The sequence below is a fragment of the Nocardia pseudobrasiliensis NBRC 108224 genome, assembly GCF_001613105.1.
Lineage (GTDB): Bacteria > Actinomycetota > Actinomycetes > Mycobacteriales > Mycobacteriaceae > Nocardia > Nocardia pseudobrasiliensis.
Genome location: NZ_BDBS01000071.1, coordinates 1 through 46,496, shown reverse-complemented (window position 1 = coordinate 46,496; position 46,496 = coordinate 1). Strand labels below are relative to the sequence as shown.

Genomic DNA, 46,496 nt, shown 5'->3' with positions numbered 1-46,496 from the left:
CCGCGGCGGCGGCGCGCGAGGCGGTCGAGAAGGCGTCGCGCGACGCCACCGCCGCCGCCGTCCGTGCCTTCGGAACCTCGGTGGTCAGTCTCGGCGCCGATGTCAGCCAGGTGGTCAGCGCCGCCCTGCGGCGGCACCACAGTGACGAGATCTACGAAACGCTGGTCCGAATAGACCACAGCGTGCAGCAGATGATCCGTCAGGCCCAGTCGTACGTGATCGTCTGCGGCGGACTGCCTGGACGGCGATGGCCGCAGCAGAACTTGACCGACGTCGTGGCCGGAGCCGTCGGCCGCGTCCGCGACTTCACCCGGGTCCGATTGCATCAGCTCGACCGCGTCGTCATCAGCCGCGGTGTCGAACCACTGGTCCATACCCTGGCCACACTGCTGGACAACGCATTGCGCTACTCGCCGCCGACTTCCTTTGTCGACCTCACCTTCCAGGAGGGGCACCACGGCGTCACCGTGATCGTCGACGATGCGGGGGTGCGCATGAATGCCGAACAGACGGAGGAAGCCCGCGAGATTCTCGCGGGCGAGCGGATTGTCGACATCCATCAACTCGGACCCGCTCCCCGCGTCGGATTCCCAGGTGTGGCGGCTCTCGCCCGACGCTACGGCTTCACCGTCTACATCGATGGCCCCAACGCCTACGGGGGCATGCGCGCCATGGTCTACGTACCACAGGCATTGTTCGTCGAACCCAGCACCGCGCCGCCCACCGAGGCGCAAACGATTGCCGGACAAGCGGTTCGCGAGCCGTCCCCGACGTCCGGGCGACACGCGGAACCGACGCCACAACCCACCGCCCCACTCGCCGTCGAGTCCTCCGGCAACTCCGCTGCGGAGGCCGGAACCACGCCCGGCGGGCTACGGCGCCGACAGCGACGCGCCATGACAACCTTCACCCCGGTGAACGGGCCGCGCGCCGAGGACGAACCTGCCCGAAACGATATCGCCACCGCCTGGCAGAAAGGGACGCAGAGCGGTCGCGCAGCAGCTTCGAATACCGAGGGGATGACATCCTGATGAGCACACCGATGGCCATGACCGACGACCCCACCAACAAATTGGCGTGGATGCTCGTGGACCTCATCGTTCCGGGCGTCCGGTTCGCTGTCCTGTTGTCCGACGACGGTTTGCGTATCGCGCATACGGGCGACATCTCGATCGCCGACGCCGAGCGCTTCGCCGCCGGCGCTTCCGGACTACGGTCATTGGGCAAGGCTCTCGCGGAATTCTGCGGCGCCGCAAAGTCGCTGCGGCAGAATATGACCGAGTACGACAACGGCATGGTGTTCATCACCGCTGCCGGCCAGGGCGCACTGCTCGGCATCTCGACCACGGCCGATGTCGATATCAGTCTGATCGCGCACCGGATGAACGAGCTCGCCGCACGGGTCGGCCGAGAGCTCGCCAGCCTCCCCCGCCAGGGGTAACGCAGACCATGCGGCACGGACGCGATCCCGACCTGGTTCGGGCATATGTGCGCACGGGCGGCCGCTCCCGAGCCGTCCGCAATCTGGATCTGGTGACACTGGTGCGCGCGGCCAAGGATCCGGAGCCGGGGGCGAGCGCCGATGTCCGCCGCGTCCTGGGTGTATGCAGTCGGCGCGGGGCTCTATCGATCGCCGAGATCGCCGCCTATCTCGACCTGCCGCCCTCGGTGGTCAAGATCATCGCATCCGACCTTCTCGACAGCGGTCAGCTCGTCAATCCCGTCCCGGTGGCCGTACAGCCGGACATCGCTCTACTCGAGGAGGTACTGCATGGGCTCCGCGCTCTCACCGTCTGAGCGCCCGCCCCGCCGATCCGACCGCACTGTCGACGATATGGCCGACGCCGCCATACGGTCGGTAAAACTCTTGGTGGCCGGCAATTTCGGTGTCGGCAAGACCACCTTCGTGAACAGCGTGTCCGAGATCCAGCCGCTGTCCACCGAGGAGATCATCACCGAGGCCAGTGTGGGAGTCGACGACATGGCGAGCGTGCCCGACAAGGTGACCACCACCGTCGCCATGGACTTCGGCCGCATCACGCTCAACTCCGCACTGACGCTGTACCTTTTCGGAACTCCCGGACAGCGACGATTCGTCTCGATGTGGGAGGAATTGGCACACGGGGCCCTGGGCGCCCTGGTTCTGATCGACACCCGCCATATCGAAGAGGCCGACGAGGTCCTCACCGCCCTCGAAGAACGCGGCGTGCCCTATTCGGTGGCGATCAACGAATTCGCCGGGGGCCCACACTATCCTCTGCACGAGGTCCGGCACGCCCTCGACCTCACCGCGGATACCCCCCTCACAGCGCTCGACGCCCGCGAGCGACGTAGTTGCGTCCGATCGCTGATCACCCTCGCGGAGTATCTGTTCACCCGCCTGGAACCACACCAGTAGCCGGACGAGTCGCTGTGCCATCGATCGAAAGGCCTTGAACGCCAAGATCTTTCATTAGCGGTAGACCGGTGCGACAATCGCGCCGGCCTGCCGCTTTTCTGTTTACGCCCAGCGGAAAATCGGCGAAAGATCGAGGTCGGCGGATTCGGGGCAATACCAGAATCTGCCGTTGTTCGCGCGACAGAATCATGGGACCAATCAATTTCGCGACTATTTATTCATGTGTCCAGTTGATCAACTGACCGATTATCGTTTTCCCAGGAATCGGTTTCCGCGTTTGCTTGTTCACCTCACTCACATCCGATGTCCTCGAGATCTTGGGACGAATGTTACTGATGATTTCTTAATATTGCCCTCCCCTGGCAGAGGTCAGGGTCAGGTTATCCACCTTCAGGAGGATTCGTGTTCAGGAAGCGCATTGCGCCCGTGTTCATGGCGGCCGCAGCTTTCGTCGGCATGGCAATGTCCACCGTCGTCACCTCGTCCACCGCGCAGGCGGCGGCGAGCGTTCCGGTCTTCGATCACATCGTGCTGGTGATGTTCGAGAACCACTCCTATTCGCAAATAAACGGTAGTCCGAACGCCCCCTATTTCAACAGCTTGGCCGGGCAAGGCGCGAAGTTCACCCAATCCTTCGCGGTCACCCACCCGAGCGAGCCCAACTACCTGGCGATGTTCTCCGGGTCGACCCAGGGCATCACCGACGACAGTTGCCCGCATACGTTCAGCGGCAACAACATTGCCAACCAGCTGATAACCGCGGGCAAGACCTACAAGAGCTACTCGGAGAGCATGCCCTCCGACGGCTACACCGGCTGCAGCAGCGGCGAGTACGCGCGCAAGCACAACGCCGCGCCGTTCTTCAGCAATGTGCCGTCGACCAGCAACCTGATGTACACGGATTTCCCGAACTCGTCGAACTACGCGAGCCTGCCGACGGTCGCGTACGTGGCGCCCAACCTGTGCAACGACATGCACGACTGCTCGATCAAGACCGGTGACACCTGGCTGAAGAACAACATGGATGCGTACGCGCAGTGGGCCAAGACGCACAACAGCCTGCTCATCGTCACCTTCGACGAGGACAACGGCAGTTCGTCCAATCAGATCTTCACCACGTTCGTCGGCGCGCACACCCAGGTCGGCACCTTTTCCAACCACATCAATCACTACAACGTACTGAGCACCATCGAGAGCTCCAACGGGCTGTCCCACCTGAATCCCGCCGCCGAGATCACCAACGTCTGGAACTGACTGTCCGCAGCTGTCCGCGACTGATCGGTAGTTGGTAATCACCACGCTCGCGGGCATGCCGTCGGCATGCCCGCGAGTGGCTCGCGCGAGGCTCTCCCAAAGGAAATAATTTTGATGCAATCATCGAAAAGCAGTAATCATCTCAGCGGAAAACCCGATGACGCCATTGCCGGTCCGCGCGCCGGGTTTCTCACCCTCCGCCCGCGCTTGCCGCAGTTGTCGGCCCGCGATGTGCGCCGGCACCTGCCCTATGCCGCAGCTGCCGCCGCGCTGATCGCACTCGTCATCGCGACCGGGATGGCAGTGGGTTCGAAGCGAAATGAGAAGTGGGGCAATGTTGTGGCGGCCTCGGGAATCTCCGAGGTGTCGAGCACTGCGGACGCCCAGATCGGTGCGATCGACAATGTCGCCGGTATATCGGACACCCCGAATGATGGGCCGGTTTCGGATAACGCTACAACTGCGGACACCCTCGGCGGCGGACAGGACATAACGACCGGCACACCCGGTGAGTCGCCCGAGGCCACCACGAGCGGTTCGGCCACGACAACCACGGACCCGACCGCGACGCCCGATCTGTCCGTCAGTTTGAGTGCGAGCGCGAGTTTCTCGGTGCAGGCCGCCCCTCCATCGGACCCGGGTCAGCCCGCACAGCTCGGCGTGAGCCCCCGCCCGGATCCTCTCGCCACAACCAGCGCCCCGGTGATCGTCACCTCCTCCGGCACCGACGCCACCGCCTCGACGAGCCCCCCGCCCACCGAGACGACGCCGAGCGGTACGCCGACAGCCCCGACAAGCACGACGTCCATCGATGGAACGTCGACATCGACCAGCGCCTTGACGGCAACACCCTCCGTCAAGACAACAACCACCCCGCCCCGGCGCACCCCGACGACGACCCCAATCACCAAGCCGCCCGAACGGAAGCCGATGCCGCCCCCGTCCCGGCCGACAATTGCGCACCCACCGACCGCGACGCCGTATCGCTCGACAACGCCAACCACTCCCATGCCACCGCATCGTTGAACCGGTCCCGGCGATTCGACTCGACGCATGTACCTGTGCGCGCCCAGAGGTGACCCGACCACCACCCTCTCGCCAAACAGATCGACACCCGCCTACTCACCGACCCGCAACGCGCTTATCCCGGCGGCAACACGGTTCGCCTCTCGAATCCCTATGTGTGTCAACGCATTTCGTCGGTCTCCTGCATAGAGAACAGGACCTTACGCGAAGCATCGAGTACATGCCGGCAGACGCTCGAGACAAGTCCCGAAAGGTTGCTGAGCAAGCCAACCTCTCCGCCGACAACCCACATGGACGTCACCACCAGCCAGCCAGGGTTCTGCGGGCTACCGCGGATGGGCGACCTGGAACTGCGCAGGGCGATTGAGAAGTCCGATACCACGCTGCTGCGATCCGGATCCGATCGGGGCGAATTTGGCACAAAAATGGCCAGGGCTCTAAAGCCCTGGCCAGCGGGTGGGCCTGGCTGGGCGGTAGGGGAAACGGGGTGAACTGCGAAGACTCGAAGCTGCCCACGCCAAAATCAACCCTGAGCCGGCTCGCGCGCACCGCGACGGACGCGAGCAGCGGTTACGTGCGGCCACACCTCGCACGCCACGCAGACTCGGACGGCGGCTCGCCACCACCGCAGTTGAACAGCTGATCCACGACTACCGCAACGGCACCTCCATGGCACAGCTCGCTACCAACTATGCGGTGTCCAAAACCGCGGTCCTCACACTGTTGGCCAAACACGGTATACAGCGCCGGCACCAGTCGATGACGTCGGCTGATGTGGACCACGTCGAACGCCTCTACCTAGCCGGGCACTCGCTGGCCACCTGCAGCAGATTGACAGGCTTCCCCGCCAGCAGCATCAGGGACGCCCTACATAAGCGCGGCACACCGATGCGTCCTGCAGGTGGCCACCGCTACACCCCTCGACAGACTTATGGCACCGGCGTGTCGACACGCCCTGACAAGGATGGGGTTCATTGACATGGCTACCAAGCAGCAATTGGCTGATAGGTCAGTGCAAGCAAGATCAATCCGGCCTTCTGCCGGAACTGATTCGACGTTGCCAACCACCGACCAAGGCTGCAGATCCCCCGCCGAGCCGAAGATCGATCCGTACGGTTCCAGCTGGAATTCGTCGACGGTAGCTGGTTACGAACCCGACGGGCGACCGCCGTATAGTGCGATTCCGTCCAAACGCACTCAATCTCAGCGCAATCATCACTGCCTTGACCATGAACAGATAAGATCGAAAGTAGCTAGAGAACACTTGGCACACCTTCGCGACCATCTCGACACTCGCGAATTTCCGTTCGGGCGAGGAACATTCATCTAGTGACCGCTGTTGCGGCACCGGTGGATCTCAACGTCGCTGTCGGCTACTTCGTCGAAATCTGCGACGCGTACTGGCTGGTGACGTCATGCAAGGCATCTCCGATATTGCGGCGCTCGGCGACTTGATCAAAGGTCGGTTCGAGCCTCATCGCACAGTGCGCTGGAATCGACGGCCCCAGGCGGCATACAGATCAAGTCGCCGAAACCGACTGCCCTGTCGGGAGCTATCGTGACCATCGCAGTCGAGGAGCCAGAACTCGGTCAGTTGGTCCGCGTACGCGGGCAGCAATGGGTTGTGTCGGATGTCAATCTCAGCAAGCAGCCGATCGACGAGCTTTCGCCAGCCGAACTGCCCGGCCGCATGCTGGTTTCGCTGAACAGTGTCAGCGATGAGGATCTCGGCCGTGAACTGACGGTGGTGTGGGAGGTCGAGCCTGGGCGCGAAATCCTCCCTGCCACTAAACTTCCCGCTGTCATGGTCGGCGGATTCGACGATCCACAGTATTTGGGCGCGTTCCTCGACGCGGTCCGCTGGGGAACCGTCGCCAGCGCGGACACTCGGACATTGCAAGCACCTTTCAGATCGGGTATCAGCATCGAGACCTACCAACTGGCGCCGGTAGCGCGAGCATTGACGATGCCGAGAGTTAACCTCCTGATAGCTGATGACGTAGGACTCGGAAAAACCATAGAAGCCGGGCTGGTGGCTCAAGAGTTGCTGTTGCGCCATCGGGCCAGGCGGATGATGGTGGTATGCCCGGCCTCCCTGACCGGCAAATGGAAAGTGGAGATGGCCGAGAAGTTCGGGCTCGGCTTCACTGTCGTCGACGCGAATGCCCTGCGTGAACTGCGACGGTCTCATGGTCTGCTCGCAAATCCCTTTGCAGTATTTCCACGAACGATCATCAGCCTGCAATGGCTGCGCACACCGCGGGTTCAACGACTGCTCGACGAAGTCCTCACCGACCAGACCCACCACCCGGAGTTCGTCGACCTGTTGATCGTCGACGAAGCGCATCATTGCGCTCCCCCCGCGCCCAGACACACAACAGGATATGCCGTCGACAGCCTCCAGACTCGCGCTGTCCGCAGGCTCGGTGAATACAGCCAGCACCGACTGTTCCTCTCTGCGACACCGCACAACGGCTACCGCGAGTCCTGGGAAGCATTGTTGGAGATGCTCGACCCCCAGCGGTTCACACGGGGGGTCGAGCCCGATCCAAAAGTGTTGAGCCAGGTGATGATCCGCAGACTGAAGGACGATCTGCTCGACAATGAAGGCCACCCGCTGTTCCACGGCCGCAAGACCCAGGCGATCGAGATCGACTACTCGCCCTCCGAACGCAGGGGCCACGAACTGTTGGAGCGATATCTGAGTGCACGGCGAGCAAAGGTCGCCCCAAACCGGGTACGGGCCAGCGACCTGGTAGCGCTGCTGCTGAAGAAGCGACTGTTCTCCTCGCCGCCAGCATTCGCCCGGACGCTGCAAGCGCACCGGCAGACGCTCGAACACGGAGCAACGGTAACCGACGAGTTGCCCGACTACCTCGAAGACACCATGGGCTGGGACGACGGTCTCGTCGATGACGAGTCGAGCGCCCAGGCCGAGATGGAATTTCTCCTTGCCGTCGGCGACGGCGCACCGGTCGATGAGCAGTTGGATGCGCTACTCGGAGCCCTGACGAAGTGGACAGAACTCAACACCGCGCCAGCAGACAGCAAGGCGCTGGGACTCCTGAAGGAATTGCGGGCAGTCCTCGATACGGATCAACGAGTGATTGTGTTCAGCGAATACGTGGATACCCAGCGGTGGCTCGCCGAAATCCTCGAAGCGAGTGGCCTCGGCGGAACTCGGCTCGGCTTGCTTTTCGGTGGTATGGACGAACACAAGCGCGAACATTTGAAAGCCGCATTCCAAGCACCCCCGGATCGGCATCCGATCCGAATCCTGCTGGCCACTGACGCGGCAAGCGAGGGCATCGACCTCCAACTCCACTGTCATCGTGTCATCCACTACGACATCCCGTTCAACCCGAATCGACTCGAGCAGCGGATCGGCCGCGTGGACCGACACGGCCAATCACACCAAGTGCTGGTCAGCCACTTCGTCAGCGCCGGCTGGCGACACGCGGCCCCCCACTCCTACGACGATGATCTCGAATTTCTCAGCCGTGTCGCTACCAAGGTCGCGGTCGAGCGCGAGGATCTCGGCAACGTCAACCAAGTGCTCGCCGAAGCCGTCGAATCCCGGATGCTCGGTCGCCCGGTCTTCGTCGATCCGACGACCGTGAAGGCACATGCCAGCACCCGACTGCTGCGCGCCGAGCGCGATCTTCGAGATCAAATCGCCGGTCTGCGTACGCAACTCGATCGGAGCGTTGCCGACCTTCACGTGCGGCCCGCCAATGTCCGACGCGTCGTCGACACAGCTCTCGCGCTTGCACAGCAGCCCGCTCTGCATGACCGAGCACGCGGCATCATCGAGCCGCCGATGCTTCGCAGCGGCTGGGAACGCACACTCGAGGGCCTCGACGACCCGCTCACCGGGGAGCCCAGACCCCTCACATTCGACGCAGGTCTCGCCGGCCCGGACATCGTTTACGCTCACCTCGAACACCCACTGGTCGCTCACTCGACAAGCCTGCTCCGGAGCGCGATCTGGGGAGACGCGTCGAACCTGCACCGGGTTGCCGCGGTGCGTGCGATCTTGCCGACCGAAGCGAAGATCGAGGACTTGGCCGTCGTGGTGTTCGCACGCCTCGTGCTCGTGGGCAGCGACGGAGTGCGGTTACACGAGGAGATCATGCTGACCGGCAGGGCCCTGCCACGAACCGGGCGCGGTAGACGGCTGGAACTCGAGCAGCCACGCTACGCCCGGCTGCGTGCCGCGATCGAGAACGCCCTGGAACCCGACCAATGTCGACTGGTTTCACACCACACTTGCGATCGAGTGGTCACCGAGTGGCCGGGGCTGGAACCGCGACTCGCCGACGATGTTCAGGCTCGCGCGAGAGAACGCCTGTCGAGCCTCAAACGGGCGCTCGACAATCGACAAGCCGACGAACTCGACCGAACCCGCACCTTGTTCAGCCAACTCCGGCAAACGTTGCAGAGAGCTGTGAACAGCGATGGCAGCGTGCAACTGAGCTTCGACGACCTCGAAGTATCGGAGCGAGGCCAGATGATTCGCGATAGACAGGCATGGCAAACCCGCCTGGAGGGACTCGACGAGGAACTGGCCCACGAACTTTCGGCCGTGTCCGCGCGGTACGCAAACGTGCGAAGACTCGTGTTCCCGTTCGCCGTGGCCGTGGTCGTGCCGGACGGATGAAAGCTGGTGAACGCGCGGGGTGGCAAGAATCGTGCAAGCAGGTCCCACTCATGGTTGGAACTGCTACAAACGTCTGGGCCGTTCCTGACGTTGCCGGTACTCGAGCGCGTGTTCGGCGACTCCGTGCCCGCACTGCCGACGCCTATTCGGGCGCGTATTCGAGTCGCCGCGGAAACGATGATGCGTACCGACGGCGACACTCGACGCGAATTCATCGATGACGTACTCGATGACGTCTTCGACTGGGGCGATCGACACGCCGATAGGTTGCCCGAGTCGATGACGGCACAGGTGGCTGAGCACAACCAGTTGGTGCGGGCCGACTTTGCGTTCCACGTAGCGAGGGACGCCACGGATTCGGAATACCGACTGCTCGGCATGATCGCACCGTGGGGTGCGCATCCATTGTCTCGCAAGACAATCGGCTCGTGGACCGCCTCCCCGGCGGAGCGGCTCGCTGTTGTCCTCAGGACCCGCGACATCCCGGTCGGACTGGTCACCGACGGTCGATGGTGGGCCATTGTCTGGGCACCTCGTGGCGGCACTATGGGTGCCGCCGTCTGGGACGCAAGCGTTTTCAGCGAGGAGCCCGACAGTCTCGCCGCACTTGCCGCACTGCTGGAGCGCCGACGCTTCCTGGGTGTGGCCGATCACGACCGTCTGCCCGAACTGCTGGTGGAGAGTTCGCTACGGCAGGAGGACCTCACCGATCAACTCGGCGTCCAGGTGCGCGACGCGGTCGAGCTGCTGCTCGGGACTCTGGATCGACTCGACTCCGACTCCGGCGGTCGGCTGCTCGCCGACGTCGACGACGACGAGCTGTACTCCGGCGTTGTCACCATGATGATGCGCATCGTCTTCATCCTCTTCGCCGAAGAACGCCGTCTACTCCCCAGCGACAACGATCTGTACAACGCCGGATACAGCATCGGCACGCTGGAGGCCGAGCTGAGCGAGCATGCGGCGCTGCACGGGGAACAGACCCTGGAACATCGGACCGGTGCCTGGCACCGCCTGCTGGCCACGTCACGAGCCGTACACAACGGGATCGCGCACGAGGACGTTCGGCTACCCGCCTACGGCGGCAGCCTATTCGATCCGGATGCGCATCCCTGGCTCGAAGGACGCCGGGCGGGCCAATCGCTCGCCACTTCACGACCGCCCGCGATCGATGACCGGACTGTCCGGCGCATGCTCCGCGCCGTGCAATACGTGGAACTGGGTACCGGAAAGCACAGGGAGTCCCGGCGCCTCACATTCCGATCGCTCGGCGTCGAGCAGATCGGCTACGTCTACGAAGGTTTGCTGGAGCTCGAGGTGCGCACGGCGACCGAAGTCATCGCGCATTTGGAGCGTCCGGCAGATTGGCCGCGCCCCAAAAACGCCTGTGAGGTCGGCATTACCGAAGTAGGCGGATGGATCGACATGGGGCAATCCACCGTGGTGCAGCAGGTGAAGAAGCGTACCGGGTGGGCCGAGAGCAAGATCGAGACTCGGCTGCGACAGACGGTCGATGATGACGTGCTGACGAAACGCCTTGGCGCACACCATCCAGCTCTGCCGATCGTTCGATCGATTGCGCCGGTTCTGCGACGCGACCAACGTGGATCCCCCGTACTCACCATGCCCGATCGGCGCTATGTCGCGCCCAGCGCACGCCGAGTGTCGACCGGCACTCATTACACACCACCGCAGTTGGCCGAGCGGATTGTGGTGGGCGCGTTGGAACCGCTTGTCTATCGGCCCGGCCCGCTGGAAACCGCCGACCGAGCACGTTGGGTGCTCCGGCCGAGTAGCGACATCCGTGATCTCCGTGTCGCCGATATCGCGATGGGCTCGGGGGCATTCCTTGTCGCGGCATGCCGCTACCTGGCAGACCGTCTACTCGAGGCGCGCTGCACCGAAGGTGAAGGAGACGCCCTACGGGAGAAGCGACGGTTGACAACAGGTCTCGCGGACGCCGAGGTCTCCCTGGCATTGCTGGCCGCGCGGCGCGAGATCGCTGAACGCTGTCTCTTCGGCGTGGATATCAATCCGCTCGCGGTCGAGATGGCGAAGCTGTCGCTGTGGCTGGTCACCATGGATCCGCAGCGCCCCTTCGGCTTTCTCGACGACAGACTGGTCGTCGGCGACAGCCTCCTCGGCGTGGTCAGCACCGAGCAACTGGAGACCCTGCACATCGACCCTGTGGCCGGTCACCGGCTGCACGAAACCGGATTCGACTATGCCGATGCCTGGCGCGCGCCGATGACCGCCGCGGCGGATCTTCGGCGGAAGATCACCGCGCATGATGTGTCCAGCCTCCGCGATGTCGAGTTCAAGCACCACTTACTCATACAAGCTCAGCAGGCCACCTCGGATCTCGAGGCGGTCGCCGACTACCTGACCGGCATCGGGTTGGCGAATGCGGCTGCCGCAGTGAAGAAGTCCGATGAGGCGTTCATCGCTGCGGGGATCGAGATCGGCAATCGGCTGGACTCCGGTATCGACGATCTTCGTAGGGAAGCCGATGCGAAGATCCAGGCCGGACGGCCCCGCGGCCTCTCCCACCGCGTACTCCTGCACTGGCCGTTGACATTTCCGGAAGTGCTGGCAGACAACCGGGATCCCGGCTTCGATGCGATCGTGGGCAATCCGCCATTCCTGGGCGGACAGAAGCTCACCGGCACGTTCGGGAAGGACTATGCCGCGTGGATGCAATGCTACGACGGTGGGGGCCTGAAAGGTAGCGCGGATCTGGCGGCGCGATTCGTGCTTCGTGCGCAACGGCTTCTGAACTCGCACGGCCAGCTCGGGTTCATCGGCACGAACACACTCGTTCAAGGAGACACGCTGGAAGTGGGTCTCGCACAAGCCGTTCGGCGTGGCTTCACTATCCGGATGGGTCTGAACAGCCACAAATGGCCGTCGAAAAGCGCGAACCTGGAGATCGTTGAGGTGTGGGCCAGCGCATGGCCGGTCGGCAAAGACGGAGAACGAATACTTGACCATAACTTGGTAGCTCAGATTGGTGCGGATTTGCAGCCGGGCAGTCGAGTGAGCGGACCAAAGTACCGACTCAGTGAGAATGCCGATCTGGCATTCCAGGGTTCCAATGTGTTAGGCCTCGGATTCACCCTGAGTCCGGATGAGGCGGCCGCCCTCATCGAACATGACCCACGCAACGCAGACGCATTGGCGCCGTATGTAACTGGGCATGATCTCAACCAGCGACCCGACCACTCCGCCAGCAGGTGGGTCATCAACTTCCGCAACTGGTCGTTGGATCGCGCCGAGACGTATCCGGATCTGATCGATATCGTGCGGACGAAGGTGAAGCCTGAGCGGGACAACAATAATCGTGAGAACTATCGTGCGAATTGGTGGCGATACGGCGAAAATCGACCCGGCTTGTACACAGCAATCGCTGACCTCGATCATGTACTGGCCATTGCAAGGGTTTCCAGCTCCGTGAGCCCGGTCCGGGTCCCAGTCGGTCCCGTGTACTCAGAAAAGTGTGTCGTATTCGCAACTAGCTCCTTCAGCCTGCTGGCGTTTCTGGCGTCGTCAGCTCACTCCAGCTGGGTCGTCCGTTACACATCGACCATACGAACGGATATCAACTACTCCCCATCGGATGTCTTCCTCACCCTTCCCCGCCCTGATCCATCGCCGCTGCTACACGAACTCGGTCAACGCCTTGATGACTCGCGGCGCGAGTTGATGCTAAGACGCAGCTGGGGCCTGACCACGACCTACAACCACGTACATGACCCATCAGACCGTGACCCGGCGATCGTGAACCTCCGCAACATCCACTCCGCCATCGACTACGCCGTCCTCAACGCCTACGGCTGGTCCGATCTGAAGCCTGAAATCGGCCACCACCAAACATCACTCGGTATCCGCTGGACATTCGGTCCCACAGCGCGATCCGAATTGCTGGACCGGCTATTGGAGGAGAATCAGCGTCGTCACGCATTGGAGTGCGACGCGAGTCCGAAGTTGTGTCAAGGCGTAAACACCTGGGGGACAGATGGTCAACGAGCCGGATAACCACGACGGCAAGACATCGGTCGATGTCCGCGACGAACTCGAAGATCGCCTGGAGCGCGACCTGCACGGGCCATGGGATGGCCCCGAAGAGGAACTCCTTCCAGGAGTACTGCCCGCAGAGCGATACCTCCTGGGACGCCTGGTGCCCTTCGAACCCGCACCCACTCTGCCACGGGATGACGTCGACGAACCCGCCGTGGAACCCTCAGGGCACGGCGACCCATCGGCGACCGACATGAGCGAACCGTGCACAGGCGATCTCGACGACAATGAGACCCCACCCGAAGCAGTGGTCCGGTCGGGCAGCCGCGCAGCCTCGTCGATGGGTATGTCCTTTTCGGTACCGCGCAATGTGGACACGGTCACTGTGACGGCCAGCTGGGGTCGATACAATCGCGTGGCTTCAGAGATCCATCAGACCGAACAAGGCAGACCACGCCGCGTATGGAAGCGCGAACCATGCGGTGGTTCCATCGATATCGACGTCAGCACGGTCGGCGACGAATCCGGCAGCCCCGACCCCCGATTCGATCAGGTCGTGCTCAAATGGACGATCCGGCATCGGGGACAGCGCCGCATCATTGATATCGCACTGGTCAACACTCAGCACATACCGGACAGCGCAATAGATTCCGCCAGGCTGTACCAGGTATCTCTCACAGCCACCGCGCCCGACGGCCACACTCCGATATTCCTCGGCCACAACGACCCGGATCTCCCCGAGAACACCGCCGATCAGTTCGACGACGAGCGCCGCGCGCTCGAGCTGCAGTACCGAGAACGCCGCGAATACGCACTCGGTCGACAATGCGCCGTCACTGCCGACGTCGATGACGGGGAGCCCCGCGCCCGGCGACTGACCACGACCTGTTTCCCGAAAGCGGAAGTCCCGCTGGTGGTTCCGGGCGCCGCCGATGCGATGCCGGGGCTCATCCTCGACATGGCCCGGCTCGGCAGCCCGGACCTGGCACGAGACGACCTCATCCGGGCGCTCAGACCGCTGGTCCGCGGCTATCGAACATGGCTCGATGACCAAGAACGACGGCTCGGCGATCCCGAGATCTCCCGCTACGCACCCGCTGGCGAGAACGCCATCGCCGCAGCTCGATTGGTAAGCGACCGTCTCGAGCGGGCCATCGAGCTACTCGCCCACGACGGCCTTGCCCGTGAAGCATTTCGATTCGCCAACCAGGCCATGGCGCTGCAACGAGTCCGCGGCGAGGTCTCCCGACGCAGGGCGGTGGAACCGGACTTGGAACTCGATGCGCTGCTTCGCGAATACGAGATTCCGCAACAACGCAGCTGGCGGCCGTTCCAGCTGGCCTTCGTATTGCTTTGTCTGCCGGGTCTGACCGATCCCACTCATCAGGATGCATACCGTGGGCAGGACGACGGACAGGTGCAGCTGCTGTTCTTCCCCACCGGCGGTGGAAAGACCGAGGCATATCTCGGGCTGACGGCCTACACACTGGCTATCCGGCGTTTGCAGGGTGTCGTCGGTTCGGGTGCCGAGGCGCGAGACGGGACCGATGGTGTCGCCGTCCTGATGCGGTATACCCTGCGCCTGCTGACGGCGCAACAGTTTCAGCGGGCCGCCGCCCTTATCTGCGCTTGCGAGTGGCTGCGTCGAGAGCGCATCGCCGGCGGCGACAGCCGCTGGAGCACGACGCCTTTCCGACTCGGGCTCTGGGTCGGACTTTCCGTGACACCCAACACCTTCGAAAGCGCGAAGGCCGAAATCGAAGACAAGAAAGGGTATGACGCCGAAGTCGGCGGTGTACTGCAACTGGTGGCATGTCCGTGGTGCGGATTGCAGCTGTCCCCCGGCCGTGACATGAGCGCCGACGATCGGCGGCGGCGCATCCTCGTCTACTGCCCGGATCCCGAAGGCGGATGTCCGTTCAGCCGTCGCGAGTCCCCGGACGAAGGGCTGCCCGTACTCACGGTCGATGAAGAGGTGTATCGGCTGACGCCGGCGCTGGTGATCGGGACAGTGGACAAGTTCGCACAACTGCCGTGGCGCGCGGCGACCGCGACGCTGTTCGGCCTGGTGGACGCCCGATGCGCTCGGCACGGTTGGCAGAACCCCGACTTCGCCGGCTTCTGCAAATCCAAACACCCTGCTGTGGGCGATTATCCCGCTGTCGGCCCCGTGCCCGCCATGCGGTTACGCCCGCCGGACCTCGTGATCCAAGACGAGTTGCATCTGATCAGCGACGCGTTGGGTTCGATGGTCGGGTTGTACGAGACGGTCATCGACGACCTGTGCAGCCGACCATACGCGGGAATGCGAATTCGGCCTGTTCTGGTCGCCTCGACGGCAACGGTCCGTCGCGCCGCCGACCAGGCCGAGCAGGTTTTCGCCCGCGGATTGACGATCTTTCCTCCTCAGGTCCTCGACGCGGGAGAGACATATTTCTCGACGACTACCACGCCGTCGCCCGAGAATCCGGCGCGCCGATACCGTGGGATCTGCGCTCCGGGCGAGAGTCTCAAGGCCGTGGAGATCCGGGTCATGTCCGCGGTGCTGGAGCATGGCCAGTATCTGTACGACAAGTACCGCGAGCCGGCCGACCCGTATATGACTGTGGCGGACTACTTTACGTCCACTCGGGAATTGGCGGGTATGCATCGACTCGTCGACGACGACGTTGCGGAACGGCTCGTCAGCCTCAAGGTCATCACCCGTCGACGTCGCCCGGCACAACAGGAGCTAACCAGTCGAATGCCCAGTGCGCGAATCACAAGCACATTGTCGGCGTTGGACCGGTCGTTCGACTATCGTTTCGATTCCACCGACGCCCTCGACAGGCTCCGAGCCGACAAATCCCTCGCGGCCAAGTTCAAGGACTGGATTCGGCCGATCGATGTGCTGCTGGCAACCAGCATGCTGCAAGTGGGCGTTGACGTTCCACGGCTGGGCCTGATGCTGGTAACCGGACAGCCGAAGAACACCGCCGAATACATCCAGGCGACTTCGCGTGTCGGGCGTGACAGAGTCAGGCCCGGACTCGTGCTCACCATCCTGCAATGGTCGCGACCACGCGACCTCGGGCATTTCGAGACCTTCGTCTACGGGCACCAGACGTTCGGTGCCCGGGTCGAGGGAGTGACCACCACACCGTTCAGCGACCGCGCTCTGGATCGAGCGTTGGCGGCCGTCGTCGTCTCCGCAGTCCGGCACTCGAGTATCTCGGCCCTGTCGAATGATGCGGCACATAGTGTTCCACTCGACGGACCCATCGCGACCGCACTGATCGAGTTGCTGGAGGCGCGTGCCGAGAAGGTCACCCATAGTAAGTGGACTACCGAAGAGGTCGGTAGGAGGACCCGCAGCCTGTTGGACAAGTGGGCGAAAAGGCGAAAGGAACTACCAGCAGGCATCCTCGGATACACGCAGGCTCCTGATGTCGCGGCCCTGCTGGTTGAGCCGGGAACCGGCAGGTGGGAAAGCTTCACCTCACCCACCAGCATGCGGGAAATCGAAAACGCCGTCCTGCTACAGCTGCAAGCGGTCGACATCAGCGTGATGGATGCTCCCGCTTGGGAATACGCCCCCGGAGCACAGCCATGAGGAAGCCCATCGCCCGGCAGGCGAGCACCCCTTCACGGATCGGCAATATTCGGCCCAGTCATCTGGTGACGACCGCCGGCATCGGGGCGGTGGTCGACTTACCCTCGATGAGCGTCGTGGTACGCGGCACCGACTCCTGGAGTGCGATCTGGCAGGAAGCCCTCCACGAACCACGTCTACTCGACGAAGTCCGTCATGTTCTCGGCGACCAGGTGCAAGCACTGAAGACCGCGCCCTGGGATCCTCTCGCCGACGACGACCCGTGGACGCGCATCGGCGTACCCGTCGCCCCCTTTCCGGGGTGGGTTCGCTGCCCCGCCTGTTTCCGCCTCGGCCCGCTGCATGGATCGGGACAGTTCGAAGTCGTCCACCGCTGGGGCCGCAGACCCGACCTCGCCAAAATCGTCCATTCCGGATGCGCCAAACAGGGAAATCGCCCGAATTCGAAGAAACGTGCCTGTGTTCCGGCGCGATTCCTCGTGGCGTGCGCGGACGGTCATCTGGATGACTTCCCGTACCGTGAGTTCGTCCACGCGCACAGCACCAAAGGTCCTTGCGCCATCACGAATCTCCATATGCGTGACTCCGCGAGCACGCTGCAACCGATCGTCACCATCACGTGCGAGTGCGGTGCCAGCGCCAACATTCAGCTGGCCTCGGGGCAAGCCGGCTCGGCGAACCTGCCGACCTGCCGCGGCCGTCATCCGCACCTCCAGACCTTCGAAACCTGTGGAAACCCGCTGCGGATGATCGTCCTCGGAGCGAGCAATCTGTGGTTCAGCGTGACAGCCAGCGCCCTCCACCTTCCACAGGCAGGCGGCATCGAGGAGATCGTTGCCGCGCAATGGAGTTTGGTCGGCAAAATACCGAAGGAAATCCTCTCGCAGATCGTCGACGGGATGGATGAGCTGCGATCGCTACGCGACGTCCCGATCGACCAGCTGTGGCAGGTGGTCGAAACCCGACGGGCACTCGGCGATTCCGCCTCGAACGGGGAGACAGATCTGCTCGACGCCGAATGGAAGCTGCTATCGCGGCCGACGACAGAGAAGCAAGACGAAGACTTCCGCGCGGTTCCTAATACCGAAGTCCCGCAAGGATATTCCGGCCTCCTCGATCAGGTCGTCCGGGTCTCCCGACTGCGGGAGATTCAAGCGCTGATCGGATTCACCAGGTTGCAGGCCCCAGAACACCGGGACCTACGACCGAGGAATCTGGTGAGGCTCCGCAACGGACCTGCGAAATGGGTGCCCGCCGTGGAGAAACGAGGGGAAGGCATCTTCCTCGAACTCGACGAACCACGCCTCAGACAATGGGAGTCGCGGGCCGAGGACCATCCACGCATCGCCGCACTTCGTGCCGCCTACCACGCCTGGAGGGCTTCGCTCGGGGAGCCGCCGATACCGACTCCGCCTATCGCCAGAAAGGTCCTGCTGCACACATTGAGCCACCTTCTGATCCGGCAAGTCTCGCTCGAATGTGGCTACTCCTCGGCGAGCATCCGAGAGCGCCTCTACCTCGGACGGCTGAGCGCTCCGACGGCAGGTCTCCTCCTTTCGACCGCGGCGAGCGACAGTGAGGGCACCCTCGGAGGCCTGGTCTCTGTCGGCGAAACGAAGAATCTCAAACGCTTGCTGGACGGCGCCATGCGTGAAGCGTTGCGTTGCTCATCGGATCCCTTGTGCAGCGAACACGTCCCCACTCCGGAATCCCCGGCACTACATCTCGCCGCATGCCACGCCTGTCTTTTCGTTTCCGAGACCAGCTGTGAGATGAACAATCGATGGCTGGACCGAGGTGTGCTCGTGGACCTGAGCAAAGACGGCTTGGTATTCCCGCTGTGACTCCCGACGATCTGCACGCGCTGGTCGACATCGCGACAAGCTTGCCTTCGACGGAGGTCGAGAGAATCGCGGACGCCACGTGCAGCGGATCCGACGCGCTGCGATCACTCCGCCGACGGTCCGCAGGATTGCTCCGCGAAGCCTGCACCGTGGTCTTGTCGACGCTGAGCAGAGCGGACCACGCGGAAGTTGGCGGCGTACTACGAGGTGCGTGCCATGCCAACAACGGCCGAGGTGCTGCCGACATTGTGTGGACTGGCCCGGATGTCCCAGGAAGTGTGTCGCGCCTTACTTCCAGTGCAGTGGCCGACCTGGTGGACGAAGCCCGGAACGAAATCCTCCTGATCAGCTACGCGATGCACACCGAGCCTGGTCTGGCCGCGGCATTGGAACGGGCAGCCGACCGCAGGGTCTACATCCAGCTGCTATTCGAGCGCTCGATGGACAACCCAGGCTTTGTCCCGACCGCCATCCCGTTCCCGGGCCTTGCGGCACACCGACTGTGCTGGCCTGCCCAGAACCGCCCGCCAGGCGCGTCGATGCACGCAAAAGCACTTGTCATCGACCGCAAGACTGCCCTGGTTGGGAGTGCGAACATCACCAGCACAGCGATGCTGCGCAATATCGAGCTAGGAATCTTGTTACGTGACGAGTCCGCAGCCGGGAATATCGTTGAATCCATCGAAGACCTACTGGCGCAAGGGATTCTGAGAACGTGCTGAACGCACCGAACCGTCGCACCGCCGACCAGCAACCGTCTCCGAGCCCTCCGGCGCCCCCACTGGACAGTCACCGGCACCAGCTCCGCATGACCCGCCACCGCGAGTACGCGGCGAGTAATTACCCATAAGCAGCCTGACCTCGCACCACCGCGGCCGACTGTTTCGAATAAGCCCCAAAACATCAAAGCCACAGGCCTTTGACCTGCAGCTTTGATGGAGTGGTCCCAGCTGGTTTCGAACCAGCGACATCGGTATCTTGAGACTATGCACCAAGCAGTCGAAATATGACCTCTACCAGCTGATTCCGTAGCCTGATACAGTCGCAGACTTAAGCAGGTTTACGCACGAATCAGCCACGCTATTGCACGTATATTGCACGCCGATCCAGCGGAGGTTGTATGCCATCGACGTCGAAGAAACCCAAGACACGCGCCCCTCGCCGCGCTTTCGGCCGGATCCGGAAACTGCCGTCCGGCCGCATCCAGGCGGCCTACATCGGACCAGATCTGGCCCTGCACAAGGCTCCTCACACGTTCGACACCAAGGACCGGGCCGAAGGCTGGATCGCGGACGAACGCAGACTCGTCGATCTGGGCATCTGGACCTCCCCCGCCGACCGAGCCGCCGAGGCTGCCGAAGCCGAGAAGAGCGATCAGATCCTCTTCGGCGACTACGCCGAACGAGTCATCGCGACGCGAGTATCTCGCCGGGGTAAGCCGTTGGCACGCCGCACCGTCGACTCGTACAACTACCTCCTGCGCGAACATCTCAACCCGACGTTCGAGACAACGGCGGTCGACGAGATCACCTACGAGATGGTTCGCGACTGGTACAGCTCCGTAGCCCGCATACGACCCAAGGGACGAAAATCCAAGAGCGACAAGGACGATGCTGAAATCCCCACCGCCCGCGCCCGCGCCTACGAAGTCCTCCGCATGGTGCTCAACGTCGCGGTAGACGACGACCTCATCGACAAGAACCCATGCCGGATCAAGGGCGCGACCGCAGTACAGCCCGCCCACGACGCGACCGTATTGCTACCCGCCGAAATCGAGGCCCTCGCCGCGGCAATGCCGGACGAGCTCGCCGCCTCCGTCCTCCTCGCGGCATGGTGCGGCCTTCGTCCCTCTGAGACCTTCGAGCTACGCCGCCGGAACCTCAACGCCGACTGCTCCGTACTGACCGTGGCGTTCGCCGCGACCTACCGAGAGCAGAAGATCGTCATCGACCGACCGAAAGCCGGCTCGACCGGAGACGTCGTAATCCCCGACCACATCCGCCCAGCGATCCGAAACCACCTCGCAAGTTACGTCGATCCATCGCCGGACGCCCTCCTGTTTCCCGACCCAGACACCGGCAAGACCATGCGAGAGTGGATCTACCGCAGAACCTTCAACAAGGCGTGCACCGCCATCGGCCGCCCAGACTTCCGCCCCGGCGAACAACGACACACCGGCGGCACAGTCGCAGCACAAGCCGGCGGCACACTGCCCGAAGTCATGGAACGCCTCCGCCACAAAACACCCCAAGCGGCCATGCGCTACCAGAAGATCGCCGCAGGGCGCGCACAGACCTTGGCAGAGAACATCTCCAAGCTAGCGAAAGCCGCCGACACAAAAAGCGCAGATGACGGCAAACACTGAGACTGAAGAACTCGTACGCCAGCAATGGAGCCTCAACCGAAGCAGCTTTTACCCCACAGCTATCCGATAGCAATCCGCTACCTAGGGCAAGATCCGGCAGTCAGTGTCCGGGGAGGGACACGCGGTAAGCATACCGATCGACCTGCGGAAGTCGCGTTTGATGACACCCGACGATCAGCGGCGTCCCTCCGACAGGCGATAGATCGCTACGGTCACTACGGGTCATCCAGGGTTTGCAGATTCCTCACGAGCAATTGGACTGTCCGACTGCATGTTTCGGCTGTACTAGCAGCTCGACATTAGCTAAGCTGTCGCGTCGTGGGGAATCGCATGCATTGCAGTGTCGGATTCATCGAATGGCGGTAAAACACAGGCAGAGTCGGCATCGAGGTGGGCATGGGGCGTGGTAGCGAGGTCAGCGGTTCCGTAAGGCGTCATCTCTGGCGGCTGGCGAACGGAATGTGCCACAGGTGCCGGTGCGAACTCGACACCGGCGTTGCGGGGTCGACACCTACCGCCGAGACCGCACATATCCATGCGCTGTCGGACGACGGCCCCCGAGCCGATCCCGGGATGCCTATCGACGAAAGGAATTCCGTCGAGAACCTGCTGCTGCTGTGTTCAAACTGTCACGACATCATCGACAAGCGAAAGGACCCCGCTGAGGAGCTGCGCACCTACAAGGTGATACACGAGCATTGGTGCGCCGTCCTGCGACAGGCCGGCCGTGCGTGGAACATCCGTTACAGCAGCATTGATTACGTCAACCTTCCGCGCATCAGCATGCAAACGGACGGCCTTGGGCTACAACGTATCGCGCGAGATGTAGGGCTGGATCCGACGCGTACCTTCCGTGGCCAGGGCTTTGCAGTCGGTACTTTCGTGCACCGCCTTCAACCGATCTTCGAGAACTGGAACGAGCAGGCCGTGCGACTCGATGCAGAACACGCCAATGTACTGGAGCCAGGTCTGACAGTCGCCTTCGACGGACCTATGCGTGTGATGAACCCTCCGAGGTTCCCGCCGCGGCCGCTCTCCGGTTCGTGGGCGCAAGATCCGTATCTCATCTTCGCACTTGGTGATCGGGCGGTGAAGATCCGATTCGATCCTGCTTGGCTGACTACCACCACCGCAACCACCGATCTCGACGCCGCCCGGCGTGAGCCGATCACATACGCAGGGCTCGGCGTGGTTGTGAGTGTCTCGGAGACCGAGATCAAGGTGTCCGCACGCCTTTTCGGGCAGCCGAAGAGTCCGGTGCGTGCGTTGCTCGAATACGCTCGCGCAGGCGCAACACGCGAGCTGGATCTGGCGGACTTCGGGGATGATCTGTCGGGATCTGAGACAAGGGAGATAGTGACCACTTTGTCACCGGAACCAACGCACCGTTCGGGGATAGTGCTGCATTTCGATGAGGATCAGGTCTTTCCGATGCAAATCGAGAAGGAGGTCTTCCAACGATTGAGGCGGGTGGTCCCGGAGTATCGCCGTGACCTCACCACTTCGCCCGCATTCACCCTAACTGCGGCGGCGCTGCGGCAGACCGGCTTGCCGTCCACAGCCGCGATCGCCATGAACGTCCTCGCTCGGACCACCTTGTGGAAAGCAGTCTCAGTTCCCAGTTATGACAACATGATTCGACACAAGAACGTCGCCGTCATGGTCGTTGCCGGACTCACCGTCACACAAAGGCAGAATCTGCACGACCTCCTTCGACATGATATCGACTGGTACCTAGGAGCGCTCGAGTACGCCCCGGATGAACCGATCCACAAAAAGCTGTATGAATTCCCGGCGAAATACCACATCGCGGAGACAAACCTGCACATCCTTTACAGCGCGGCGGATTCCGAGTTCGGAGACGTTCGAATGTCGAATGATCTGATCGAGAATTGGGAGCGCTCTAGACTATTCGCTGCCGTCGAATGGGAAGAAGATCTTGAACACAGCGAACGTGATAGCGCAGAGGCTGGTCATATCCTTGAGGCATTGTTCGCTGCCTACGATCCAGAAGCTCCTGCATTCGATCCTGAGCCGCAGGACGAACCGTAGTGAGTCAACTCGATATGACACTCGGTGTTCGATATGTCACTTGGGCAGTTGCCGTGACGATAGGTTCTCGCCCCACACCAGGACGCGACGAACGACGACGCACCGCGCGAGACCACGACCAACACAACCAACCACCACACCCGACACCTGGACGATCCCGGGACCGCAGCTCCGCCACCACGGACGCCCACCTTGGCCACCGGAGACACGTTGATGCCGCCCACGGCCACATGCCATTACCCGAAACTGTCGATCATCGCTATCCGCCGACCGCACACGACACAACCCCGCCCGACGGGTACACCATCGAGCGTGCCGTTATAGCCCCTCCCGGCCACGGCGACGACGGGTTGTCCGACAACTGCCGCAACGACGCCGGCCCGCCATACCCGACGACGATCGCGCTGACCACGTTCCAGCACGCTGCGCCACATCACCAACCTCCACCCCAGCACTGACCTGCTGACGGAACAGGACCACCCCGCGATCACCCCGTTACACCACCCGCCTGGACTCGACCAACGCAGACGGGGCCACTGCGACTGTGTCCGAGTTCCTGAGGAATATCGTCGGTCGCCAGTAGTATCCATCAGGGCAGTTGGGTAACGAGGGTGGGCTTCACGCGCGAATTGTAGTGAGCGGCTTGGGGTCAGGAAGGATGAGTTCGTGCGTGAGGATTCGCTTCGCTGGGAGCAGATCAACCCCAGTGCCTTCGCGCACGAGCGAGATGGCCTGCACGAACTGGCCAAATACTTGCCTGACGAGGACCCGTTCCATGTATGGCCGAACGTCGAGTTCGTCGCCACCGACGGCTCGATCAACGAGGTCGATGCACTCGTCCTGGTACCCCGCGGTCTATTCGTCGTCGAACTGAAGCACTGGCAGGGCGACCTCATGGGCGACGGGACCCAGTGGGTGCGCCGCATGCCCAAGGGGCGGCTCATGCCAGTCGACAACCCCTACATTCTGGCCAACCGGAAGGCCAAGCGCCTGGCCAGCCTGATCAACTTCTACGCCCGCAAGGCAGGCAAGCAGACACGAAGCCCGTTCGTGGGTGCCGCCGTCTTCATGCACGCCCACAACATGGTCTCCTCGCTGGACGAAATCGGCCGCCAACACACTTTTGGCCTAGATGGTGGCACTTCAAACCTGCCCAGCTTCAAGGAGTTCCTCCTTGACCGACCCGTAAATGCTCAGCTCATCAACGCGAAGCGCGGGCGCGAGATCGTCGATCTGGTTCGGGGAGCGAAGATCCGGCCGTCGGTTGCGGATCGGCGGATCGGACAGCTGATCCTGCATCCGAAGCCATTTGCGGAAGGCATTGGCTGGCAGGACTTCCTGGCCGGTCATGCCATGGACACTGCGCTCGTGCGGCGGGTCCGCTTCTACCTGACCAGTCGGGCCGATGAGGAGGAGCTGCCGGTCATAAAACGGGCGGCGGAGCGGGAATTCCGCTTGCTGCAAGGGATTCACCACCCCGGCATCGCGCACCCGGTGGATCTGGTCGACCATGCCTTCGGCCCGGCGGTGATCTTCGACTATGCCCTCGAGTCCCAGCGCCTGGATGGCTGGCTCAACCAACGCCAGAACCTGACGCTGGCTCAGAAGCTGCAGCTGATTCAGGATCTCGCCGAGATCGTCGACTACGCGCACTCGCGGCGGCTGTCGCACCGGGCACTCCACCCGAACGTGGTCTTCGTCACCGAGAAGGAACGTGCGCACCCCGCGTTGGTAATCACCGACTGGCAGACCGGTGGCCGACTTGCCGGATCGACGCAGCTCACCAGGCTCGGCTCGTCGAGCAATGGCACCGGGCTCGAGCTGTTCTTCGACGACGAAGTGCGCCGCTTCCAGGCCCCGGAGTTCGTCACCAATGCGCATGTGCCGGGCGTACAACTCGACGTGTTCGCGCTCGGTGCGATCGCCTATCGGATCTTCGCCGGGGTAGCCCCGGCCGAGAATGCCGAGCAGTTGGTCGCAGCGGTCACCAACCAGGGGCTGAACCTTGCTGCCGTGGTAGACGGCATGCCCGCCGGTCTCGTGGACCTCATTTATGACGCTACCCACGGTGACCCAAAACAGCGTCTGTCCAGCGTCCGAGACTTCCTGCGCGGGCTGGATGCGGTGTGGGACGAGCTCACCGCCCCAGAACCCGAGCCAGTGACCGATCCGCTGGAAGCGAAGAAGGGTGATCTCCTCGATGGTGGCCTGACCGTTGTGCGACGCCTCGGCTCTGGTTCGACGGCAGTCGCGCTGCTGGTCAACCGGGACGGCCGCGAGCTGGTTCTCAAAGTCGCTCGCGATGAGCAGCATTCGCAGCGGCTCGAAGCAGAGGCAGCCGTGCTGGCCAAGCTCAAGCACTGGCAAGTCGCCGCCCTGATCGAGGGGCCCGTGATCGTTGGCGGTAGAACCGCGCTGTTGCTGGAGAGCGCCGGCCCACGGACAGTGGTCGAAGAACTCCAGGAGGGTCGCCTGGCGCTGGACCTGCTCGAGCGCTACGGCCGCGACCTGTTCGACATCGTCGATTTCCTCGATGGACAGGGCGTGTGGCATCGCGACATCAAACCCGCCAACCTGGCCGCACGTCCTCGGCCCAAGGACAAGCAGCTCCATCTGTGCGCGTTCGACTTCTCGCTCGCCGCAGTCCCGGCCACCCAGCTCAACGCGGGCACGCCGACCTACCTCGATCCGTTCCTCGGCGGACCGGGGCGGAAGGTGTATGACGCGGCGGCCGAACGCTTCGCGGTCGCGGTGACCTTGTACGAGATGGCCACCGGTGCCCTTCCGCGGTGGGGCGAAAACGCCAACCCCGCTGCGGTGACTGATGAGGTCACCCTCGAACCGTCGGCCTTCGATCCCGCGGTCGCCGACCGCATGGTCACGTTCTTCGCCCGTGCGCTGTCACGCGATGTGGCCAAACGATTCGACACTGTCGAGGAGATGGCCGACGCCTGGCGCGGGATCTTCCGCGCCATCCCCGACACCAAGCCTGATCCGTCGAAGGTCGGGCCTGTCACGGCCGAGCTCACCCGGACTTCGCCATTGGAGGCCACCGAACTCACCGCGCGGGCGCGCTCTGCGCTCGAACGGCTTGGCGTGCACACCGTTGGCGAGCTACTGGACTACGAACCCTCGGCCCTGACCCGTGCCCGTGGTGTTCCCAATGCCACCCGCAAGGAAATTCTGGACCAGACCCGTGCACTGCGGGCGCGTCTCGAACCGGCACGGGAGAATCTCCCGGAGGCAGCTGCCGAAGAACAGGTGCCTCACGGAATCGAAGCAGTGTGCGCGACTTTGTTGCCTAACCGCACCAGTCGCAATGCCAAGGAATGGACCGCGATGCAGGTGGTCCTCGGCCAGTCCACGACCGAGGACGGCGTATTTCTGCGCTGGCCGTCTCAGGCCGAGGCCGCCCGCGCCACCGATCAGAGTCAACCCCAGATCTCCATTTGGCTGCGCAAGTACGTCAAGAAGTGGGTCGGCAGTACCGCCCTCATGCAGATTCGCGACGAGATCGTCGCGCTGTTGGATGCTCGTGGTGCCGTGATGAGCGCCGCCGAGTTGGCGGAGGCGCTGTCCGCGGCACGAGGTTCATACACTTCCGGACCTGCTCGACTACCCCAGGCGATCGGGCTGGTCCGCGCGGCCATCGAGGCCGAGCTGTCCACCGGCGGCGACTCCCGCGTCGCCATCCGCAGGTTCCGCAGTTCCGACACCGTCTTGGTCGGCCGCGAGCCAGACGACCCTGCCGCAGTTACCACTGCGGCCGATCTACTCCAGTTCGCCGTGTCCTTGGGCCAGTGCGCAACCCGTTTGTGCACGTCAGATCCGCTGCCGTCGCGACAGCGTGCCGTCGACGAGCTGCGCGGCATTGCGCCGCCGGATGGCATGCCGACTCTCAGCGACCAACGCCTGCTCCAGTTGGCCGCAGTCTCGAGCAACGCCGAGGCCGCCGTCAGCGCGCAGGGACAGTTGTATCCGGTGGGGATGCCGGCCGACCGCGCCCTGAAGCTTTCCGCCGGTGCGCTGTTCGGCAAGCGCCTGGCCGTCGAGGAAGTACGTGGACGAGTGCACGCGCGGTTCCCCGACGCCGAGCCACTGCCCGGTAGACCCGCACTCGACAAGCTGCTGGAACAGTGCGGCCTGCGCTGGGACTCCGACACCAAAACATACGCCCCACCGACGCTGCAGTCGTCGGTGACCTCGACCCGGATGCCTACCGCATTGGGCCGGTTGACTGGCCCGACCGAAGTAGCGAAGGTCGATACCGCACTTGCCGCCGTCGTCGATCGCCGCGGATTCCTCGCAGTCCTGGCTCGCCTGAGTGCTGTGGACCACGCTCGTCGGGCCTTGCTCGCAAGGCACAACCTCACCGAGGTCAACATCACCGCGATCACACTCGACCAGTTGCGAGCCCTCGGATACCCGTGGGAGGCGATTGTCGCCGCCGACAACGGTGAAGTCGGCAATGCGGACTTCCGCGGCCTCACCGAGCTTGTACGGCATCACGTCCTCCCGGCCATCGCCCAGCGACTCGAAACCGAGGCGCCCATCCTGATCACCGAGGCGGCTCCCCTGGCCCGCTACGGCCAGCTCCAGTTGCTACAGCAACTCGCCGACCCGACCCGCCCCCGACCCGCAGCCCGGCTGCTGCTGGTGCCCGCCCGCCGCCCCGAACCTGCCATGCTGGACCAAGTCCAATTGCCGCTGACCTCCCCGAGCACCCAGTCACTATGGCTGCCGCAGGAGTGGATCGAACCGACCGCCGAAAGGGCCACCCGCTAGATGATCGAGTTGAAGGCGCTGCAAGGCCAGGTCAAGAACCTGGTTGAGGACCTGCGCATGCAAGTCGCCGCCAAGGACGACCTGCGCGCCGAGCTGCGGCACGAATACGCCGACGCGAAGTCTGCCGACCGCGTCGGAGTCACCTTCGAAACCTGGCTCGACGACGTGCTCGACCAGGCGGCAGTGGCCTGGGTACTCGGCTGTGTGTTCGTACGGTTCTGTGAGGACAACCGCTTGGTCGACAGGCTCTGGATCGGCGGCCCAGAAGAGGACGCGTCGACCGAGCGAGCAATGCAGGCGATGCAGGGTTACATCATTGCCAACCCGAGGGACAACGACCGCCACTGGCTTCGCCAGGCATTCGCGCATTTGCAGAATCTGCGCGCGACCAGCAAGATTTTCGACAAGCACAACCCGGTGTGGCGGTTCGACATCTCCGCCGGGGCAGCCGAGGCTCTGTCAGCATTCTTTCGCCGTGGTGCTGGGTTCCGGTCGTTACGTTCGGAGCACATGGATACTCGGTTCCTAGGTGATCTGTATCAGGACCTGTCGATTCATGCGCAGAAGAAGTACGCGCTGTTACAGACGCCAGAGTTCGTGGAGGAGTTCATTCTCGACAGAACCTTCACTCCAGCGCTCAAGGAGTTCGGTTTGGCCGCAATGTCGGTCATCGACCCGACCTGCGGATCGGGGCACTTCCTGCTGGGGGCCTTCAATCGGCTGCTGGGCCTATGGAAAGAGCGCGAACCCGCTACCGCTGTCGACACGTTGGTCGAACGGGCACTGGGGCAGGTTACCGGCGTGGACCTCAACCCGTTCGCGGTCGCTATCGCACGGTTCAGATTGATGATAGCGGCGTTGCGGGCGACTGGTCGGACTAACTTGAATAACTCATATTCGGTGAGAGTGGCAACAGGCGACTCATTGCTGCACTGGGGGCAGGAGTCAGGCAGCCATCAGGGCGATCTGCTCGCTTCCCTCGACGGCCGCCCCGAGTTTGCTTATTACAGCGAGGACGGCGACCTTCTCGCCGAGTACCTGCGGAACGGTTCCTACACGGTTGTGGTCGGCAACCCGCCATACATCACTGTTAAGGACTCGAAGCTCAACGAGCGTTACCGTGAGGAATATCCCACGGTCTGCTATCGCCAATACGCGTTAACCGCGCCCTTCGCGCAACGCTTTTTCGAGCTGGCCAAGCGAGCCGATGCCGATGGGCATGGAGCTGGGGTTGTCGGGCAGATCACCGCCAATTCATTCATGAAGCGAGAGTTCGGAAAGAAGTTGATCAACGACTTCTTTGCGCACGAAGTCGAACTGATCGAAGTCATAGACACTTCCGGAGCGCATATTCCGGGGCATGGGACACCCACAGCGATCTTGGTTGGAAAAAACCGCTTGGTAAGCCCTCGATACAGTGGGTCAATCCGGACAGCCTTCGGCATACAAGGCGAGCCATCGGTACCAACTGATGCAGCGCGCGGCCTTGTTTGGACTGCGATCGTCAACCAAATCGATGGCGGTGTACCAGAATCCGAATGGATTAGCGTAGCCGATGTTCAGCGGGCTAGATTAGCGACGCACCCATGGAGCCTGAGTGGTGGAGGTTCAGGCGATCTTGTCGCGTTCATAGAGCAAGATCGACCGAAACTCGGTTCGAGGATACAGAGCGTTGGGCGGACAACTTCCACTGGGGCCGATGACGCCTACTTCCTACCAGATTTGCAGACCGCTCGACGACTCGGCGATGAATCTCAAGTTCGCGATCTCGTTGTCGGTGAACAGGTTCGTGATTTCCGCTTCGGAAAGATGATCCAAGTACGCAACCCCTACGCTGACATAGAAAACCGAATTCCAGTAGAGGAGGAGAACTTCCTTGTTGCGCGAAACTTGTGGCAGTATAGGTCACTTCTGGCAGATCGTGTAATTTTCGGAAAGACGATCACCGAAAATGGCCACCACTGGTACGAACATCTCGAAAACTACTCCCGAAAGCTAAAATCAAGACTCGGCATTGCCTTCTCGTTTGTTGCCACGCATAATCATTTTACCTTGGACCGGCGTGGACGATTGTTCAATCGGTCTGCGCCGGTGGTTAAGTTGTCCAAAAACTCGGATGAGGACAGCCATCTTGAGCTCCTGGGACTCTTGAACAGTTCCACGGCATGTTTTTGGCTAAAACAGGTAAATCAGGACAAAGGCAACCGAGGCGGTGAACGATCAACCGGCCGCTATGCTTGGGAGAGCTACTATGAGTTTAGTGGCGCTAAGTTGCAAGAATTCCCCCTTCCATCCGAGTATCCCCTCGAGCTAGCGAAGCGCATCCAAAAACTCGCGGATCGAGATGATTCCACCAGCCTCGATCATGTGTTTTCCTCAGCCAGTCCTTCTCGCGAAATCATCAACAAGGCGCGTACTGAAAACAACAGAACCCGTTCACTAATGATTGCCGCTCAGGAGGAGCTGGATTGGGCGGTGTATCGGCTTTATGGACTGGTCGAAGAGGATTTGACTTCTCCAAATTCTCCGCCGTTGAATCTCGGGGAGCGGGCATTTGAGATAGCGATGGCACGTAAACTCGAACTCGATGAATCGGATGTCCAATGGTTCATCCGTCATGGGTCCACCCCGATCGCGGACCTTCCTGGTCATTGGCCTGCTGATTACAAGGAGTTGGTGGAGAAGCGGATCACGATGATCGAATCCGATCAGAACATCGGATTGATCGAGCGGCCGGAGTGCAAACGGCGCTGGGCGACCGGCGGCTGGTACGCAATGCAGGACGTAGCCCTGCGCGAGTGGCTGCTGGATAGGCTTGAAGCCTCCGAGCTGTGGGGCGGCTCACCCACCCCGCTGTCGGTAGCTCAGCTCGCAGACCGGGTTCGTCATGTAGAGGATTTCCGCTCAGTGCTGGACCTGTGGGTGGGTACAGATCAGCATGACCTGGTGAAAACGTTGGGCAAGCTGATTGCCGACGAGCACGTCCCGTTCCTTCCTACCGACCGGTACAAACCCGCTGGCATGAGGAAGCGGGCGCAATGGGAACGCACGTGGGCATTGCAGCGTCGTGAGGATGCCGGCGAGAAGGTTGAGATCGACGTGCCGCCGAAGTACACCTCGGGCGATTTCAAGAAGGCCAGCTATTGGCGTAACCGGGGCAAGCTGGATGTACCGAAGGAACGCTTCATCTCATACCCACGAATGGGTCGAGACGGGGACAGCACAGAGCTGCTGGGCTGGGCGGGTTGGGACCACTTGGCGCAGGCCCGAGCGCTGGCCAGCGTCTACCTGGATCGAAAAACCCAGGGTGGATGGCCCCCGGAGCGGCTTCTTCCCATGCTGGCAGGCCTGGCAGAATTGGAACCTTGGTTGCGCCAGTGGCACAGTGAGTCGGCACCTGGCTTTCCCAGCTCCCCGGCGGAGTTTTTCACTGGGCTGATTGACACTGAATTGGCTGGTCTTGGCGAGGACCGGCATACCTTGACGGTACTGCGTGGCGTGGAGGAACTGGCATGACGCTGCTCCGAGATCTGATCAAGATTCCAACCTCGGTCAGCGACGGTGACTTCGTTGTGAAGGCGTCCGAGGGTGCGGACCTGGCGAATTATGTTGTTACCGAGCAGTTGCGAGACGACTTCGGTGACGCGCTGCGCATGGTGGGGCATGCGGTGGCCACTGGTCGTTCGCAGGCGGCGTATTTGCATGGGTCGTTCGGTTCGGGTAAGTCGCATTTTATGTCCGTGCTGCGGGAGATCCTGCAGCACAACAACGAAGCGCGGGCGATTCCGGGATTGGCAGCGCCGATCGCGGAAGCCGATTCCTGGTTACCCGGCCGCAAGGTGCTGTGCTTGACGTTCCACCTGCTCGGTGCACAGTCGGTCGAGCAGGCGGTGTTGGAGGGCTACCTCAACCAGATCACGGCGCTGCACCCGGATGCGCCGCCGCCGGCGGTGCATCGCTCCGATGCGATGCTGGCCGATGCGGCAACGCTGCGTCAGACCATGACCGACGAGAAGTTCTTCGAGGTGTTGGGCAACGGCGGGCAGCCGGGTGCAGCGGGCGCGGGCCTGGCGTCGATGATGGCGCAGCGTCAGGGGTGGACGGCGCAGAGCTATGACGCGGCAGCGGCTGCAGCACCGGGCACGAAGGAACGCGACAGCCTCGTCAGCGCGCTGACGACGGCGTTCTACACCGGCGCGGTACGCAGCGGCGAGTACCTGGACCTCGACACCGGGTTGCAGGTCGTCACCCGGCATGCAAAGAGCCTCGGCTACGACGTAGCCGTGCTGTTCCTCGACGAGTTGATCCTCTGGCTGTCCACCAGAATGTCCGACATCACCTTCGTCAACACTGAGGGCGCGAAGCTCAACAAGCTGGTCGAATCCTCGGACGCAGCGCGGCCGTTGCCGCTGGTGTCGTTCATCGCCAAGCAGCGCAACCTGGAGGAGTTCCTGGGACCGCAGGTCGGCGGCACCGAACGTGAGGTGCTCGCCGACGTGATGCGCAGTGGCCAGGGCCGATTCGACGAAATCATCCTGGCGGACACCAACCTGCCGGAGATCACCGAAGGTCGGCTGCTGCGTCCGGGCACGGAGACGGTGCCGAAGGACGAGGCGCGCCGGATCATCGACGAAGCCTTCGAGGCAGTGCGTGGCAACCGTGAGGTGTGGGACATCCTGCTGTCGGGTGCGCAGTACGGCGATGCTGGGATCGGCTCGGATCGGGCCACCTTCCGGCGGTTGTACCCGTTCTCCCCTGCACTGGTGGCGACTCTGGTCGCGCTGTCGCAGGCGTTGCAGCGTGAACGTACGGCCCTGCGGGTGATGACTGAGCTGCTGGTGGAGCGGCGAAATACGTTGCAAGTCAACGATGTCATCGGAGTGGCGGCGCTGTTCGATCCACTCGTGTTGCATGGCGCATTGCCCGATCGGCCACAGCTCAAGCAGCAGTTCCAGGCCGCCCGCGATACCTACCGGCAAAAGTTGCGTCCATTGTTGTTGGCGCTCAATGGGATCACCGAGGAGAAGGCGGCCGGCCACGAACAGTTTCAGCTCGACGATCGGCTGGTGCGAACACTCTTGGTGGGCGCGTTGGTGCCGGAAGTGCCTGCGCTGCACAACTTGACGGCCTCGCGCCTGCATGCGCTGAACTTCGGCAGCATCAGTGCGCCGATTCCTGGTTACGAGAACCAGACCATCATCAGCCGGTTGAGCAAACTCGCCGACGATGCGGGCGAGCTGCACAAGACCGACGGACCCGACCCGGTTTTCTCGTTGAAACTGTCGACGGTCGACTACGACAAGCTGCTCGAATTGGTGCCGCACAACGAAACCGCGACGGGTGTGCTGCAGCAGCTGGTTCGCGACATGGTCTGTATCGAGCTGGGAGTGGGCAGCTCGGAGGGCACCTTCGGCGAGCTCGCGCACATGAAGGAGTGGCGCGGTCGCCGGCACCAGATCAACGTCAAGTTCGGCAATGTGCGTGATCGCGAAACGATGCCCGACGCGACCCTCTATGCGGAGGGCGAAACGTGGCGGGTGATCATCGACTATCCGTTCGACAACGGCGGCAACCGGCGCGACGACCTGGCTCGCATCGAGGGGTTGGAGCGGGAGAAGAACACGGTCTTCTGGCTGCCGTACTTCCTTTCGGACGATTTGATGGTCCGACTGGGACAACTCGCGAAGATCAATTACCTGCTGGGCAGCGGCGGTACCGGGGACCGGTTGACCATGTTGGCCGCGGACTGGTCGATCGCCGACCGTCAGCAGGGCAAGATCTATCTGCAACAGCGTCAGCAACACTTGAAGTCCTCGCTGCTCGACACGTTGAAGCTCGCGTATGGCGTGGTCAAGCCGAGGCAGTCGGACACAGCCGTAGAACTCGACACAGGCCCAGTGCTGGTCTCGTTGCGAGAGGCATTGCCGCTGGGTGATCCTCGCGGCGGAACGGTGAAGGCAGCGTTCGACAACCTCACGTCGGACCTACTGGACTGGTCATTCCCCGGCACCCCGTGCCTCCCGGTGGCGGAAAAGCCGGTGACGAAAGGCGAACTGAACAAGGTGTTGGGCTTCGCCCGCACCGCGGCCGCCGACGTGGCACGCCGGGCGAAGGTGGAAGGGAGCACGGACCAGAAGACGGTGCAGCGCATCTGCAACAACTTGCAGTTGGGCGAGATCGTCGAGAACCAGTACGTGCTGAATGCCACGACGTGTTGGTGGAGCACCCACCTCGTTCGGGAAGCCGCCAAAGATGGGTACACCGAGCAATTCCCGGTGCAGGTTCTGCGGCCATTGCTGGATAAGCCGTCGCCACGCGGGTTCGAACGCGACCTGCAGAACCTGATCCTGGCGGTGTTCGCTCACGAACAGCAGCTCGCTTGGTATCAGCACGAAGGCAAGATCGACATCCAAGCGGTGCAGCAAATCACCGACTCGATGACGCTCAAGCGCCCGCCTATGCCCGAACAGGACGTGTGGGATCGGGCGGTGCGCCGGGCCAAGCCGATCTTTGGGATACAGCTGGCGGAATACCGCACCCCAGCGACGCTCGAGGATTTTGGAACGAAGATCAGAAGCGTCGCAAAGGCACATGTGACGGCCACCGACATGCTGGTCACCGAGCTGACCGAGCACGCCGACGTGCTGGGCCTGGACACAGAGGCACGATCCGGGCGACTGGCCACCGCGCGCCGAGTCGCGAAACTGTTGCGCGAGATTGCATCCGAAACCGATGATGCCGTGCTGGTGGGCATGGTGGCAGACGCTGAGGTCGGGGAGATCGAAGACCTGGTCGCGGGAACATCCTTCAAGCAGTCGGATCAGGTGAAGGCGGCTCTGGCAGGCACTCAGTGGGATCTGCTGGACGCGGTGGCACAGCGAGCAAGCCATGACGGGGGCGCTAAGCTCGTCATCGAAGAGTTGCGCGCCGCAGCCGGCTACGAGCAGAGCGTGTGCGATCTGGCTGCAGCGCTGAAAGTTGCGGTGAGTGCCGCCGCCGCACTGCTCGTGAAGCCTGTGCCCTCACCGGCCCCACCCCCGGCTGCGGTGTCCAATAGCAATCCCACGCCCACGCGCGTGCCGACGCGGCAGCAACGAGATGTCGCTGACACTTCGGCAATCGCAGCGGTGATGGCCGAAATCGAAAACGAGGTGACCGCCGGCCACAACGTGCGGGTTTCGTGGGAGGTCATCGGTGATTCGTGAGCCTGTGCAACCGGCCACGATCCGCCGCAAGGTGGAAGCGTGGCTGTCCGAGGGTGACAGTCAGATGGCGCTGGCGCTGCGCGCAACCCCGGTGTGGAAAGACGAGCCGATCTTGACGGTCGGGGCGAACACGGCGCGGGTGGTGCCGTGCGCCACGCCGATCGCGGTCCGCGCCGCGCTGCATGATCGCCGCGAGGGCGAAAGGCTGGTGCTGCTCACCGAACTCACCGATCTCGAGCTCGGCGACGGCCTGCTGGCCCACCTCAGTCGCGGTCAGATCCGCAGCGTCGACCGCTGGGATCTCGTACGACAAATGTTCAAACTCACCAACCTGGACCCGACCATCGTCAGCTCGACGATGGGCGGCGGCGGATGGATCGCGGATGCGCTTGCGCAGTACCAGCCCCGCGAGGGTTGGCCCCCGCCACCAGGCACCGTCTTGACTCGTAACCATGTCCTCCGTTGCCTGTCTGCGCAGCTGCTCGGTCTGGATCGTGGCCGTCTCGATAGCGCCGGCCTGCTGCAGTGGACTACGGACGCGCACAGCCTATTGCGGTTCAGCCGCCTGCCCTCGGAGGTGCTGAACGGAATTACCGGCTACCTCACCGAGATCGCCGGCCCCGCCGTGGCACCAATTATGGCGGCAGTGCGTTCTGGCCACGGTGTTGATGCGATCCCGCTCGGATTGCTTGCCGCGGCGCTGTGGCCCGTTCCAAACGGCGCCGCCATGAGCACTGATGTGATCATCGCTCGTACCCGGCTCGAGCCCTACTTCGGCGGAGAACGACTGACCGACGAGCAGGCGCATGCCTTCCGTGTAGCGGCCGAAGCGTGGGTGGACCGAGCACTCGACTCCGATCGAGACGCCGGCCTGCTGCGCGAGGTTCATCGGGTTTTCAACCGTGCCGAAGATCTGGCCAAGAAAGTTGATGCGGCCGAGCTACTTGCCGCCTCAGATCTGTTGCCCCTGGGTTTCGCCCACCGCCTGCGGGCGTTTACGACATCCATCCGGCGGGCGCTACCGACCAACGGACGGGTACCGGCTGAGGCAGTGCTATCAGCCCAGCACGCCTTGGAGGCGGTGGAACGGCACAGGGGGGCGGACAACCAATCTCGGGTCGACACCGCCAGGATGGCAGTTCGACTGCTGCGCTGGTTGTCCAGACCTGAGCCTGCCGCGCCGCAAAATCTGCTCGAGGCCGTGCTGCGCCAGGTCCAGGAGGATGGTTGGGTGGATCGCGCCCGGCTGGATCTCTTTGTCGGCGACACTGATCCGGACGTCGCACAGGTCTACCGCCAGCTTTACCACGCGGTTGACAAACGGCGGGCACTCCACGATCACCAGTTCGCGGTGCTGCTCGCTAGGAACACAGCCGAGGAATCCAACCCTGGCACGCTGCTGCGCGTGGAAGATGTCTTGGATCGTGTTGTGACACCGATACTCGAGCGTCATCCAGTGCTGCTGTTGGTGATGGACGGCATGAGCGTGGCCGCGGCGACGGAACTTGTCGAGTCGGTGACGCGGTCGGGGTCCTGGCTCGAACTCACACAAGATGGTGGACCACGTACAGGCGTTCTCGCGGCCTTGCCCAGTGTCACCGAGGTCAGCCGATACAGTCTGTTCTCCGGGCGAGTCGCCGTCGGCAAGGCCCAGGACGAGCGCACCATATTCACTCAGCGATTCCCCAAGGGAAAGCTGTTGCATAAGGGTTCGCTGCGCGCCGGGGCAGGGTCCGCGCTGGATTCCGACGTTGTCGCAGCAGTCGCCAACCGGAATGTTCCGCTGGTCGCAGCGGTGATCAACACCATCGACGACGCGTTGGACCGCAGCGAACCGGACACGATCGTGTGGGGTCAGGAGAACATCGCCGCAGCGCGTGCGCTGCTGGAAGTGGCCCAGGATCGTGTTGTAGTGCTGGTCTCCGACCACGGGCATGTCCTTGATCGCGGACCGGATTCCGTCACACGACCCTCGCCTTCGAGCGAGAATCGCTGGCGGCCTTCGAATCCCCCTGCGGGCGACGGGGAAATCGCTGTATATGGCTCGCGCGTGGGCTTGGGCAATGGCAACGTCGTACTCCCGTGGCGCGAGGAACTGCGGTACGGCCCACGCAAATCCGGCTACCACGGCGGCGCGTCGCCCGCCGAGGTCGTCATTCCGCTGATCGTGCTCAGCGCCGGTGACGACCAGGCAGTCCCCGGTTGGGGTGGTGCCCCAGTGGCCAGCCCGGACTGGTGGCGTGAGGCCCTGACGGGCGCGGCCGCTGCAGCGGCTCCGGTAGAGCCGCGACGGCCCGCTCCGAAATCGGACCAGGACCTCACCCTCTTCGACGAGACTCCAGAATCCACTGCGGCACCGGAAGAATCGGCGAAGCCGAAGCACCCTGCTCTGGTGGAAGCATTGCTGGCCAGCGAGATCTATCGCCAACGGCAAGGCACCCGAGCGCCACTACCCAACGAGCGCGTCGCAGCGTTGCTGACGGTTTTGTTAGCTGGCGGTGGACGAGCCACCATGGACACCATGGCTGCTCACGCGGGCGTGCCCGCACACCGCATCGGTGGCACCGTCACTGCCCTGCGCAAATTGCTGCAAGTCGAGGGCTATCCGGTGCTGGATATCGATCCGGACGGCCAAACGATCAAGCTGGACACGGCCTTGCTTATCGAGCAGTTCGATTTGGAGCAGGCGTGACAGCGGACGTTTCGGCGCGCCGCCGACAGGACATCATCGAGGCACTGCGCCGAGGCGCTGTACCGATGAATGGGCTTGACGTGCTGGCAGTCGGCCTCGACCGCTTCACCAATGCTATGGATGCGGATCTTGACCGGGTTGCCTCCGGCAGTAGCGTATTCAAAGCGGTCCGAGGAGAGTACGGCGCGGGCAAGACGTTCTTCACCCGGTGGCTGGCTGAACGCGCCAAACGGCGCGGCTTCACCGTCTCCGAGGTGCAGATCTCCGAGACCGAGACTCCGTTGCACCGGATGGAAACGGTCTATCGTCGACTGGTCGAGCAACTCTCCGCCGAGCAGTTCCCGCCCAGTGCCCTGCGACCGATCCTCGACGGTTGGATCTTCGCCCTCGAGGAAGATGTACTCGCTGACGGTTCGATCGACGAAGAGGACGCCGATGCACTCGACGCCGCAGTCGGCGAACTACTGGAACTGCGGCTGGCCGAGATATCCCGTAACACACCAGGTTTCGCGGCGGCACTACGCGCATATCGCACCGCCAACGCCGACGGTGATTACGCCACCGCCGACGGCCTCGCGGCCTGGTTGGGCGGGCAGCCCCACGTCGCGGCATCGATCCGACGATATGCCGGGGTCAAAGGGGATCTGGACCATTTCGGGGCGATGAGCTCCCTGCAAGGCCTGCTCACCGTGCTGCGTGACAGTGGCCACGCGGGCCTACTGGTGGTGCTCGACGAAGTCGAAACGCTGCAGCGAGTCCGTTCCGACGCACGCGACAAGGCGCTCAACGCCCTGCGTCAGCTTGTCGACGACGTCTACGCCGGACGGTTCCCGGGGTTGTACCTAGTGATCACAGGTACACCGGCGTTCTACGACGGCCAGCAGGGTGTGCAGCGGCTCGCGCCATTGGCCCAGCGGCTGGCCACCGACTTTGGGCCCGACCCGCGTTGGGACAACCCACGCGCCACCCAAATCCGATTGCCCGGCTTCACCATCGACGCCCTCGTCGAACTCGGCGGCAAGGTTACCGAGTTGTACGCCGCTGCCTACGATTGCCCGCGTGTGACCACAGTGGTCGATGCGGATTACATCGCCGAGTTGGCGCGCGCAGTCACCGGCAAGCTCGGCGGGCAGGTCGGCGTAGCGCCGCGTGTCTTCCTCAAGAAGCTGGTCTCCGATGTGCTGGATCGGGTGGAACAATACGACGACTGGGATCCGCGCGAGCATTATGCGCTGACCCTCCGCAGTGACGAGCTCACGGACATCGAACGCAACGCCGCCACCTCGGCCGACGACATCGACCTGCAGCTGTGACGCTGGACAGGCTCGAGCCGGTGCTGGTGCACCACATCGTCAACTCACTGGGTTGGCGAGATCTGCGTCCGCTCCAGCATGCCGCAATCGAGCCGCTCACCGCGGGAGAGGACGCGCTGCTGCTGGCGCCGACCGCGGGCGGCAAAACCGAAGCGGCGTTGTTCCCTCTGTTGTCGCGCATGACCGCACACCGCTGGCAGGGCACCTCCGTGCTGTATCTGTGCCCGCTCAAGGCGCTGCTCAACAATCTGACACCGCGCGTCGAGCGCTACTCCGGCTGGCTGGGCCGCCGTGCTGCCGTATGGCACGGCGACGTCGGCGCGGCCGGTCGCCGCGCCGTGTTGACCGAACGTCCCGACATCCTGTTGACCACACCGGAATCGCTGGAGTCGATGCTCGTCAGCACGAATGTCGACCACGGCGCGTTTTTCGCCGGCCTGCAAGCGGTCATCGTCGACGAAGTACACGCCTTCGCCGGCGACGATCGTGGCTGGCATCTGCTCGCCGTGCTTGAACGGCTCACCCACCTCATCGGGAGGCCGGTCCAACGCGTCGGTCTCTCCGCCACCGTCGGCAACCCCAAGGAGTTACTGACTTGGTTGCAGGGCTCCGGCGCGAAAACTCGCCCCGCCGCTGTCGTGGCCCCCGACCTCAACAGCACCGCTGTGCCGGGCCCGCCCCCCGGCGAGGTCGAGCTCGATTACGTGGGCTCCCTGACTAATGCCGCCACCGTGATCGCCTCCCTTCACGCGGGTGAGAAGCGCCTGGTTTTCTGCGAATCCCGGCAAACCGTAGAGGAACTCGGCCAACTGTTGCGAGGGAAGGGCGTGACGACCTTCCTCTCACACGCCTCGCTGTCCGCGGACGAACGGCGGCGCTCCGAAGAAGCGTTCGCGGAGGCGCGCGACTGCGTTATCGTCTCCACCAGCACTCTGGAACTAGGCATCGACGTCGGCGACCTGGACCGGGTAATTCAGATCAACACGCCGTCGACGGTGGCGTCGTTCCTGCAACGCATCGGGCGAACCGGCCGTCGAGCCGACAGCACCCGCAACTGCCTGTTCCTAACCGTCGACTCCGACTCGCTGCTCAAAGCGGCCGCATTGTTGCTGCTGTGGGGCAAGCGCTGGGTAGAGCCAGTAACCGCGCCACCAGAACCACGGCACATCATCGCCCAGCAGATCCTCGCGTTGTGCCTGCAGGAGCACAGCGTCGGAGACCAGGTATTGCCACAGTGGTGGAACGGACTGGCACCGTTCGACTCCTCCGCGATGCCGATCGCACGCTTCCTGATCGACAACGGGTATCTCGACGGCGACGGCGGAATGCTGCACATAGGTCCGTCGGCCGAGCTGCGCTTCGGACAGCGCAACTTTATGGACATGACCGCGGTGTTCACCGGGCCACCAGAATTCACGGTGCTCACCGGCCGAACCGAACTCGGCCGAATCGACCCAAGCCTGCTCACCGAAGAAGTCCACGGCGATCGACGTCTACTCCTTGGCGGGCGAAGCTGGCGGGTCACCTATGTCGACTGGCGGCGCAGGCGCTGCTTTGTCGATCCCGCAGATGGTGGCGGCAGGGCCCGATGGATGAACTCGGGCACGGCCGGATTGGGTTTCGAACTCACCCGTGCCATGCGTGACGTGCTGCTCGGCGCCGATCCACCCGCCAAACTCACCAAGCGCGCCGCAGGGCAACTCATGGACATCCGGGACAGCAGAAGTGGGTTCGTGGATCCCGACGGCAACCTTATTGTGCGAAGTAACAGGGGCGACGACGTCCGCTGGTGGACCTGGGCCGGATACCGTGCCAACGCGACGCTGGCCGCGACTCTTGGCGGCATTACAGACCCGCTGCAACGGCATAGCGACCAGTACATTCGGCTGCGTGAAGACCTTGATGCCACCGGCTGGAAGGCCGGCGTTGTAGACGCAGGTGCGAGACTCTGCCTGCCGGAAGTCAGCGAAAAAGCCTTGGTGGGATTGAAGTTCGGCGATGCCCTGCCCAAGCGGCTGGCGATGGCCACTCTGGCCGCTCGAGTGGCCGATTTTAACGGCGCGGCGGCGGTACTCTCAGAACGCAGTCGACTCGTCGAACACACTCGTTGAATTGGCTTGAATCGGGGATCCGCCAGCCGGATTGTCGAACTCGGCGCCCCGTGCTGCAGATATCCGGCGGTGTGCGTGCTGACCGGGAGAAGCCAACACCGACCCGTACCCGACCAAACCCGTGGTCGTGGCGGTCTACCAGCGGCCCACATAGTTGTGCTGCCCTTGCACGGCGGAAACCTCCGCATCGGCAGGCAATCCACAAACCACGCATCCGTCGGCCCGAACCGCCGCTCACCGGTTCGGCATCCAGACAAACGATCTCGAACTCAGCGACCGGCAGCGACGGCGCGCCGCCACGGACCACGCTCAGCCTCGACACGGGCACGCAGTCTGCCCACCCAGCAGCCCTACGTCCTCAAAACCCGCAACCTATGTCAAGACTCCGCAACAACACTCACAAACTATTCTCGACACAAATATCCGCTCACTCACCCTCTCGCCACCCCCACTCAGTCACAACCAGCAGACCTAGTGCATCTCGGGTAACGGATCAGCATCTTCTGGGTCATATTTCTGACCACATTGAGTTGAAAGCGACTGCGCTGGGCACAATTTGGCAAATTCGTGCAGATATGAGGCCAACAGTCTCACACGAAACCCTCAGAAACTCGGCGGTTTCGAGAGCTAGATTGGATGAGTGACAGCGACGCTGCACAAGGTTCTGGCTGGGAATGGGTACCTGTATTACGTCCAGCAAGTCGCCGCTGCCGACTCCACCGACCGCGGACCCGCCAGCCTGGCCGACTACTACTCCGCACGGGGTGAATCCCCCGGCCGCTGGCACGGATCCGGACTCACAGCACTCGGGATCGAGGCGGGCGCGGTGGTCACCGAGCAGCAGATGGAAGCCCTGTTCGGGATGGGTCGCCATCCCAACGCGCACGCGATCCAAGCACAGGTCATCGACACCGAAATGGACCGCGGAGCCAAAGCCAAAGACGCAGAACGCGCCGCCGACCGAGCCACACGCTTGGGCAACCGTTTTCGCCTCGTGTGGAGCGACAACGAGTTCCGAAACCGGTGCGCGGACGCGTTTTCCGACCACAATCACACCGCCGGAAACGCCCCGGGCACAGCGATTCCCGACGACATCCGAGCCCGCATCCGCAGCGACGCCGCCACCAGCATGTTCACCGAGGAGTTCGGGCGCGTGCCCCTGGACGCGCGGGAGCTGTCGGGCTGGGTGGCGCGGAAGTCGCGCCCCGAGTACGCCGCGGTGGCCGGATTCGATATCACCTTCTCGCCGGCTAAAAGCGTGTCCGCACTGTGGGCGATCGCCCCACAGCACGTCTCCGAACGGATCGCCACCGCCCACGAGGCCGCGGTCGACGACGCCATCGCCTGGCTGGAACAGAACGGGATCTTCACCCGGTTGGGTCGCAACGGGATCCGGCAGGTCGAGGTGGAAGGCATCGTCGCGGCCCGGTTCACCCACCGCGAATCCCGCGCCGGAGACCCCGATTTACACACCCACATGGTGATCGCCAACCGCGTCCGCACACTCGACGGCAAATGGCGCACCCTCGACGGCGCCATGATCTACCGACTCAAAGTCACCATCTCCGAAATCTACAACTCCCGCCTCGAACAACACCTCCACGCCGACCTCAGCCTCGCGTTCACCGAACGATTCACCAACCCGACGAAACGCCCGATCCGTGAAATCGTCGGCCTGCCAGCGGTTCTGCTCGAGCACTGGTCCCGCCGCGACCGCGACATCACCGCACGGCTCGGTGAGCTCTCCGCCCTGTTCCAACGCCAGGTCGGCCGCGAACCGACACCGAAAGAAATGTTCGGGCTGACCGAACGCGCCACCCTGGAAACCCGCCCCACCAAACACGCCTCACGATCGCTGGCCGAACAACGCCAGCAGTGGCGCCACGACGCGGAAGCGGTTCTCGGCGGCCGGGAAGCCCTCGAACACACGGTTTCTCAGGCCCTGCGGCAACCACGACGAGCCCGGCAACGGTTCGACACGGCACGCATCGCCCACCTCGCCGACCAAGTCGTTGCCACGGTATCGGCCGAACGCGGCACCTGGCGACACCGTCATCTGCGCAGCGAAACCGAACGCCAACTCCGCGGCCTCGTCGCCCGCGACCAGTGGCAGCAAGTCACCAACGCCGTCGTCGCCGCGGCACTCGACCCGTCGCGCAGCCTCGCGCGCGGTGACCCCGACATCACGGCCGAACCCGTCCTGAGTGAAGTTCCTGCGGTGTTCCGGCGCCGCGACGGCACCAGCGTCCACACGATCGCCGACGCTCAGTCCTACACCTCGCCGCGCCGATTGGCGGTCGCGGCCCGGCTGATCGACCTGTCGAACCGGACCGGCGCCCGCACAATCCCCGAAGCTTTTGTTGCCGCGGCGATCCACGACTACAACACCGACCCGCGCAACGAAGGCCGCCAGTTGAACGCCGGACAGGTCGCGGTCGTCACCGAATTCGCTACTTCCCCCAGCCGAATCGCCACCGCCAACGCCCCCGCCGGCACCGGAAAGACCACCGCAATGCGGGTTCTGGCCGATGTCTGGCACGCTTCCGGCGGCACCGTTCTCGGCCTGGCACCCACCGCCGCGGCCGCCGCCGTGCTCGCCGAAGCCACCGGAGTGCGCGCGGAGACCGTCGACAAACTCCTCACCGTCATGGACCAACACACCGGCGATCCCGACCGCCGAGACGCGTTCTATCCGCCCGCGCTACCCCAGTGGGTACTGCAGATCGGCACCGACGCGGTGGTCATTGTCGACGAGCATGTACGCCTCGGTGACGACAAACGCCTGCGACTGTTCGAGTTCCTCACCAGCCGGGGCGCGACGATTCGATGCGTCGGCGACAACCAACAGCTGCCCTCCATCGACGCCGGTGGCACCACGAGCGACACCGCGGACGCCACCTTGACCCAGGTCGTCCGGTTCACCAACAGCGCCGAAGCCTCGGCCAGTCTGATGATCCGCGACGGCGAACCCGCCGCTTTCGGCTTCTATCTCGACCACCAGCGCGTCCACTCCGGCGCTCCGGGCGCTGTTCACGAGCAGGCCTATGAGGCATGGGTCGCCGATCATCTCGACGGCCGCGACACCGTCATGCTCGCCTCAACCCACGACACCGTCACCGAACTCAACGCTCGTGCTCGCGCCGAACGCCTCGCCCGCACCGCGACCATCGGCCCGGAAACCGCGCTGGCCGATGGCCTTCGCGCATCGGCCGGTGACATGATTTCCACCCGCCGCAACAACCCACGCCTACGCCTCGGCGAACACGACTGGGTCCGCAACGGCTACCGCTGGGTTGTCGACGAGGTGCGTGAGGACGGCAGTCTGGTTGTCACCCACCTACACCAGGGCCGCCAGCGCGGACACACCGCCGTACTCCCGCCCACCTACGTGCGCACACATACCCGCCTCGGATACGCCACCACCATCGACTCCGCACAAGGCCTCACCACAGAGATGTGCCACGTCGTACTTACCGGCCACGAATCCCGCGCGCAACTATATGTAGCGATCACCCGCGGCGCGCACGCCAACCACGTCTACGTCCCCACCGCACTCGACGACGCCGAAGGCAACCTCTGGACCGAACCGGCGACGATGCCCCGCACCGCCACCGAAGTCCTACAACGAATTCTGGCCCACACCAACACACCCAACTCCCCCTACACCGAACTCCGCGACGCCCTCAACCCCCACAATCGACTCGGCCCCGCCGTCGACACCTACCTCGACGCACTCGGCCTCGCCGCCGAACACGCCCTCGGCCCAGACGCCCTCCAACGCATCGACCATGCGGCCGAACAACTCCGACCCGGCCTCACCGACGCCGACGCTTACCCCATCCTGCGCCAGCACTTGGCGACGATCGCACTCTCGGGCCGCGATCCGATCACCGCACTGCATCACGCCGCCGGTGAGCGCGAACTCGACACCGCCGACGATGTTGCCGCCGTACTGGACTGGCGCCTCGACCCCACCGGCACACACTCCATCGCACCAGGACCGCTGCCGTGGCTGCCGGGACTCCCCACCGGACTGCCAGACGGTCTGATCACCGATCAGCTGCACGCTCGCAGTCGCATCGTCGCCGACCTCGCCCACCAAATCACCCGCGACACCACCGAATGGACAACGGCAACAGCACCGCCCTGGGCACGCCCACTCCTCGAAAACCCGGACCTGCTCGCCGAACTCGCGATCTGGCGCGCCGCCAACCACATCCCCGACACCGACCTCCGCCCCACCGGCCCCGCACGCCACACCGTTCGTGAACGCGTCCACCAACAGCTCCTCGACACCCGGGTCACCGACACCCTCGGCGACCTCCACACCGCCACCCACACCTGGGCCCCACTCGCCAAACAGATCGATACCCGCCTACTCACCGACCCCTGGTGGCCCGTCCTCGCCGGCCATCTCGACACCGCCGCGGCCGCCGGAATCGACATCGACACCCTTCTCCCCCACGTCGCCGCGGCGCGTCCGCTCCCCGACGACATGCCTGCCGCCGCGCTCTGGCACCGCCTCAACCTCAGCCTCTCACACCCCGACGCCGACATCCCGATGACCGCCGCCCACACCGAATCCGACGCGGAACTCGGCGTCGACACCCACACCGCAGGCACCGAACCCGATCACACCGACCTCGACACCCACCCCTACAGTGCTCTCACCGACGCTGAACTCGACCGCCACATCACCGAAACCCAACTACAAATCGCCCTCGCCGACACCAACGAATTCCTCTTCGGCCCCGCATCTACACCCCTGGGTCAACCCGACGAGAGCAGCCACGACCGGCGTTATGCCGGCACCGAATACGACCAGGAACAACTCGAACAACTACGCGCCGAACAACACCGCCGCAGCGTGCTCTCCCCCACCCAACGCGAAGCTGAACAACACCTCCGCCACCCTCACCCTGCCACAGACCCATTCACCACACCCGACACCACCACCTGGCCCAACCCGATCAGCCCCGACGACAGCCTCGGCCTATGACGAACACTCCGGGCTACTGCCCGACCACCGGCGCCGTCGTGCGCTCGACCCACTCCGCATAACTGTCCAAACACCACCCGACCGGCATCGCCGTCACCTCCGGACTGCCCCACGGATGCAACTCCGCCACACGAACCGCCAACCGATCACGAACCCCCGCAGCCGTACGAAGACTGACCCGCC

The 46,496-nt window shown here is 63.4% G+C and carries 21 protein-coding genes; 19 read left to right on the top strand and 2 right to left on the bottom strand.

Annotated elements, in window-relative coordinates:
• The 5 genes from NP4_RS41875 to NP4_RS37745 all read left to right on the top strand — a co-directional run.
• Window positions 1–1,031 (top strand): ATP-binding protein (locus tag NP4_RS41875; RefSeq protein ID WP_068008851.1); only part of this gene is annotated, 1,031 nt, incomplete at its 5' end.
• On the top strand, window positions 1,031–1,441 hold the full coding sequence (locus tag NP4_RS37760) for a roadblock/LC7 domain-containing protein (RefSeq protein WP_082876581.1): 411 nt from the start codon (window positions 1,031–1,033) through the stop codon (window positions 1,439–1,441). The genes NP4_RS41875 and NP4_RS37760, both read left to right, overlap by 1 nt.
• 8 nt (window positions 1,442–1,449) lie before the next feature.
• Window positions 1,450–1,797, top strand: coding sequence for a DUF742 domain-containing protein (locus NP4_RS37755; RefSeq protein WP_068008848.1), 348 nt, complete (start codon window positions 1,450–1,452; stop codon window positions 1,795–1,797).
• Window positions 1,798–1,834: 37 nt separating this feature from the next.
• Window positions 1,835–2,398 carry a GTP-binding protein gene (locus tag NP4_RS37750; protein ID WP_245998759.1) on the top strand — a complete coding sequence of 188 codons (564 nt, stop codon included), beginning with the start codon at window positions 1,835–1,837 and terminating at the stop codon, window positions 2,396–2,398.
• A 402-nt stretch (window positions 2,399–2,800) separates the two neighbouring features.
• A complete protein-coding gene (locus NP4_RS37745) occupies window positions 2,801–3,652 on the top strand; it encodes an alkaline phosphatase family protein (protein ID WP_068008842.1) in 852 nt (283 codons plus the stop codon).
• A gap of 641 nt (window positions 3,653–4,293) precedes the next feature.
• Here the strand turns inward: NP4_RS37745 and NP4_RS37740 are convergent.
• On the bottom strand, window positions 4,294–4,662 hold the full coding sequence (locus tag NP4_RS37740; protein WP_068008840.1) for a hypothetical protein: 369 nt from the start codon (window positions 4,660–4,662) through the stop codon (window positions 4,294–4,296).
• 1,574 nt (window positions 4,663–6,236) lie between these two features.
• Here NP4_RS37740 and drmD point away from each other — a divergent pair.
• The 14 genes from drmD (at window position 6,237) to mobF (ending at window position 46,313) form a co-directional block, all read left to right on the top strand.
• Complete coding sequence (drmD, locus tag NP4_RS37730; protein WP_211335994.1) at window positions 6,237–9,338, top strand: DISARM system SNF2-like helicase DrmD; 3,102 nt, start codon at window positions 6,237–6,239, stop codon at window positions 9,336–9,338.
• A gap of 180 nt (window positions 9,339–9,518) precedes the next feature.
• Window positions 9,519–13,373 carry an Eco57I restriction-modification methylase domain-containing protein gene (locus tag NP4_RS37725; RefSeq protein WP_147288120.1) on the top strand — a complete coding sequence of 1,285 codons (3,855 nt, stop codon included), beginning with the start codon at window positions 9,519–9,521 and terminating at the stop codon, window positions 13,371–13,373.
• Window positions 13,354–16,947, top strand: coding sequence for a DISARM system helicase DrmA (gene drmA / locus NP4_RS37720; RefSeq protein ID WP_068008825.1), 3,594 nt, complete (start codon window positions 13,354–13,356; stop codon window positions 16,945–16,947). The genes NP4_RS37725 and drmA overlap by 20 nt, the downstream gene beginning before the upstream one ends.
• Window positions 16,944–18,791 carry an MrfA Zn-binding domain-containing protein gene (gene drmB, locus NP4_RS37715; RefSeq protein WP_068008822.1) on the top strand — a complete coding sequence of 616 codons (1,848 nt, stop codon included), beginning with the start codon at window positions 16,944–16,946 and terminating at the stop codon, window positions 18,789–18,791. The genes drmA and drmB overlap by 4 nt, the downstream gene beginning before the upstream one ends.
• Window positions 18,731–19,513, top strand: a complete 783-nt coding sequence (drmC, locus tag NP4_RS42240; RefSeq protein ID WP_082876577.1) for a DISARM system phospholipase D-like protein DrmC — start codon at window positions 18,731–18,733, stop codon at window positions 19,511–19,513. The genes drmB and drmC overlap by 61 nt, the downstream gene beginning before the upstream one ends.
• A 398-nt stretch (window positions 19,514–19,911) precedes the next feature.
• The gene (locus NP4_RS37705) at window positions 19,912–21,156 is read left to right on the top strand and encodes a tyrosine-type recombinase/integrase (protein WP_068008816.1); all 1,245 of its coding nucleotides are present in this window, start codon (window positions 19,912–19,914) and stop codon (window positions 21,154–21,156) included.
• 396 nt (window positions 21,157–21,552) lie between these two features.
• Complete coding sequence (locus tag NP4_RS37700) at window positions 21,553–23,208, top strand: HNH endonuclease (RefSeq protein ID WP_147288119.1); 1,656 nt, start codon at window positions 21,553–21,555, stop codon at window positions 23,206–23,208.
• Between the two features lie 666 nt (window positions 23,209–23,874).
• Window positions 23,875–27,993, top strand: a complete 4,119-nt coding sequence (pglW, locus tag NP4_RS37695; protein ID WP_068008809.1) for a BREX system serine/threonine kinase PglW — start codon at window positions 23,875–23,877, stop codon at window positions 27,991–27,993.
• Window positions 27,994–31,509, top strand: coding sequence for a BREX-2 system adenine-specific DNA-methyltransferase PglX (gene pglX, locus NP4_RS37690; RefSeq protein ID WP_068008806.1), 3,516 nt, complete (start codon window positions 27,994–27,996; stop codon window positions 31,507–31,509).
• Window positions 31,506–35,198, top strand: a complete 3,693-nt coding sequence (locus tag NP4_RS37685) for a DUF6079 family protein (RefSeq protein ID WP_068008803.1) — start codon at window positions 31,506–31,508, stop codon at window positions 35,196–35,198. Before pglX ends, NP4_RS37685 begins: the two co-directional genes overlap by 4 nt.
• Window positions 35,188–37,890, top strand: a complete 2,703-nt coding sequence (gene pglZ, locus NP4_RS37680; protein ID WP_211335992.1) for a BREX-2 system phosphatase PglZ — start codon at window positions 35,188–35,190, stop codon at window positions 37,888–37,890. The genes NP4_RS37685 and pglZ overlap by 11 nt, the downstream gene beginning before the upstream one ends.
• Window positions 37,887–39,203 carry a BREX system ATP-binding protein BrxD gene (gene brxD, locus NP4_RS37675; protein ID WP_068008800.1) on the top strand — a complete coding sequence of 439 codons (1,317 nt, stop codon included), beginning with the start codon at window positions 37,887–37,889 and terminating at the stop codon, window positions 39,201–39,203. The genes pglZ and brxD overlap by 4 nt, the downstream gene beginning before the upstream one ends.
• On the top strand, window positions 39,200–41,314 hold the full coding sequence (locus NP4_RS37670) for a DEAD/DEAH box helicase (protein ID WP_068008797.1): 2,115 nt from the start codon (window positions 39,200–39,202) through the stop codon (window positions 41,312–41,314). The genes brxD and NP4_RS37670 overlap by 4 nt, the downstream gene beginning before the upstream one ends.
• Window positions 41,315–41,954: 640 nt before the next feature.
• On the top strand, window positions 41,955–46,313 hold the full coding sequence (gene mobF, locus NP4_RS37665; RefSeq protein WP_068008793.1) for a MobF family relaxase: 4,359 nt from the start codon (window positions 41,955–41,957) through the stop codon (window positions 46,311–46,313).
• A 13-nt stretch (window positions 46,314–46,326) separates the two neighbouring features.
• Here mobF and cutA read toward each other — a convergent pair.
• A partial coding sequence (gene cutA / locus NP4_RS43500; RefSeq protein ID WP_156524974.1) for a divalent cation tolerance protein CutA occupies window positions 46,327–46,496 on the bottom strand: 170 nt, incomplete at its 5' end.

Excerpts from the sequence above, each read along its gene's own strand:
- NP4_RS37760 (WP_082876581.1), top strand. The coding sequence starts at position 1,031 with ATGAGCACACCGATGGCCATGACCGACGACCCCACCAACAAATTGGCG.
- NP4_RS37755 (WP_068008848.1), top strand. The coding sequence starts at position 1,450 with ATGCGGCACGGACGCGATCCCGACCTGGTTCGGGCATATGTGCGCACG.
- NP4_RS37750 (WP_245998759.1), top strand. The coding sequence starts at position 1,835 with ATGGCCGACGCCGCCATACGGTCGGTAAAACTCTTGGTGGCCGGCAAT.
- NP4_RS37740 (WP_068008840.1), bottom strand. The coding sequence starts at position 4,662 with ATGGGAGTGGTTGGCGTTGTCGAGCGATACGGCGTCGCGGTCGGTGGG.
- NP4_RS37725 (WP_147288120.1), top strand. The coding sequence starts at position 9,519 with ATGCGTACCGACGGCGACACTCGACGCGAATTCATCGATGACGTACTC.
- drmA (WP_068008825.1), top strand. The coding sequence starts at position 13,354 with ATGGTCAACGAGCCGGATAACCACGACGGCAAGACATCGGTCGATGTC.
- drmB (WP_068008822.1), top strand. The coding sequence starts at position 16,944 with ATGAGGAAGCCCATCGCCCGGCAGGCGAGCACCCCTTCACGGATCGGC.
- drmC (WP_082876577.1), top strand. The coding sequence starts at position 18,731 with ATGGCTGGACCGAGGTGTGCTCGTGGACCTGAGCAAAGACGGCTTGGT.
- NP4_RS37705 (WP_068008816.1), top strand. The coding sequence starts at position 19,912 with ATGCCATCGACGTCGAAGAAACCCAAGACACGCGCCCCTCGCCGCGCT.
- NP4_RS37700 (WP_147288119.1), top strand. The coding sequence starts at position 21,553 with ATGGGGCGTGGTAGCGAGGTCAGCGGTTCCGTAAGGCGTCATCTCTGG.
- pglX (WP_068008806.1), top strand. The coding sequence starts at position 27,994 with ATGATCGAGTTGAAGGCGCTGCAAGGCCAGGTCAAGAACCTGGTTGAG.
- NP4_RS37685 (WP_068008803.1), top strand. The coding sequence starts at position 31,506 with ATGACGCTGCTCCGAGATCTGATCAAGATTCCAACCTCGGTCAGCGAC.